Annotated in this window: 56 protein-coding genes and 1 pseudogene (2 of these 57 only partly in view); 32 read left to right on the top strand and 25 right to left on the bottom strand. The window is 40.4% G+C overall.

All coding sequences use genetic code 11. From position 1 onward, the window contains the following. Positions 1 to 311, top strand: partial view of an ABC transporter substrate-binding protein gene (locus tag SYN7502_RS10450; protein WP_015168796.1) — the 3' portion only. It extends 859 nt beyond the left edge of the window; only the last 311 of its 1170 coding nucleotides appear in the window; the start codon falls outside the window, past its left edge; the stop codon is at positions 309 to 311. 31 nt (positions 312 to 342) lie between these two features. Here SYN7502_RS10450 and SYN7502_RS10455 read toward each other — a convergent pair whose 3' ends face one another. From SYN7502_RS10455 to deoC, 6 genes are all read right to left on the bottom strand, one after another. After that, positions 343 to 1899, bottom strand: a complete 1557-nt coding sequence (locus SYN7502_RS10455; protein WP_015168797.1) for a bifunctional ADP-dependent NAD(P)H-hydrate dehydratase/NAD(P)H-hydrate epimerase — start codon at positions 1897 to 1899, stop codon at positions 343 to 345. A 1-nt stretch (position 1900) separates the two neighbouring features. Then, positions 1901 to 2569, bottom strand: coding sequence for a hypothetical protein (locus SYN7502_RS10460; RefSeq protein ID WP_015168798.1), 669 nt, complete (start codon positions 2567 to 2569; stop codon positions 1901 to 1903). A gap of 17 nt (positions 2570 to 2586) precedes the next feature. Then, positions 2587 to 3366, bottom strand: a complete 780-nt coding sequence (locus tag SYN7502_RS10465) for a BsaWI family type II restriction enzyme (RefSeq protein ID WP_015168799.1) — start codon at positions 3364 to 3366, stop codon at positions 2587 to 2589. A gap of 4 nt (positions 3367 to 3370) precedes the next feature. Next, a complete protein-coding gene (dcm, locus tag SYN7502_RS10470; protein ID WP_015168800.1) occupies positions 3371 to 4396 on the bottom strand; it encodes a DNA (cytosine-5-)-methyltransferase in 1026 nt (341 codons plus the stop codon). A 90-nt stretch (positions 4397 to 4486) separates the two neighbouring features. Continuing rightward, positions 4487 to 4897: a hypothetical protein gene (locus SYN7502_RS10475; protein ID WP_041429371.1), complete on the bottom strand. Its 411-nt coding sequence runs from the start codon at positions 4895 to 4897 to the stop codon at positions 4487 to 4489. A 33-nt stretch (positions 4898 to 4930) separates the two neighbouring features. Next, positions 4931 to 5593: a deoxyribose-phosphate aldolase gene (deoC, locus tag SYN7502_RS10480; RefSeq protein WP_015168801.1), complete on the bottom strand. Its 663-nt coding sequence runs from the start codon at positions 5591 to 5593 to the stop codon at positions 4931 to 4933. A gap of 99 nt (positions 5594 to 5692) precedes the next feature. Between deoC and SYN7502_RS10485 the strand changes: the two genes are divergently transcribed. Together SYN7502_RS10485 and SYN7502_RS10490 are read left to right on the top strand one after the other, a co-directional pair. Further along, on the top strand, positions 5693 to 6418 hold the full coding sequence (locus tag SYN7502_RS10485; protein WP_015168802.1) for a TIGR00297 family protein: 726 nt from the start codon (positions 5693 to 5695) through the stop codon (positions 6416 to 6418). A gap of 64 nt (positions 6419 to 6482) precedes the next feature. Continuing rightward, the gene (locus SYN7502_RS10490) at positions 6483 to 7145 is read left to right on the top strand and encodes a hypothetical protein (protein WP_015168803.1); all 663 of its coding nucleotides are present in this window, start codon (positions 6483 to 6485) and stop codon (positions 7143 to 7145) included. Between the two features lie 57 nt (positions 7146 to 7202). Here SYN7502_RS10490 and SYN7502_RS10495 read toward each other — a convergent pair whose 3' ends face one another. Beyond that, on the bottom strand, positions 7203 to 8090 hold the full coding sequence (locus SYN7502_RS10495) for a tetratricopeptide repeat protein (protein ID WP_015168804.1): 888 nt from the start codon (positions 8088 to 8090) through the stop codon (positions 7203 to 7205). A gap of 196 nt (positions 8091 to 8286) precedes the next feature. Between SYN7502_RS10495 and SYN7502_RS10500 the strand changes: the two genes are divergently transcribed. Genes SYN7502_RS10500 through SYN7502_RS10510 form a run of 3 tightly spaced genes read left to right on the top strand, consistent with a single transcriptional unit; the run spans position 8287 to position 10659 of the window. After that, positions 8287 to 9174, top strand: a complete 888-nt coding sequence (locus SYN7502_RS10500; RefSeq protein WP_015168805.1) for an alpha/beta fold hydrolase — start codon at positions 8287 to 8289, stop codon at positions 9172 to 9174. Then, positions 9150 to 10229, top strand: coding sequence for a dTDP-glucose 4,6-dehydratase (gene rfbB / locus SYN7502_RS10505; protein WP_015168806.1), 1080 nt, complete (start codon positions 9150 to 9152; stop codon positions 10227 to 10229). Before SYN7502_RS10500 ends, rfbB begins: the two co-directional genes overlap by 25 nt. Positions 10230 to 10257: 28 nt before the next feature. Continuing rightward, positions 10258 to 10659, top strand: coding sequence for a pre-16S rRNA-processing nuclease YqgF (locus SYN7502_RS10510; RefSeq protein ID WP_015168807.1), 402 nt, complete (start codon positions 10258 to 10260; stop codon positions 10657 to 10659). A gap of 24 nt (positions 10660 to 10683) precedes the next feature. Here SYN7502_RS10510 and SYN7502_RS18345 read toward each other — a convergent pair whose 3' ends face one another. From SYN7502_RS18345 to SYN7502_RS18350, 3 genes are read right to left on the bottom strand one after another with little or no spacing between them, the layout of a single operon-like run. Next, the gene (locus tag SYN7502_RS18345; RefSeq protein WP_015168808.1) at positions 10684 to 11544 is read right to left on the bottom strand and encodes a M23 family metallopeptidase; all 861 of its coding nucleotides are present in this window, start codon (positions 11542 to 11544) and stop codon (positions 10684 to 10686) included. 18 nt (positions 11545 to 11562) lie between these two features. After that, positions 11563 to 12288 (bottom strand): biotin--[acetyl-CoA-carboxylase] ligase, encoded by a 726-nt coding sequence (locus SYN7502_RS10520; RefSeq protein WP_015168809.1) that lies wholly within the window; start codon positions 12286 to 12288, stop codon positions 11563 to 11565. 39 nt (positions 12289 to 12327) lie between these two features. Continuing rightward, entirely contained in the window at positions 12328 to 17586 is a 5259-nt protein-coding gene (locus tag SYN7502_RS18350; protein ID WP_015168810.1) for a PAS domain S-box protein, read from the bottom strand. Between the two features lie 296 nt (positions 17587 to 17882). On the opposite strand from SYN7502_RS18350, the gene SYN7502_RS10530 reads away from it, so the two are divergent. Beyond that, positions 17883 to 18671 (top strand): ion transporter, encoded by a 789-nt coding sequence (locus SYN7502_RS10530; protein WP_015168811.1) that lies wholly within the window; start codon positions 17883 to 17885, stop codon positions 18669 to 18671. Here SYN7502_RS10530 and SYN7502_RS20990 read toward each other — a convergent pair. Then, positions 18664 to 18789: pseudogene (locus SYN7502_RS20990) on the bottom strand (beta-ketoacyl-[acyl-carrier-protein] synthase II); the annotation flags it as partial. The gene SYN7502_RS10530 and the pseudogene SYN7502_RS20990 sit on opposite strands and share 8 nt — an antisense overlap. Positions 18790 to 19002: 213 nt before the next feature. On the opposite strand from SYN7502_RS20990, the gene SYN7502_RS10540 reads away from it, so the two are divergent. Continuing rightward, on the top strand, positions 19003 to 21426 hold the full coding sequence (locus SYN7502_RS10540; protein ID WP_015168812.1) for a phosphoketolase family protein: 2424 nt from the start codon (positions 19003 to 19005) through the stop codon (positions 21424 to 21426). Between the two features lie 298 nt (positions 21427 to 21724). Here the strand turns inward: SYN7502_RS10540 and SYN7502_RS10550 are convergent, their stop codons facing one another. The 4 genes from SYN7502_RS10550 to SYN7502_RS10565 form a co-directional block, all read right to left on the bottom strand. Beyond that, positions 21725 to 22252: a hypothetical protein gene (locus SYN7502_RS10550; protein WP_015168814.1), complete on the bottom strand. Its 528-nt coding sequence runs from the start codon at positions 22250 to 22252 to the stop codon at positions 21725 to 21727. Between the two features lie 88 nt (positions 22253 to 22340). Beyond that, on the bottom strand, positions 22341 to 22808 hold the full coding sequence (locus SYN7502_RS10555) for a MarR family winged helix-turn-helix transcriptional regulator (protein ID WP_015168815.1): 468 nt from the start codon (positions 22806 to 22808) through the stop codon (positions 22341 to 22343). Positions 22809 to 23050: 242 nt separating this feature from the next. Next, positions 23051 to 23725, bottom strand: a complete 675-nt coding sequence (locus SYN7502_RS10560) for a DsbA family oxidoreductase (RefSeq protein WP_015168816.1) — start codon at positions 23723 to 23725, stop codon at positions 23051 to 23053. A 2-nt stretch (positions 23726 to 23727) separates the two neighbouring features. Further along, positions 23728 to 24273 carry a rhodanese-like domain-containing protein gene (locus tag SYN7502_RS10565; protein WP_015168817.1) on the bottom strand — a complete coding sequence of 182 codons (546 nt, stop codon included), beginning with the start codon at positions 24271 to 24273 and terminating at the stop codon, positions 23728 to 23730. 107 nt (positions 24274 to 24380) lie between these two features. Here SYN7502_RS10565 and SYN7502_RS10570 point away from each other — a divergent pair, with 107 nt between their 5' ends. The 7 genes from SYN7502_RS10570 (at position 24381) to SYN7502_RS10600 (ending at position 31774) form a co-directional block, all read left to right on the top strand. Then, on the top strand, positions 24381 to 24722 hold the full coding sequence (locus SYN7502_RS10570) for an ArsR/SmtB family transcription factor (RefSeq protein WP_015168818.1): 342 nt from the start codon (positions 24381 to 24383) through the stop codon (positions 24720 to 24722). Between the two features lie 117 nt (positions 24723 to 24839). Beyond that, positions 24840 to 25241, top strand: a complete 402-nt coding sequence (locus tag SYN7502_RS10575; RefSeq protein ID WP_071880363.1) for a homoserine O-acetyltransferase family protein — start codon at positions 24840 to 24842, stop codon at positions 25239 to 25241. Between the two features lie 131 nt (positions 25242 to 25372). Beyond that, positions 25373 to 26614, top strand: a complete 1242-nt coding sequence (locus SYN7502_RS10580) for a DUF1800 domain-containing protein (RefSeq protein WP_015168819.1) — start codon at positions 25373 to 25375, stop codon at positions 26612 to 26614. 17 nt (positions 26615 to 26631) lie between these two features. After that, positions 26632 to 27783, top strand: coding sequence for a DUF1501 domain-containing protein (locus SYN7502_RS10585; protein ID WP_015168820.1), 1152 nt, complete (start codon positions 26632 to 26634; stop codon positions 27781 to 27783). A gap of 160 nt (positions 27784 to 27943) precedes the next feature. Next, positions 27944 to 29158 carry a bifunctional glutamate N-acetyltransferase/amino-acid acetyltransferase ArgJ gene (gene argJ / locus SYN7502_RS10590; protein ID WP_015168821.1) on the top strand — a complete coding sequence of 405 codons (1215 nt, stop codon included), beginning with the start codon at positions 27944 to 27946 and terminating at the stop codon, positions 29156 to 29158. Positions 29159 to 29186: 28 nt separating this feature from the next. Continuing rightward, positions 29187 to 29795 carry an anthranilate synthase component II gene (locus tag SYN7502_RS10595; protein ID WP_015168822.1) on the top strand — a complete coding sequence of 203 codons (609 nt, stop codon included), beginning with the start codon at positions 29187 to 29189 and terminating at the stop codon, positions 29793 to 29795. Between the two features lie 143 nt (positions 29796 to 29938). Next, complete coding sequence (locus SYN7502_RS10600; RefSeq protein WP_015168823.1) at positions 29939 to 31774, top strand: cation:proton antiporter; 1836 nt, start codon at positions 29939 to 29941, stop codon at positions 31772 to 31774. Here SYN7502_RS10600 and SYN7502_RS10605 read toward each other — a convergent pair. Further along, complete coding sequence (locus tag SYN7502_RS10605; protein ID WP_015168824.1) at positions 31693 to 32454, bottom strand: response regulator transcription factor; 762 nt, start codon at positions 32452 to 32454, stop codon at positions 31693 to 31695. The two genes, SYN7502_RS10600 and SYN7502_RS10605, sit on opposite strands and share 82 nt — an antisense overlap. Positions 32455 to 32777: 323 nt before the next feature. On the opposite strand from SYN7502_RS10605, the gene SYN7502_RS10610 reads away from it, so the two are divergent. The 12 genes from SYN7502_RS10610 (at position 32778) to SYN7502_RS10660 (ending at position 48472) form a co-directional block, all read left to right on the top strand. Next, on the top strand, positions 32778 to 33329 hold the full coding sequence (locus SYN7502_RS10610) for a GerMN domain-containing protein (protein ID WP_015168825.1): 552 nt from the start codon (positions 32778 to 32780) through the stop codon (positions 33327 to 33329). 2 nt (positions 33330 to 33331) lie between these two features. Then, the gene (locus SYN7502_RS10615) at positions 33332 to 34897 is read left to right on the top strand and encodes a glycoside hydrolase family 3 N-terminal domain-containing protein (RefSeq protein ID WP_015168826.1); all 1566 of its coding nucleotides are present in this window, start codon (positions 33332 to 33334) and stop codon (positions 34895 to 34897) included. Between the two features lie 29 nt (positions 34898 to 34926). Continuing rightward, on the top strand, positions 34927 to 35160 hold the full coding sequence (locus SYN7502_RS19760) for a hypothetical protein (RefSeq protein WP_015168827.1): 234 nt from the start codon (positions 34927 to 34929) through the stop codon (positions 35158 to 35160). Positions 35161 to 35493: 333 nt separating this feature from the next. After that, on the top strand, positions 35494 to 38265 hold the full coding sequence (locus SYN7502_RS10620; RefSeq protein WP_015168828.1) for an ATP-binding protein: 2772 nt from the start codon (positions 35494 to 35496) through the stop codon (positions 38263 to 38265). 601 nt (positions 38266 to 38866) lie between these two features. Then, the gene (locus SYN7502_RS20995) at positions 38867 to 39979 is read left to right on the top strand and encodes a response regulator (protein ID WP_015168829.1); all 1113 of its coding nucleotides are present in this window, start codon (positions 38867 to 38869) and stop codon (positions 39977 to 39979) included. A gap of 6 nt (positions 39980 to 39985) precedes the next feature. Next, positions 39986 to 41119 carry a chemotaxis protein CheW gene (locus SYN7502_RS10630; protein ID WP_015168830.1) on the top strand — a complete coding sequence of 378 codons (1134 nt, stop codon included), beginning with the start codon at positions 39986 to 39988 and terminating at the stop codon, positions 41117 to 41119. Positions 41120 to 41233: 114 nt separating this feature from the next. Then, complete coding sequence (locus SYN7502_RS10635) at positions 41234 to 42679, top strand: methyl-accepting chemotaxis protein (RefSeq protein ID WP_015168831.1); 1446 nt, start codon at positions 41234 to 41236, stop codon at positions 42677 to 42679. Between the two features lie 31 nt (positions 42680 to 42710). Then, positions 42711 to 45053, top strand: coding sequence for a hybrid sensor histidine kinase/response regulator (locus tag SYN7502_RS10640; protein WP_015168832.1), 2343 nt, complete (start codon positions 42711 to 42713; stop codon positions 45051 to 45053). Positions 45054 to 45055: 2 nt separating this feature from the next. Further along, entirely contained in the window at positions 45056 to 45466 is a 411-nt protein-coding gene (locus SYN7502_RS10645; RefSeq protein WP_015168833.1) for a response regulator, read from the top strand. Between the two features lie 96 nt (positions 45467 to 45562). Continuing rightward, positions 45563 to 45799, top strand: coding sequence for an AbrB/MazE/SpoVT family DNA-binding domain-containing protein (locus SYN7502_RS10650; protein ID WP_015168834.1), 237 nt, complete (start codon positions 45563 to 45565; stop codon positions 45797 to 45799). Then, the gene (cheB, locus tag SYN7502_RS10655) at positions 45800 to 46906 is read left to right on the top strand and encodes a chemotaxis-specific protein-glutamate methyltransferase CheB (RefSeq protein ID WP_015168835.1); all 1107 of its coding nucleotides are present in this window, start codon (positions 45800 to 45802) and stop codon (positions 46904 to 46906) included. It begins immediately after the preceding gene. Between the two features lie 33 nt (positions 46907 to 46939). Then, positions 46940 to 48472: a CheR family methyltransferase gene (locus SYN7502_RS10660; RefSeq protein ID WP_015168836.1), complete on the top strand. Its 1533-nt coding sequence runs from the start codon at positions 46940 to 46942 to the stop codon at positions 48470 to 48472. Positions 48473 to 48528: 56 nt separating this feature from the next. Here SYN7502_RS10660 and SYN7502_RS10665 read toward each other — a convergent pair whose 3' ends face one another. Further along, positions 48529 to 49203 carry a DUF748 domain-containing protein gene (locus tag SYN7502_RS10665; protein WP_015168837.1) on the bottom strand — a complete coding sequence of 225 codons (675 nt, stop codon included), beginning with the start codon at positions 49201 to 49203 and terminating at the stop codon, positions 48529 to 48531. A 49-nt stretch (positions 49204 to 49252) separates the two neighbouring features. Here SYN7502_RS10665 and SYN7502_RS10670 point away from each other — a divergent pair, with 49 nt between their 5' ends. From SYN7502_RS10670 to SYN7502_RS10680, 3 genes are all read left to right on the top strand, one after another. After that, a complete protein-coding gene (locus SYN7502_RS10670) occupies positions 49253 to 49756 on the top strand; it encodes a gamma carbonic anhydrase family protein (protein WP_015168838.1) in 504 nt (167 codons plus the stop codon). A 234-nt stretch (positions 49757 to 49990) separates the two neighbouring features. Beyond that, positions 49991 to 50644 carry a hypothetical protein gene (locus SYN7502_RS10675; protein WP_015168839.1) on the top strand — a complete coding sequence of 218 codons (654 nt, stop codon included), beginning with the start codon at positions 49991 to 49993 and terminating at the stop codon, positions 50642 to 50644. 67 nt (positions 50645 to 50711) lie between these two features. After that, positions 50712 to 51560 carry a methyltransferase domain-containing protein gene (locus SYN7502_RS10680; protein ID WP_015168840.1) on the top strand — a complete coding sequence of 283 codons (849 nt, stop codon included), beginning with the start codon at positions 50712 to 50714 and terminating at the stop codon, positions 51558 to 51560. On the opposite strand, the gene SYN7502_RS10685 is transcribed toward SYN7502_RS10680, so the two are convergent. The 6 genes from SYN7502_RS10685 to SYN7502_RS21175 all read right to left on the bottom strand — a co-directional run bounded on the left by SYN7502_RS10685 (position 51557) and on the right by SYN7502_RS21175 (position 54904). Next, entirely contained in the window at positions 51557 to 52246 is a 690-nt protein-coding gene (locus SYN7502_RS10685; RefSeq protein WP_015168841.1) for an HAD family hydrolase, read from the bottom strand. The two genes, SYN7502_RS10680 and SYN7502_RS10685, sit on opposite strands and share 4 nt — an antisense overlap. 6 nt (positions 52247 to 52252) lie before the next feature. Next, complete coding sequence (locus SYN7502_RS18915) at positions 52253 to 52750, bottom strand: hypothetical protein (RefSeq protein WP_015168842.1); 498 nt, start codon at positions 52748 to 52750, stop codon at positions 52253 to 52255. Positions 52751 to 52837: 87 nt separating this feature from the next. Then, a complete protein-coding gene (locus SYN7502_RS10695) occupies positions 52838 to 53308 on the bottom strand; it encodes a transposase (protein ID WP_371257762.1) in 471 nt (156 codons plus the stop codon). After that, positions 53262 to 53573, bottom strand: coding sequence for a transposase (locus SYN7502_RS10700; protein WP_015168729.1), 312 nt, complete (start codon positions 53571 to 53573; stop codon positions 53262 to 53264). Before SYN7502_RS10700 ends, SYN7502_RS10695 begins: the two co-directional genes overlap by 47 nt. A 450-nt stretch (positions 53574 to 54023) precedes the next feature. Continuing rightward, positions 54024 to 54739, bottom strand: a protein-coding gene (locus tag SYN7502_RS19360) for an IS1 family transposase (RefSeq protein ID WP_246828998.1) whose coding sequence is annotated in 2 segments (ribosomal slippage) — positions 54024 to 54445 and positions 54445 to 54739 — 717 coding nt in all. Because the reading frame shifts where the segments join, the coding sequence is not laid out codon by codon here. 42 nt (positions 54740 to 54781) lie between these two features. Beyond that, the gene (locus tag SYN7502_RS21175; RefSeq protein ID WP_256377859.1) at positions 54782 to 54904 is read right to left on the bottom strand and encodes a type II toxin-antitoxin system Phd/YefM family antitoxin; all 123 of its coding nucleotides are present in this window, start codon (positions 54902 to 54904) and stop codon (positions 54782 to 54784) included. A gap of 395 nt (positions 54905 to 55299) precedes the next feature. On the opposite strand from SYN7502_RS21175, the gene SYN7502_RS10725 reads away from it, so the two are divergent. Continuing rightward, positions 55300 to 56151 (top strand): aldose epimerase family protein, encoded by an 852-nt coding sequence (locus SYN7502_RS10725; protein WP_015168844.1) that lies wholly within the window; start codon positions 55300 to 55302, stop codon positions 56149 to 56151. Positions 56152 to 56183: 32 nt separating this feature from the next. On the opposite strand, the gene SYN7502_RS10730 is transcribed toward SYN7502_RS10725, so the two are convergent. Beyond that, positions 56184 to 56477: a hypothetical protein gene (locus SYN7502_RS10730; protein ID WP_015168845.1), complete on the bottom strand. Its 294-nt coding sequence runs from the start codon at positions 56475 to 56477 to the stop codon at positions 56184 to 56186. 166 nt (positions 56478 to 56643) lie between these two features. Between SYN7502_RS10730 and SYN7502_RS10735 the strand changes: the two genes are divergently transcribed. After that, complete coding sequence (locus SYN7502_RS10735) at positions 56644 to 57570, top strand: J domain-containing protein (RefSeq protein WP_015168846.1); 927 nt, start codon at positions 56644 to 56646, stop codon at positions 57568 to 57570. 30 nt (positions 57571 to 57600) lie between these two features. Here SYN7502_RS10735 and SYN7502_RS10740 read toward each other — a convergent pair whose 3' ends face one another. Continuing rightward, positions 57601 to 57671, bottom strand: the 3' end of a protein-coding gene (locus SYN7502_RS10740; RefSeq protein WP_015168847.1) for a cob(I)yrinic acid a,c-diamide adenosyltransferase. Its footprint extends 538 nt past the window's final position; only the last 71 of its 609 coding nucleotides appear in the window; its start codon lies off the right edge, out of view; its stop codon occupies positions 57601 to 57603.

Consider the following 57671-nt stretch of genomic DNA (forward strand, 5'->3'; position numbering starts at 1 on the left):
AAGCTTTTCGCAAAGCATACGAGGAACAAAACCAAAAACTACCGCCTCAATTCAGCGCTCAGGCATTTACCGCTGTTCAAGTATTTGTAGAAGCACTTAAAACCGTCGATCGCACGACTAAGCTAAGCACTACTCCCCTAGAGCAAAAACGACAGGAGCTAAATAAGGCAATTTTAGGGGGACAATATCTTACGCCATTGGGTGAAATTTCCTTTACTCCAGACGGTGAAATTAATCAAAAGCAGTTTTATGTATCTCAAATTAAAATGGGAACTGACGGGACTGGCAAGTTTGAGCTAGTTAAGAGCTAGTTAAATAGATATGTCTTTGTCTAAACTTCCTCTAAAGAGTCGCTGCATAGCTTCTAGCTAAATAGGGCAGCAAGTGTTCAGCCAAAGTTTGAGGATGTACGCCCATTTCCGTATGAATTGCTGCTAGCCACCGCCCCGCTTGAGCATGCCATACTGCACCTGCGATCGCACTATCCCAAGGAGACATACCCTGCGCCAATAGACCACCGATGATCCCTGTGAGTACATCTCCACTACCACCCCTTGCCAAAGCAGGAGTACTTTCAGGATTTATCCATGTTTGTAACTGCTGTTGTGGATGCGTAAAACCGATGGCAGTTCTTGCTCCTTTTAATAAAATTACGGACTTAGTAGCGATCGCAGCCTGATTAAGGGCAGTTAGACGATCTGGCTCCTGTTCAGGAAATAAACCGCGAAATTCTCCCCAATGGGGTGTTAAAACTGTGGAAAGGGGCGATCGCTCTTGGAGTTTTTCGATTCCAATTTGTGCTAATAAAGTTAGAGCATCGGCATCTAGAAGTAAATTTGGACTAGTACCTAGCACTTGAGTTACTAAATCATGAGCATCAAGGGAAATACCCACGCCACAGGCAATGGCTGTATATTTAGTGAAATCTAGATCGGGTAAATGGGCGATCGCTCCAGTAGTTGTTTCTGGACAGCTAATAATTAAAGCCTCTGGCACTTGTGCCAAAACTAAATCTCGTAAAGAAGCGGGGACAGCTATGCTCAACATCCCTACCCCAGTGGCTCTAGCTCCTAAGGCTGCTAAAATCACAGCCCCACCATAGCGTTGCGATCCCCCAATTAAGAGTAGATGTCCCACTTGATATTTGTGTGTAGCGATCGGGCGATGTAGGGGTAATTGGGATAAAACAATTTTGGGGTCTATTCGGCGGAGATGCTGCTGATCTTGATGAATAACTTGATTAATAAATGGAGTGGGAATATCAAAATCAATTCTTTCCAAGCTGCCAATGTAAGGTAGTGCTTCTTCGATAAATAGCCCCCGTTTCCATAGCCCCAAACATAAGGTATGAGTAGCTTTAATTGCAGCCCCCATCACTACCCCTGTATCCGTATGCAGCCCTGAGGGGAGGTCAATGGAGAGGATTGGGATATTCCAAGTATTAATTTGTGTGATTTGCTCTGCTAAGGTGCGAGCGAGCGATCGGCTTAAACCAAAGCCAAATAGTCCATCAATTAGTAAATAGCAGGTTTTGAGTTCTTCGAGGGCAACCTCTGGAATGCCTATACTCTGGGCATATTGCCAATGCTGGGCAGTAAGAGGTTTCAGGCTGGGAATAGGTAAATAAACCCGCACATCTCGACCTTGGCACCACAATTCACGGGCTACGACTAAAGCATCACCGCCATTATGTCCACAACCAACTAGCACTCCCACCTTGGGAAACAGAGCCGATGGATAGAGTTGATTAAAGCGTTGGGTAATTAGTCCTGCGACCTTTTCCATTAATGCGGCAACGGGCATTCCAGAATCAAACATTAAGGTTTCGATCGCCTGCATTTGTGCCGTGGTGACAATAATGCCGTTACTGAGTTGATGATTAAATTGATTAAATGTCATGCTATGCCCCTAAAGACCAGCGATCGGGATACTTAAGTGCGGGATAAAAATCATCGGGAATATTACTTAAATCGTAGACTCCTGCCCATGCTGCGAACAAGCGATCGCCCAGATTCATACCTAACTTGATAGCCCTGACATTTTGTGTTGAGTTCGGTATATGTCCTAAATAGGCAGCAGCGATCGCCGCAATCTCCATATTTTGATTAAGTAAATTCCAACTAAAAGGCGTACTCAAAAAACAATAGATACCAAAAGCCAGAGTATCTGTATTAAGGCTTGATCGGGCGATCGTCCTACTTGTGCCCTGCTCAGCAAGGCTGTGAGCCAATTTTAACTGGGAGCAAAGATCGGGATAGGGCTGGAGGTAATCACACAGATTTTTAACTAGGGTACGAGGCTGTAATTGTTCTCGGCAGGCTAGGGCGATCGCTAAGGTGATAATTAGATGTTCTGGATCGATTATATTTTTACTGATTTCAGTTAAATCTTGGTGTTGATACAGTCCTAATAAAATTGCCGAAGTTTTTGAGGAGATGGGCGGGAGGTTCCCTACTATTATTTGATCAACTAAATTGCTTAAATCCTCTAGGGGATCATGGTAGGCAAGAACGGTTAAAACTCCCTGAAATCTGCGCTTAAGAGAATGATGATTAGAAAAATTGAGCATTTAAATCAACATCAAGTTTATCGGAGGCTTTCATTAGCAAAATCGATTAAGTTGGAAAGTGGAGAAATAAAATTAGTAGATTCAGAATCGATCGGCTTACCAATAAATGCCCGATCAAAAAACTTAAACATTCCCCTATGTTGAGGATTATTTATCTCATCGTAAAAATTAACTGTAACAAAGCAGATTAAAGGAATTGTGGGCGGATTATATGAAATGTCATACTTATCACGAACTTCACAATCTGACATGGCAATTTCCATCAGAAGCTTCCACTTATAGGTTTGACCAGCACGTTCCCTTAATGAAGTCTTAAGTGACAAAATAATGCACTTATCTAAATCTGCATTTTCCTTGAGAGAGTAAATTATTAAATCCATATCTGGCTTTTGAGTTTCTTCCCCAACATTAATGGTAGAAATTCTCTCAAAACTTGGGATCGTTGACTTTTTAGCCGTAATATAAATTCCTTCTGCAAGGTTCCCAACTAATTTATTTTGGATAAAAATATAAATAATTACATTAGAGAAAGCATTCCCAACAATACTTTTGCGAGCTTGAGACTTATCTTTAATCTCACCTGTGGCTATCCTTTCATCTAAAAGTTCTTCAACATCAGCTTGAGCATCCCTTAAAATTTCATTCAGATGATTTAATACTTCCACCCATCCCACCTGTGGATTTGCAATTTGGTTAACCCAATCATCAACTTTTTCTTTAATTATTGCCATGTAGTAAATTTTCTGTAACTCCTTTAAAAAGTTAGCCTCATCTTTACTAAGAAATATTTTTGTCATTTAATTAACCCAAAGTACCTGTTCTTTCATGAAAAGCTGTCCGATTCTCAAAGAGTTTTAGTTGTAGCGGAGAGCGTATAGGATAGTTTAAAATCTTTGGCTTTTGGAGGGAGGCAATCATTTCTTGAGCGATCGCTTGGACAACAGGAACAGCTATCGAATTACCAAATTGTTTATATGCTCTGGTGTCACTTGTGACGATTTTAAATGTTTCTGGAAATCCCATAAGTCGAGCGCATTCTCTCGGTGTTAGTCGGCGAGGATTCTTATTTTTTTGCGGAATTAGAATCTCTGAACCATCTTTATAATACCTTGCACTTAAAGTACGAGATATGCTCTCAAGATTAACCAATCCGTATCCAAACCCATTTCCTTTAAGTCGGTGTTTTTCTGCGTAATTTTGTAAATATTGCCAGAGATGATCTGTAAGCGTATATTTATCATTCACATTAGTTTCTAAAATATCTTTGATCTTTGGATAAAGATTTGGCAATACTGGAAACTTAAAGGCAACAGGTTCAAGGAAACCAACAATAAATATTCGTTCTCGATGTTGGGGTAGAATTGCAGCAGCATCTAAAACCTGATAATAAATGTAGTAACCTAGCTCCTCTAGGGTTTCTTTAATTACTTTAAATGTCTTTCCCTGATCGTGACTTACCAAATTTTTAACATTCTCTAACAAGAAAGCTCTAGGTCTTTTATCTTTAATTATTCTTGCAACTTCAAAAAATAGAGTACCTTGAGTAGGATGTTCAAATCCATGATCATTTCCGAGGGAATTGTGTTTACTTACCCCAGCAATACTGAAGGGCTGACAGGGAAATCCACCAACTAAAATATCATGATCTGGAATTTGATCTGAGGTAATCTGGGTTATGTCACCAAATGGCTGTTCTCCAAAATTAGCAAGGTATGTCTGTTGGCAAAATTTGTCCCATTCTGAGGAAAAGTTGCAAACTGCACCTGACTGCTCAAATGCCAAACGCATTCCCCCAATTCCAGCGAATAGATCAATAAAATAAACCATGCTTACCTGAGAAATTACTTAGATATTAACCAAAATTTTAAATGCCAAATCAATACTTTTAAAGCACTTAAATCAAAATCTTAAATTAGACTATAGCTGGTCTTTCAACTTTTTGAGTACCGACTGCGCTGTATTTTTAAGGCGATCGCCTGTATTTTTAGCCTTTTCCTGAATAGTAGATTGGGTATGTTTTAAGCCTTTTTGGAGTTTTGCCTGAGCTTCTTGGCGGGAGCGATCGACAGTTTCGGCAACTTTATCCAGATTTTCATTAACCTGATCAACTGCCCATGAATCTATATGATCAACGGTTTCTGTCGCTTTATCTAGCACTTGGTTGTAGGTTTTTTGTGCCGAGGTTTTCACTACATCTAACTTTTGTTTTAGGGTAGCTTGAATAATCTTAGGAATTTCCTCAACCCTCCCCATAGGTGTAGACTCTTTAGACTTATCTACTGTTTTATCTACAGTTGTATTCGTATTTTGATCGGGTTCATTGGTCATAGGTTAATACCGAGTATTGACAATCTCTGCAAATCAAATATCTTTAAATTCTGCCATAATTTCCACACTCCTTGATGTTCCCAGTCTAGTTGCTCCAGCTTCAATCAGAGCGATCGCCTGTGCCAGAGTCCGAATCCCCCCAGAGGCTTTAATCCCCACTCTGCCCCTACCGACTGACTTCAAGAGTTTGACCTGCTCAATGGTTGCTCCACCTGCCCAGCCTGTACTAGTCTTTAAAAACATTACCCCTGCATCTAGGCATACTTCTGCGGCTAAGACTTGTTCATCGGTGGTGAGTAAATTCATTTCTAAAATTGCCTTGATCGGAACTTTGGTGATTTCACAAATAGGCGCAATTTCTGCCAGTAAAGCATCGGCATTCCCCGCTTTAATTAAACCTAAATTAAGCACCACATCTAATTCTTGCGCTCCATTTTCTACTGCTTCCTGTGCCTCATAGAGCTTGGTAGATGGCGTACTGGCACCACTTGGAAACCCGATTACCGTTGAAACAAGAACTCTGGTTTTATTTAATTGATCAGCCGCGCGTTTGACATAGCAGGGATACACACACACACTGGCAAAACCGTAGCGATCGCTTTCATGACAGGCTTGATCGATTTGCTCTGGAACTGCCGTAGGATTAAGGATGGCGTGATCGATGTATGGGGCGGGATTAATTTCAGATTCAGACATTTTTTGATTTTATTAACCACAAGGATTAACCGCAAGGATAATTTTACCTGAGTCATCACTGTATGCTAATTTTACGCCTAGTGGCTGGATAAAAGTACTATGCTTAACAACTGGTTAATTGGCATTGGTTTAAATACGGGACTGGGGGCGATCGCTTTACTGCTACCGAAAAAAGTTTTAACTACATCTGGAATTATTCACGCTTGGGCTTTAGGAATTTTGGTGTGGGGCTGTTTAGGTTGGCAGGGTTACTTAGTAATTTTGTTTTATTTAGCAGTTGGTTCGGGTGTTACTCGCATTGGCAAAGATATTAAAGAAGCAAAGGGCATTGCCGAAAAAAGAGACGGGGCAAGGGGACCTGAAAATCTATGGGGATCAGCTTTTACCGCAGCGATTTGTGCGATCGGCTATGGGCTTTTACCTAATCCCCTCTGGCAACTGGGCTATGTGGCGAGTTTAAGTACCAAATTAGCAGATACGACCGCCAGTGAAGTTGGCAAAGCTTACGGTAAAACCACCTATTTAATTACAACTTTGCAAGCTGTCCCCAATGGTACCGAGGGCGCAATTAGTTTAGAAGGCACGATCGCTGGCATAGTCGGTTCTGTTTTGCAAGCTTTAGTGGGCTATGGTTTGGGGCTAATTAACAGTCCTTGGGATTTGGGAATTTGTATTGTTGCTGCCTTTATTGCGACAAATATTGAAAGCGCGATCGGGGCATTGTGGCAATCTAAGTATGAATGGTTAACCAATGAGGTTGTCAATGGCATCATGGGAGCGATCGGGGCAAGTGTGGCGGTACTATTAGCGATCGCCCATACATAGAAAGGTGACTTTTTACTCAAGCCCTAATGCAGAACCTATAATTTATCAAATACCAAAAAAGATTATGCCTACCATTAATGCCAGCACTTTAACCCTAGATCGAGTCTATGACTATCTGAAGTTTCAAAAAATATCCTACGGATCGTTTAGTTCCCTTTTAACCCTAGAGCCAATATCGGACTTTGAACGTTCTGAACTTGAGCAGATTCAAATTGATTTTGAGAATTACCTTGCCGATGGAAAGGTGCTAGAGGGCATGGTGAAAGCATTGACCGTCATGTTACTTTTACGGTTAGCGGGGTTTTATCGATCGCCAATTAAAATGCGGATAGAACAAGAGATTGACCGCATTAATGTGGAAGATGAGGATATTAGTATCACGGGGAGATTAGACCTGATTTGCATTAATAAAGAGAAACCTAGTACTAAAGATATTCCCTTTTGGATTTTGGTAATTGAAACTAAAAATTCGGCGATCGAGTCCCTAGAAGGATTACCCCAACTTTTAACATATACCTATCAAAGTTTGGAAGTTCAAGAAGCCGTGTGGGGCTTAACTACCAATGGAACTCGCTACGATTTTGTCTATGTGCAGAAAGCCAGTCAAAAGCCAAATTCTCCCACCTATCAACCTTTGCCCTCATTGCATTTAATTGAACCCGAATCGGCAGAGAAGTTATTACAGGTTCTAAAAGCGATTTGTAAAGCCCAAGTGCAAAGCCTATAGTAATCTCTTTGAATGCACAGCCAATGGTAAGAGGGTCATTTACACTTAGACTTAATCCTAGGGTGATGGAGTTGGGACTGGCTGATCGGGCTTAGCTACTGGTGGTTGATTCGGTACTTGATTAGTTTGACTAGTGCTGGGTTTAACCTGATTATTCGCCGCAAGTTCGTTAACCCGATCCTTAAACTCTGCGGGTGCTAATTTCGCCGCTTCCGTAAATAAGGTTTTTGCTTCTGCTTCTTTACCTTCTAAGCGTTTAATCTGTGCCTTCCCCACAAATGGTCGAAAATCCTTAGGGTTCTCGGTCGCAATTTTGTCATAGGTGGCGATCGCCTCTGGAAAACGTTTTTGTTCAGTATACACATTACCCAAAATCCAGAGAATTGCTGGTTTATCTACGCTATTGGGTTGAACTTTGTTGGCAGTATCGGCTGTTTCTAGGGCTTTATCTAATAATCCGATCGCAGCTTCAGGCTTTTGATCTTCCATTTCCAAGGACACTAGAGTTTGCAAAGATTCTAGTTCACCGGGGTTTGTGGTCAAAATTTTCTGATACTCGGCGATCGCTCCCGTTCGATCCTTGAGTTCTAGCCTCAACCTTGCCAAGATTTTCCGATACTGGGGAACTTGGGGATTCGCATCAGCTAGTACCTGTAAAGGCTCTATGGCACCTTGAAAGTCTCTTAGCTTCAGACGCAGATCGATTAAACCTTTAAGGGCAGTTTCATTTTTGGGCTCACGCTTTAGGACAGCCTCAAATCCCTCAATTTGAATTTTAATTTTCTCAGCCTCGGCGGTCTTACTTTCCTTTGGGACATTTACTTCGGGTTGACTACGGTTGAAAATACTAGTAATTAATGGAGCGATCGACAGTCCCAAAAAACTAAGGGTGACTATTACCAATACCCCGTTAATAATCCATTTTTGCGTTGAACTTTTAGCCACACTATTACCTAGCTGTTTGAATTTTGGTTAATTGATCTTGAAATTCTATTAGAGAAAAAATCAATGATTAAGACGCTAGTTATTATACTCCTTAGAATAACTTTCAGGAGTGTCAATAGATTTAAGGCGCAGATTAACGTCAGTTATGATGTGATTAGATTTAATTATTAATTGCGCTCCTTTTTAAATCCCCTGAATGAAATATCAAACTCAGCAAAGAGATTGGCAATGGCGGGGCTGGAAAACCCGTTATGTATTTACCCAAAATTTTTCTACACCTAAAAAAGCGACTCCACTGTTACTACTTCATGGATTTGGGGCGGCAGTTGGGCATTGGCGGGGTAATTATGCAGGTTTAGCCGAGCATTATCCAGTTTACGCGCTTGATCTATTGGGATTTGGTAATTCTGAGAAACCTCCCACTTACTATGGGGCTGGGGTATGGGCGGAGCAGGTATATGATTTTTGGCGAACTTTTATTCGTCAACCTATGGTGATTGTGGGTAATTCAATTGGGGCATTGGTGGCATTAATGGCAACCAATCGGCATCCAGAAATGTCTAAGGGTGTAATTGCCATTAGCTTACCCGATCTCACCGCCCTTGAAGAAATGGTACCTAAGCCCATCCGTCCCCTAAAGCAATCCCTAGAAGCCATTGTCGGTAGTGTATTGGCACGTCCTTTGTTTTATTTAATTCGTCGTCCCCAATCAATTAAATTCGTCTTAGAGAATTTTGCCTATGGCGATCGCACCCATGTTGATGATCAGCTAGTCCAAATTATTGCTCAACCTGCCCAAGACCCTCTAGCTGTCCAAGCATTCTATTACTTAAATCTATCCATCAATCAGGCAAATGATTTACCTAGTTCTAAGCAGGCGATCGCTGCGCTACAAGTCCCAATCCTAATGCTATGGGGAGCTAAAGATCGAATTATTCCACCAACTTTGGGTAGAAACCTCGTTAAATATTCATCCCGCGCCCAGTTAGTTGAGTTTCCTAGTTTGGGACATTGCCCTCAAGATGAGGCTCCAGAGTTGGTAAATCAGGAAATATTGACATGGATGCAGGAAAAAATCTCTTAATTACAGGAGGAATGGGTTTTATTGGCTCTAACTTTATCCTGCAAGCTCACCGTCAGCACTCGGCAAATATTATTAATGTTGATCTGCTCACCGATGCCTGTAATCCCCATAGTCTTGATCAGTTAAAGAATGATGATCGTTATACTTTTATCCGTGGTGACATTAGGAATAGACAGCTAATCCAAGAAATTTTGTCAACCTATCAACCCGATGCCGTCATCAACTTTGCCGCCGAAAGTCATGTAGATCGTTCGATCTTGCATCCCAGTGGTTTCATTCACACCAATATAGTTGGAACTTTTGAGTTACTTGAAGCTTGTAAGGAATATGGGCAAGGGCGATCGCAATTTCGATTTCTGCAAATTTCCACCGATGAAGTCTATGGTTCTCTGGGCATTGAAGATTTACCAACTACCGAAATTAGTCCCTACCGACCCAATAGCCCCTACTCTGCGGCTAAAGCTAGTGCCGATCATCTGGTGCGCTCGTATTACCAAACCTATGGCTTACCAACTTTAATTACTACAGCCTCTAACACCTATGGAGCAAGGCAGTTCCCTGAAAAGCTAATCCCACTTATGATTACCAATGCGATCGCCCGTAAGCCTCTCCCGATCTACGGTGATGGTTTAAATATTCGAGATTGGCTCTACGTTGAGGATCACTGTGCAGCGATCTGGTTAGTTTTAAAGCAGGGACGTGTGGGTGAAACCTATAATATTGGCGGCAATAATCAGCTAACGAATCTGGAAGTGGTGACCCAAATCTGCACTCTTTTGGATCAAGTCACAGATAAAACTAAAGATGAAATCGATCCTGAATTTAGCCATAAGAATTTAATCACCTTCGTCAAAGATCGTCTTGGACACGATCGCCGCTATGCTCTCAATTGCAGTAAAATTAACCAAGAACTAGGATGGGAACCCAAGGAACCCTTTGAGACAGGCTTATTCAAAACAATCCAGTGGTACAGAAACAATCCTCAATGGATTCAACAAGTGCAAACCGTAGCCTACCAAACTTGGATAAATCAAAACTACGGTAATCTTACTTAAATCTACATAAATAATCTACATAAATTAAGTGTTGCTAGGATTTGACCCCGGACGGGATAAGTGTGGAGTGGCAGTCATAGGCTTAGATCGGAAAGTTCTATACCAAGCTGTGATCCCCAGTTGTGAGGCGATCGCTACGGTTGCAAGTTTGATGGCAAAATATACGATTTCTCTAATTATCATGGGGGATCAAACCACTGCCCAAGTCTGGAAGTCTGAGTTCAAAAACGCATTCCCAGACGTAAATATTGTCACTGTGAATGAACGCTTTAGCAGTCAAGAGGCAAAAGTCCGCTATTGGCAGCTTTATCCTCCCCAAGGTTTAATGGCTTTAGTTCCCCTTGGTTTGCGATCGCCCCCCCGTCCGGTAGATGATATTGTCGCCATGATTCTGATTGAACGTTATCTCAGTCGGTTGGTTAGTAGTTAATTTAAGAAAATTAATTTAAACAAACTATCGCCCCGCCATGCTTTGTAAGTAGCGACTTAAACTATCCATCGCAATTAAAATCGAACTCGTAGGATCAACTAATGCCAGTTCTCCGCCGTTTCTTTGCCATAGTTCAAAATGTAAGTGCGCTCCCGTTGACATTCCTGTACTACCGACCAGCCCAATAATTGTACCCTGCTTGACCACCTGTCCCGGTTGCACCAAAATTTGGGATAGATGACCATAGCGAGTTTCCGCACTATACCCGTGAGTAATCACCACAGCTTTACCCAGTCCACCCAACCAATCGGCAACTGCCACTGTGCCACTATAGGCAGCTAAAACGGGGGTACCTTCGGCAGCAGCAAGGTCAATACCCTGATGAAAAGTACTTTTACCCGTAATTGGATGTACACGCCAACCAAAACCTGAACTAATAAAGGCAGGATAGGGAATAGGGAAAAGCATCCGCCGATCGCCATTATTACTAAGCACTTTGGCAATGGGAGTTATATTCGGTTTGGGGCAGAGATTAGCCTGGAGATTAATGGTTTGACCAGCGATCGCCCGACAGCCAGAGGTACGACTTTCCAGAATTACATCGATTTTTTCGAGTTTATCAGGTCTTTTTTCAGATTTTTCAACTTTTTCGGGTCTATAACTGGGAATTAAATTAGTCTCAGTTTCATCTTGGAGATTAATTACTGGCGGCGGACTAGGTGGAAGGGTTGGTAAGGTTAAATTATTAAGGGGAGCGATCGCCGATTTTCTGTAGGTTTGAGCCTGAGCAGATAGAGTTACAGACACTAGCCCAACTGTGATCAGGATTTGAATTACTTGAGATGTTGGCAATTTTTTGAGTAGTGTTTTGAATATTAAATTCATTAAAACCTTTAACTTAAATTAACTGCAATCTGAAATGCCATAACCCAAGGAAATAGAACCGGGCATAAGCGTAGATGTTCCTAAGTTATTATGCCATTGCACGACCAAATCTCCTGCACTTGTCACGGCGATAATTGTACCAGAGCGATCGCCAACTTGGACTGAGTAACTAGAAAGTAGCTGTAAATATTTAGGTAAAATTGCGTCAATGCCTTGATCCTGCCAATAATGCCAGCCCTGATTGATCCCTGAAAGTACTAAAGATTCCAAAGTTTCTAAGTTTTCCACATTACTTGCCAAATCTGCCAAGGCAATCCCCACAGTTGGCACCTCATTTAACCAATTGATCCCCACTCCCAAAACTGCATGGGTAATAATTCCACCCGTAACCCTAGTTTCAGTTAAAATCCCTCCCAACTTACGATTGGCAACTACTAAGTCATTCAACCACTTAATTTTTAGGTCGGGAACCACTGTTCTTAGGGCATTAGCAATTCCCCACGCACTCCATATCGTCATTTGGGCGACTGCTTGAGCAGGTTGCTGCGGCTGAAAAATCACCGATAAATATAAACCCCCAAGGTCAGACTGCCAAAGATGATCCCGTTGTCCTCGCCCAGAGGTTTGAGTTTTTGCCACAATTACTACACCTTCAGAACCAATACCTTGATCGATTAATCGCCATGCTTCGCTATTGGTAGAATCCAGAGATTCATAGTAGATAACTTGAAAATTACTGGGCATTAACTTCATCTTGCAAATTCAATGAAAATTAAACGGAAATTAAGGAAACAGTTTAGCGATCGCCTTAATTAAATCATCCTGTCGCACAGGTTTAGCCACAAATTCATCCATTCCTGCCGCAAAACACTCCTCCATACAATCTGTTGATACATTGGCAGTCATCGCTACAATCAAGGGCTGATCTTCAAGGCAAAATTCCGAACGAATCTGACGAGTGGCAGTCAGTCCATCCATTTCCGGCATCTGCATATCCATAAATATGAGGTCAAAGGGATAGATTCTCATTTTCTCCAGTGCCTCTAGTCCATTGTTAGCAATTTCCACGTCATAGCCCAGTCTTTTTAGCATAGTGCTGGCAACCTTTTGATTAATTTGGTTATCCTCAGCGATCAGAATGCGTAAGCTAGACGGCAAGTTAGTCAATAACTGTGGGGATACTTGTTTAACTTCAGTTTCTAGACTCAATCGCAAATTCACCATAAATGAAAATGTAGAACCTAAGCCAAGGGTTGACTTGACCCACATATTACCGCCCATAATCTCACAGAGGCGTTTGCTGATTACTAAGCCCAAACCTGTACCTCCATAGCGACGGGTAATGGAACTATCTCCTTGCTGAAATGGTTGAAATAGTCGTTGGAGGCGATCGCTGGCAATACCAATCCCAGTATCAATCACATCAAACTGAACTTTGCAATCAATCCCTTCTTTATGCAGCAGTTTCACCTGAACTTGCACTGTACCCGTTTCTGTGAATTTAAGGGAGTTCCCCACCAAATTGATCAGAATTTGTCGCAAGCGATTCACATCTCCAATCAAAGTTTCAGGAATCCGCCGATCAACTTGAATCGAGAGAATTAAGTTATTTTCTAGGGCTTTCGCTGATAGCAGACTGGTAATACTGTCTAAGCAAGCACGTAATCCAAAGGGTTCTAATGCTAGTTCTAAACCATTTGCCTCAATTTTTGAGAAATCTAAAATATCATTAATCACACTGAGCAGGGCATAGCCGCCCGAACGAATGGTCTCCACAAAATCCAGTTGTTCTTCGTCCAGTTGTGTAGTTGTAAGCAGATCAGTCATCCCAATTACGGCATTCATCGGAGTGCGGATTTCATGACTCATCATTGCTAAAAATTCGCTCTTGGCACGGGTAGAAGCTTCGGCAGCCTCTTTTGCAATTTTTAACTCCGCCGCCTGTTGTCTAATTTGATCAAATAACTCTGCTTGGCGCACGGAAATACCTAATTGATTAGCAATTTGAATGGCGATCGCGACTTCATCTTCTTGCCAATTACGAAACCCAGAGTTTTGGTAGGATGCAAGTAACCCCCACAGTTTATCACCTTCATAGATCGGGATCGTAATGTAAGCCTTAATGCCAAGGTCTTCTAGTAAATCGATATAGCATGGACTAAATCCCATCTCATAGATGTTTTTCACACAGAGATAGTTGGTTTGAGTGCGGTATATTCCACCTTGGTGATTACGCAAATAGGTATCAGTTAAATCTGAACCACTGATAGTTGTTAATTCCCTCACATAGCAACGCTCATCAGCAATAGACTGATCATATTCAAGAATCATCTCCTCATCCACTGTCACAGCCATTAGAGGATTCCAGCCTTTTCCCACAGCCTCAGCCACAAAATTTCCACTCCAATCGGGATTAAACCTATAGATAATTACCCGATCGCATTGAAGAGCCTCTCGAAGTTCTCTAACTGTTGTACCGAGAATAGTCTGTAGATCAAGATCACGGCGAATACGATTGGAGATTTCAAACAGCATTTGCTCCTGTTTCAGCTTTTGCTGGAGGGATTTCTCCATAACTTTAAGTTCACTAATATCTTCGGAAATAGTCAATAAATATTGAACAGTTCCATTTCGATCTAAAATTGGCACTTTGCGAGTGTGGAGAAGTCTAGATCCTCGATTCGCTGTATTAATTATTAACTCGGGAATATCGACAATCTTGACTAAGTCTATTGCTTCTCGATCTCTGCTCGTGAGATATTCGGCATTTTGGTCAGTATGTAGATCGTAGTTAGTTTTGCCTAAAACTTCTGATCGGGATTTACCTAATAATTCTTCCCCAGCTTCGTTAATAAGACTAAATCGCAAGTCTTTAGCGTCTTTAACAAGAATTATACTGGGAATATTTTCAATGATTGAATTTAGGAATGTCTGAGTTTCTTGAATTTGTTGCTCCTGTTGTTTGCGATCGCTAATATCTTGGGCAAAAGTAAGCACAGAGATTAAATTACCATCATCATCAAAAATTGCTGAGGCATACCACTCTGCATAAATTACTCTCCCATCCTTGGTGTAGTTGCGATTTTCTACCTCAATTCTTTTATTACCCGATGAATTATATAAAGAGCGAAATTCCGCAGCGACCCTGTCTGTATCTTCTGCATGGACAAATTGCCAGCTAGGATAATCCATTGCCATCACCTCATCTTCTGTCCAACCAAAGATTAATTCCGCTTGCTTTGACCACCGCACGACATGGTGATCAGAATCCCATTGAATAATTGCCAAAGGAGAGTTATTAAAGTGATTATCAACTTGGTTTAGGGAAGTTTGGAGTTTCTGTTCTGCCAGCTTGCGATCAGTAACATCTAGGGTAAAACCATTCCAGTTAATATTTCCATTAATACGATGTTCAGGGTAGGAAATTGAGCGGAGCCACCTTTCACCTTTGGAGGTATAAATGCGATATTCGGCGATAAAGTAATCATTAGTGGTTTCAGCAATTTTTTGCTTTAACATCATTAAATCTTCAGGAAATACCTTATTCCAAAATAGACTAGAGTCTGTCATGAGTAGTTTTGACTCTACTTCTAAAATATCCCATGACTTGGGATTAATGTAGGTAAAGGCATCAGTACCATCGGCATAGGTATCATAGGAATAGATGACGCAAGGAATTTTTTCTGCCAAATTACGAAACTTCTCTTCACTTGATTTTAGAGCAATTTCTGATAACTTGCGATCGCTAATATCAAAAATAAATCCTTCCCATGTTATGTCAATATCTTCATCAGAACTATTATTGGATTTTGGATAGGAAACTGCCTCTAACCACCTAATTCCTTGAGAAGTACAAATCCGAAATTCTCCCGAAAATTCACTACAACTGCTGACAGAGTTAGCAATTCTCTCTCTCATAATCGCCATATCCTCAGGAAAAACCATAGACCAAAGATAATTTGAATCTGCCATTAATAACTCTGGGTCTAGCTCCAGAATGTCCCAACAGCGGGGACTGACATACTTAAAACTATCACTACCATCGGGATAGACCATATATGAATAGATCATACAGGGAATATCTTCTGCCAGTTTACGAAACTTCTCTTCACTTGCTCGCAGAGATAGTTCTGATAACTTCTGATCGGTAATATCCATTAAAGTTCCGGATATACTGATGACTTTATCATTTTCTTTAATTACTTCACCACTGGTTCTTACCCATAGATAGCGACCTTTGGCAGTAATAAATGGCGACTCAAAATCATAGGATTCTCCGTAATCAACCGCCCTTTGAAATAATTGTTTGATAATTTGAGAATTACCTTCGGTGTAGAAGTTCACTAGGTAGTCGAGGTCTTCGACCAGATTGATTTCAAAATCTAAGGGTAGGTCATGGATGCGATATATCTCCTCTGTCCAAAATATCTGATTAGAGTCTAATTGGTATGACCAGCCTCCCACCTTTGCCATCTTTTGCGTAGCATTGAGCAGATTTTCACTTTTGATTAATGCTTCTTCAGTTCGCTTGCGATCGCTAATATCTTGAGCCATCGAAAGTATAGAAACTAACTTGCCATTATCATCAAAAATCGCTGAATTATGCCATTCACAGATAATTATTCTGCCATCTTTGGTGTAGTTGCGATTCAGATGTTGAATTTGCAAATTTTCACCTCTACTATAAGGCTCATGAACCCTAGCGATAACTTGATCAAAGTCATCCTCATGGATAAATTGCCAATTTAAGAAATTTTGACCAATTACCTCAGCTTTAGTCCAACCAAATATAATTTCTGCCTGCTTTGACCATTGGGTAACACAAAAATTTTGATCCCATTGAATCACTGCCAAAGGTGAATTATCTAGGTGGGCATTAACAAGTTGCAAGGAGGCTTTTAATTGCTGTTCTGTAGCTTTGCGATCGCTAATATCTTGGGCAAAGGAAAGTACGGAAATCAAATTGCCATCATTATCAAAAATTGCGGAGTTATGCCATTCACAGGTAATTATTCTGCCATCTTTGGTGTAGTTACGATTCTCAACTTGAATCTGGCTATATTTACCACCATTGTATAGTTCCCTTACCTTCACCGCCACTCGATCAAAATCATCCTCATGGACAAATTGCCAACTCTGATAATCTATATTTAGAATATCAGCCTCAGTCCAGCCAAATATCTTTTCTGCCTGTTCTGACCAATGGGTAATGTGATGATTTTTATCCCACTGGATTACAGCTAAGGGAGAATTATGAAAATGAGAATGGATTAATTGCAGAGATTCACTTAATTGAACTTCGACAGCTTTGCGATCGCTTATATCTTCAGCCATGACAAAATGAGATAACTTACCCTGCCACGATATTTTATGGGAACTAACTTCTACATCAAAAATAGTGCCATCTTTTTTTTGGTGTCGCCAGTGAGCATCCTCCTCAAGCATTCCCGTTTTACTTAAAAAGCTTGTAACCGCTTGGTTTAGGATGGGAATATCCTCCTTGGGACGAATATCCGCAAGGGTCATGGATAAAAACTCTAACCGAGAATATCCATATAGAGCGATCGCCGCTTCATTTACCTCTAAAAATTGCCATGTATCTGGGTCATAAATCCACATGGGCTTGGGATTATTCTCAAATAGTAGTCTATAAGCTTTTTCAGTTTCTAGGCGATCGGTAATATCTTTAATCGACATCACCCCTAAAGTTTCCTGCCCATGCTCAAACACCTGCGCTGATATCAGAATCCGCCGAATCCTGCCACTTCTTGACCTTAAGTTAGTTTCAAAACCTTTAACTGACTGATGGGAAATTAATGGCTGCACAAACCGATTATGATCGTCGGGCTTATCCCAGAGATTTAACTCTAGTCCCGTGGCACCAATTATTTCAGAATGTTGATATTCGCAAATCTCACAGAAGGCATCATTAACATTGGTAATGCGGCAATCAGGTATAGTTACCACAACCATCGGGTCTAGGCTGACTTGGAATACTAGGTCAGTAATATTAATGGGGGCTTCTGTACCAGATACTGCCATAGAATTAGGAATTTATGGATGCTTCAATAATAATCGACAATTAATGGTTGTATTTGTTTGCATATTAATTTTTGTGTTTTTTCAGATCATTGCTTCTAGAGCATTGGCAAACCTATAAACCTATACTTTGTATTTATATAGCGATCATCATACTCTTGCGTCAATCAAAAATTCGCTTTATTAATTTAAAAGAATTTTTTACCCTTTTTCTCTATACAGCCTATTTCACGACTAAGGGATACTTTGGGGTGTATGTTACATTTTATCTATAAAGCAGTGATTCAGATAGTTAAGAGATGCATAATTCAGCGATCGCCTTTATTACTAAACTTAAAATTAAGGTTGCATTTTATCTAGATGATCTTGAAACCCCAATTGGCAAAGCCATTAGTATTGCGATCGCTCTTTTAGTTTTAATTTCCGCAGGTATATTTGTCGCAGAAACCTATCCAATTTCTAATAGGACTCAACAAATTTTAGATATTATCGATACTTCTATTCTATATATTTTTGGATTAGAGTATTTATTAAGATTTTGGTGTGCTGAGCATAAATCTAAGTACTTTTTTAGTTTATATTCTTTAATTGATTTAATTGCGATACTTCCATTCTTTTTAGCTGCCGCTGATACCAGATATATCAGATTATTAAGATGGTTTAGATTTTTAAGAATTTTTCGATTTTTATCTAAAAAATCACACCAAAATCAAGAATTTAATATTTTTGCAAGAGTCATATTTACACTACTTTCCATAGTATTTATTTTTTCTGGATTAGTTTATCAATTTGAACATGTAGTTAACAAAAAGGATTTTGGAACTTTCTTAGATGCTTTTTACTTCTCAATTTTTACTATGACTACAGTTGGGTATGGAGATGTTACCCCGATTACCTCTGCAGGAAAGTTGATGACGATTTTAATGATTTTAACTGGTATTGCTTTGATTCCTATACAGTTAGGGGAGTTATTTAAGAAATTAGTCAAAAATGCTAATCAAGTTGATATAACTTGCAGTCAATGTGGTTTTTCTCAGCATGATTCTGATGCTTTATGTTGTAAAATTTGTGGCACAAAGTTATTGTAGGAGCATGCTCACCGAAGGTAGTCTTGATTGCTATGGTTTCACTGGTATCATTAATGGGAGTACTAGTGCCGTGGGCATTGATGTAGTCGACTGCATCTGGGGTAATATCTGCATCTTTTGTTTAGCTTGGGGTATTGGTTGCCTAGTAACAACCAAGCCTCTAAATAACTTGCTGGGGATTTAGGACAATAATTAATATTTATACTCATTTAATACTCACTTAACTTTACGCAGGGAAAACAAAGTTAAAATCGCAGTTAAATCCTGGTTGAACATCTTACTCAAAATTAGTAATTCAGCACTTAGTAATTTAGCAATAGAGAAAAAGACGATGATAGCAGCCAACCCCAATACTTCTATTAGTGCCTTCGGAGCAGCTAGAGCTACAGTAGAAGGTGAACCCTTAAGTGCTGAAGAATTGCTCAAAATACATGCTTACTGGCGTGCTTGTAACTATTTGGCGGCGGGCATGATCTATCTGCGTGATAACCCTCTACTCAAAGAGCCCCTTAAACCAGAACATATCAAAAAGCGGCTCTTGGGACATTGGGGATCAAGTCCGGGATTAGCATTTATTTACATCCATCTAAATCGATTAATCAAAAAATATAATTTGAATATGATTTTCATGGCTGGACCTGGACATGGAGCACCCGGAGTACTTGCACCGACTTACTTAGAAGGTACCTATGCCGAAGTCTATCCCGATAAAAGTGAAGATGAAGAGGGATTGAAAGCCTTTTTTAAACAGTTCTCTTTTCCCGGTGGCATTGGTAGTCATTGTACGCCCGAAACGCCCGGTTCTATTCATGAAGGTGGAGAATTAGGCTACAGTCTTTCCCATGCTTACGGTGCTGCTTTTGATAATCCTAATTTAGTGGTGGCAGTTGTAGTTGGAGATGGGGAAGCGGAAACTGGACCACTGGCTACTTCTTGGCATGGAAACAAGTTTATTAATCCTATTCGTGATGGGGCGGTATTGCCGATTTTGCATCTGAATGGTTATAAGATCAACAATCCGACATTACTAGCACGCATCAGTCATGAAGAATTAGCGGCACTATTTACTGGTTATGGCTATACTCCTTACTTTATTGAAGGCTCCGAGCATGATTCTATGCACCAATCTATGGCAGCTACGGTTGAGCATTGCCTGAATGAAATCAAAAATATCCAAGCGCAAGCCCGCACCACTGGTATTGCCGAGCGTCCGCGTTGGCCCCTAATTATTTTGCGATCGCCCAAAGGTTGGACTGGACCAAAGTCAGTAGATGGACATAAAGTCGAAGGATTCTGGCGGGCACACCAAGTTCCCATTGCCAAAATTGATAATCCTGCCCATTTGCAAATACTAGAGGAATGGCTGCTTAGTTATAAACCTGAAGAATTATTTGATCACAACGGCACATTACTGCCTGAGTTAAAGGAACTAGCTCCCCAAGGTAATCGCCGCATGAGTGCTAATCCCCATGCCAATGGAGGGCTACTAAAGAAAGCCCTAAAAATGCCAGATTTCCGAGACTATGCGATCGCCTTTGAGCAACCCGCCCAGATTGAGGCAGAGAATACTTGGTATTTAGGTGAGTTTTTGCGAGACATTATGAAGTTAAACCCCCACAACTTCCGAGTGTTTGGACCCGATGAAACTAGTTCTAATAAGCTGAATGCCATCTATGAAGTTAGTAAAAAATTCTGGATTGAAACTTACCTACCCGAAGATACCGATGGGGGAGAACTAGCAACCGATGGACGGGTGATCGAGATGTTAAGCGAACACACGTTAGAAGGAATGCTAGAGGGGTATTTACTTACTGGTCGTCATGGCTTTCTGTCCTCCTATGAAGCTTTTATTCATGTGATTGATTCGATGTTTAATCAACATGCCAAGTGGCTCGACATCTGCAATCATATTCCTTGGCGGTCAGACATTGCTTCTTTAAATTTATTAATTACCTCTACTGTATGGCGACAAGATCACAATGGGTTTACCCATCAAGACCCCGGATTTCTTGATTTAGTAGTTAATAAGAGTGCCTCCGTTACGCGCATTTATCTCCCGCCAGATGTTAACTGTCTTTTGTCTGTGGCGAATCATTGCTTGCATAGTCAAAATTATGTGAATGTGATTGTTGCCGATAAGCAATTACACCTGCAATATTTGAGCATAGATGCAGCGATCGCCCATTGCACTAAGGGCATTGGTATTTGGGATTGGGCAAGTAACGATCAAGGACAGGAGCCTGATTTAGTGATAGCAAGTGCTGGGGATATTCCCACCCAAGAGGCATTAGCAGCAATAGTTCTACTTAGAGAAGCATTCCCCGACCTCAAAATTCGCTTTATTAATGTGGTTGATCTATTCAAACTGCAACCAAATACCGAACATCCCCACGGCTTAAGTGATGCTGATTTTGATAGTCTTTTTACCCTTGATAAGCCGATTATCTTTAACTTTCATGGCTATCCTTGGTTAATTCACCGCCTTGCTTACCGTCGTACTAACCACAGGAATCTCCATGTTAGGGGTTATAAGGAGAAGGGAAATATTAATACCCCAATGGAACTTGCTATTAATAATGAAATTGACCGTTTTAGTTTAGCGATCGATGCCATTAATCGTATTCCTGCCCTTAAAGTTGCAGGTGCCCATGCTAAGGATAAATTTCGTAATCTCCAAATCGATGCCCGCCAGTATGCCTATACCTATGGTGTTGATAAGCCAGAATTTACTAAATGGGTTTGGACTATTACTTAAAATAATTTTACAGCAGTTTTTAGTCAAACCCACTACAAGGAAAGGGTCGCAGGGCTTAGCCCCGTATTGGTTTTGGCATTTTATCTATAGTACAACTGATCAGAATTTTGCTGTAATTCTAAGCAGAAATTTTTACAGTAGCGATCGCTCTTTTTATTTAGTTATAGACGAAGGCACTGCTGATTTCGATCATTGGATGCGACAAAAAGAAAGATAGCTCTTAGCTTAGTTGGCACTAGCGATCGCATAACAATCCATCTTCAAAAGCTGTTTGCGGAAAGCGATTGCCACTAATTGGCTAATCAGATACAGCTTGTTTTTGCTCTTGCGTTGGTCTTCTACCCCAAGGCTTTAAAACAGAGATACCGATAATTAAAATGAGAAAAACAACTTGAATTATAGTTCCAATCAAAACACCTTGAGAATCAAAAGAATAGATAGAGTTGTGGAAAGACTGCAATCCCTCTTCCAAAGAAATATTTTCAGCAACATTTCCCCAAGGGAAAAGCCAAAAAGTCCCAAAGATAACTAATCCAGTTGTCAAAATCCATTTAGTAATCACCCAATAAAATTTAGTAAATCCATAATTAGTCATCCAGCATAGAAATGTGGCTGTAAGAACTGAACCGATCGCTGATGGAATAACAATATAGTCATCGAGAAGATTAATTGCTGAATTGAGAGCGTAAAGAGCCTGTGCGTTAGTTGAGTTTGTATTTCTCAAGGACAAAAGAAACATACTCAGGACAGTTCCTGTCCATAGGGAAGCAAAACTAACATGCGCCGACAATAACCAGTTTTTTGCTTTGACACTTAACTTGGGCATTTTGACTCCTGTCGAGCATATACCTAATATATTAATAGTCAATATATTAAGTATTTATCAATATGTCAATAATTGAGTTTTCAAATTTTTAGGATAGGTTCTCAACAATTCGATCTAATGTCTTTAGAACGATATCCTGCTCATCTTTGGAAATGTCTTTAGTCGCTTTCGCAATTATTGAAGCTCCAATAGGTGGTAAGACTTTCATAAGCTGCTTGCCTTCTTCGGTAAGCCAGATTTGCACGACTCGGCGATCGCTTAGATTGCGTTCTCTTACAACTAGTTGACGCTCTTCCATTCGATCAACTACTCCAGTTAAAGTTGCACCCAGTTGTTTTAGTTTATCTGCGATGCCAGTCGTTGAAAGCCCGTCTTCTTCCCAAAGACAACATAAAACCAAATAGTGAAATGGAGTTAATCCATAAGGCTCTAGTTGTTCTAAGAAATCTCGATACATTAATTGAGACGCAAGTTTAAGCTTATGTCCCAGATTATAAGGAGCAAGAGCATACTGCCATTGTTGAAGAAAATCAGCGTCTGAGGATGAGCTAGGCATTGGGATCTAAGCAAAGATACTTAATGTGTTAACTATTTTAACCACTACCTATACCAAAACTATTTTGATCTGTTATTAGACCTGTTAGGGAATAAGCTCAAAAAGTTTGGTAATCTAAGCTGAAAAAGGGGCTTAACGCTGCTCAGTGGTTGTTGCAGGCAATTACTGTTTGATTTTTTAGTAGCGATCGCTACTGCCGTGAGTCTTGATTTCTAGGCGATCGCTTAATTTCCTAATTATGGCTAACACCAAGATTGTTCATCGGGTGGATTATTCAACAACTCCCGAATATTTGCCTCAATCACTCGATAACCGACATTGCCGTTTAATCTCTGTCGCCCTTCATTAAAAATCAGAGTAGGACTGACCGTAACCGTATGTTCTTTGATTAAATCAAAATCCTTGGATAGCAAAGCATAAGCCTCACCACTATCGATCTGCGCTTGAATGAGATTAGTATTTAGCCCCAATTTCTCGGCGATTTCAAACTGCACCTTGCGATCGCTAATATCGGCGAGTTTCGTAAAAAATGCCTCTCGAAACGCCCAAGCGGTTCTTTCTAAAACTGGATCGGATTCTGGAACTAAACCTTTTATCTCTAGCAACTGAATAGCATTCAGAAATAAATGGGCTGATGTGGAAGAAGCGGGAACTCGTGACCAAACATCAGGATGTACAGAAATATGCTCAAATTTACTAGCGATCTCCTTGACATGATTTTGATATCCCGTTAATCCACCGCGATCGCGCCATCCATTCTCTAACTTCTCACGTGTATTCCCAAAAACAGGAAGGAAGTGATAATCAATAGTGATATTTTCAGAAAAAGCAATTTTTAGTTCTTCTAAACGAACTTGAGCAATGTAAGCCCAAATACAAAGAACATCTGAGAAATAGAAAATACGAATTGGTTTCATAATTATAAAGTCCTTTGATTGTAAGGAAGTTTCATCAAAAGCATTCCCATAGCGCAGGTATTGGTGACACCAGCGAATACCAAACCACAGCTAACAAATCCACTCAATAGCAAGAACCAAGGGGATACTAAAACGCCTAATCCTGTCCCGATTGCCACAAGAGAACCAGCCACAATTTGCACTTGACGAAATAGACTAATGGGAGCATGGCGATTGACCTGTGTTTTGAATCCTGCAGCTTTCCAGCTTGATAGACCACCTTTAAGCTGCATCACATGCTCATATCCATTTCCTAGTAATTTCTGAGAGGCTCGACTTGAACGCATTCCCGATTGACAGCAGATTACTAGGGGCTTATCTCCCGTGTTCTCAATCAGATTTTGGTCAAAGGTTGATAAGGGTATGGAAATAGAACCTACGATATGTTCAGTTGCATATTCTCTCGATTCTCGGACATCTACCAAGATAACTTCTTGTAAATCGAGCATTTGTTTGAGGGATATGGCATCAATCTCGGTTAATTGCGAGATATTGTATTGGTCAATCATAGATTTTATAGTTGGCAATTGACTGCCTGTGTTTAATCATTTCGTTATATCACTATATGGTAATATAATCAAATAATTAACAAAATCTTTTATATTGGTTCTCAATCATGGAAGTTTCTCCTAATGCTTTGGCACAAGTTGCTGATTATTTCAAGGTATTGTCTGAGGTTAGCCGACTTCAAGTGTTGTGCTGCTTAAAATCTGGTTCTAAAAATGTAAGTGATATTATGGCAGCAACAGGACTGGGGCAAGCGAATGTGTCTAAGCATCTAAAAATATTGACGCAAGCAGGAATCTTATCTCGTAATCCTTCAGGGGTAAGTGTGTATTATGAAATCGCCGATCCCATCATATTTAAATTATGTGAATTAGCCTGCGATCGCTTAGCCATTAGTTTGGAATCGCGATCGCAACAGATAAATCAGTTGGAAACTTGGCGAAAATCTTAAGCTTGGAGTATTGCCCTAGCGGAAACTCAGCGTCAAGCTATTTAGGCTGATCCTGCTTGGCATAATGGGAATTATGATCAAGATTTACAACCTAATCAGGGACTGGCGATCGCCCGCGTGATTGCTACTTGTTCCTACTATAGTCATCTCGATTTTGAGTCAAGGTTTGGGCGCAGGATGGAAAAGTTTGGTGATTTTGCGATCGCTAATTATCTCTACCAAGAAGGCGAAAAATTTGTCACTCGGTTTGATGCCAATACCTATATTTCCTTAACTAAAGCAATGAATAGTCACGATCTAGGACGCGATCGCGGTGATAATCACTCGGTTTTAGCTAGTATTCAGCAACCAACTTTGGTTATTTCCACTCCCACTGACCTGCTATATGGGCTTACAGAACAAGAAGAATTAGCTCGGTTTATCCCCAATGCTAAATTTGCCAAACTCAACTCTATTCATGGACATGATGCGTTTTTAATTGCTCTAAAGGAAATTAACAATTTAATCCTAAAAGGTTAATCTTAAATTTCCTAATTCAGTCTTTTGAATTAAATTGAAGGTTTATAAAAGTTAATACTTGCCCATGAACTTTTCTGATTTTGGATCGGTCTAATCTACCTAATCTAAGGTAGATAATTTTGGTAAGGCTTATGGATGCATTAGCTAAAAAAGCTCACTTTCTGCGCAGAGCTAGTTTTGGAGCGACCATAGAGGAATTAAATAGTTCCATATCCATTTCAGAATTATTAAATAAATGGCTGAACTCTAGAGAAAATGCTCCCGTTCCTAATTTAGGCGTAGTTGAAAAGAATGGAAAGCTTAGGCGCGATCAAACCTTAAAATTTTCCGATTGGCTAATTAATCAAACTATCTATGCCAAAAATCCTTTACAGGAGAAAGTGGTTAATTTCTGGAGAGATCATTTTGTGGTATCCGCTAAAAAAGTGGGCTTACCTCATTCTCTTGCCGATTATGATTCCCGACTGCGCACCTATGCTTTAGGGGATTTTCGAGAACTATTATGGTCGGTTACTACCAGTCCAGCTATGCTTTCTTACTTGGATAACGGGCAAAATCGATCAGGCAAAATTAACGAGAATTTTAGCCGTGAAGTTATGGAATTATTTACCCTAGGGCGGGGACAGTACAGCGAAAAAGATATTCAGGAAGGTGCTAGAGCTTTAACTGGATGGGCGATTAAACCTAATCTCTTGTCTGTTCCAGAAGCTTTATTTCTACCGCGCCGTCACGATCAGGGGATTAAGACTTATTTAGGCAAAACGGGAAACCTTAACACAGAAGACGTGGTGGATATCTTAGCAAATCATCCCAGTACAGCTCGAACTATTGCCCGTAAACTTTGGAGTGTTTTTGCCTATCCCAATCCAGAACCTAATGTAGTCGATCGCCTTGCTAAGGTATATAAACAGAGTGATCGCAATATTAAATCCCTAGTTTCTGCCATCTTTTCAAGTCCCGAACTGTACAGCACGAAAGCTTATAGAAGTCTATTAAAAACTCCCATATATTTTATGATTGGCAGCATCCGTCAATTGGAAATCCAAGCTGATAGCCTTAAAGTCTTAGGAAGTTTAAAGGCTATGGGGGAAGTTTTCTATAATGCACCTACGGTTAAAGGCTTTGCCCAAGGTAAGGCTTGGTTAACGGCTCCATCACTTTTAACCCGCCTAAATTTGGCACAACAAATGACCCAAAACTATGGAGATAATGGTGGGTTTAACTACGATCCGAAAGAACTTACCACTAAGGATTTAGTTGCTTTACTCTTGGATGGTAACACCGAATCCAGCATCGTTGACGCGCTCAAAGGCTTATCACCAAGGGATGCCACCGCTCTTATTCTGTCTTCACCCACTTATCAATTAGCCTAATCAATTAGCCTACATCTATGAATAGACGTGACTTCCTAGCTTTAATGACGTTAACGGCTGCCCTCGCCGCCGCAAGTTCTGGAAATTCAGCAACTGGGGCTAATAACAATCAAAAAACCTTACTACTAATTGAACTAGCAGGGGGGAATGATGGCTTGAATACTTTCATCCCCTATAGCGATTCTAACTACTATAGATTGCGTCCAAATTTAGGCATCAAGGATGGTATCCCTATTACTTCTAGCGTGGCATTACATCCTTCTCTTAAAGATTTAAAACCAATTTTAGAACAAGGGAGATTAGCGGTGGTTCAAAACGTCAGTTATCCAGAGCCGAATTTATCTCACTTCCGCTCTAAGGATATATGGCAAAGCGGGCATCCCCGGGGTTCTACTGATAGCGGTTGGATTGCTAGGTATTTAGAATCTATTCATGCCAAAACTGCTGATGCCATATTTTTAGGAGAAGAATATCCTTTAGCATTAATTGGGAATGGGGACGATCACTTTCTGCAATTATCTCCGAATCTTATTGTAAAGAATAAAAGTAAGCTAGGACACGCAATTCAAGCACTTTATCTTGTACCGCAATCTAATGCGATCGCCGAGAAAATTCGCCGTACAGTTTTAGAAAGCGAAGAGGCAATCAAAAAGTTAAGCCAAGACTTAAATAAACGAATTGCCAATGGCGGATATGCTCCAACTTCTATTGGCAGGCAATTTGCACTCATGGGCAGGTTACTAGAATCCAGCCCCAAAGTTTTGTATATGACTATCGGTGGTTGGGATACTCATGCTCATCAGCTCCAAACTCATAAGCGTCTTTTAGAAGAATTAAGCCTAGGCATAGCTGCCTTGGAAAGGGATATCCAATCTAAAGGGATGGGTAAAAATGTCTTGATTATGGTGCAAAGCGAATTCGGTCGCAGACCTGCGGAAAACGGGACGGGTGGGACTGATCATGGTACTACAGTACCCTTAATTCTGGTAGGGGATGTGCGATCGGGCTTCTATGGGGGGAATCCAGCCCTCGATAGCTTGGTAAACTCTAACCTACCTGTAAAAGTCGATTTTCGCTCTGTCTATGGAGAAATTCTCAGTAAATGGATTAAGGTGAATCCCACAAAAATTTTAGGTGAAAAGTTTCCAGAAGTTGGTTTCTTAGCCTAATCTCTTAAAAGTTATTCTTGGACAATTTCTACAACTTTAATTAGCTTTAATTTCGATCAGGTCATAATCATCGCTGACTTTACAGATTTGGGAAAGTATTGTCCTTAATCACCTTATAATCATAAGTCACAACTAATTTGAATAAACTAAGTCTAAATAGATGGCAGATTGGCAAGAGGTATCTGGCGGAGTTACGGCGGCAAAAGGTTATCGAGCTTCTGGGATCAAAGCGGGGCTAAAGCCTTCGGGTGCTCCAGATTTAGCATTAATAGTTAGTGATGTGGGTGCGATCGCCGCAGGGGTATTTACAACTTCTTGTGTACGGGCTGCTTGTGTTGATTTTAACCGTCAGGTTTTAGAGTCGGGATCGCTGGTTAAAGCCATTCTTTGTAATGCGGGTCAGGCAAATGCCAGCACGGGTGAAGAAGGTTGGCGCAATGCTGTGGAAACTGCCCAACTAGTACAAACTGCCCTAGAGACTGAAGAGTCTGTATTAGTAGCATCCACTGGGGTAATCGGACGGCAACTGCGTATGGATTTAATTCGTCCCGCCATTCCCCAAGTGGTAGCAGCTTTATCTGTGGATGGTGGAGATGCGGCAGCCAAGGCAATTATTACCACCGACTTAGTCACCAAAGCGATCGCCCTAGAAGCAGATTTTGATGGTATTCCTATTCGAGTTGGTGGTATCTCCAAGGGTTCAGGCATGATTCATCCGAATATGGCAACGATGCTGGCTTTTGTCACCTGTGATGCAGCTGTGGCTCCAACTCTGTGGCAAGAAATGGTCAGTCGAGCTTGCGATCGCAGTTTTAATCAAATTACCGTTGATGGCGATACCAGCACTAACGATATGCTTTTGGCACTGAGCAATGGGCAATCTGGTACTCCCGGTATTCTGGAGGCAGAATCTCCTACGGCACAAAAACTAGAGGCAATGTTAACCGAGGTTTGTATTTATCTAGCAAAGGCGATCGCCCGTGATGGCGAAGGAGCCACCTGTTTAATTGAAATTACCGTCAGTGGTGCCAGTGATCAAGCTGCTGCTCGTCAAGTTGCCAAAACTATTGCTGGTTCTTCTTTAGTTAAATCCGCCGTATTTGGACGTGATCCTAACTGGGGGAGAATTGCGGCTGCGGCAGGGCGATCGGGAATAGTCTTTGATCAAACCCAACTGGATATTCAGCTTGGTGATTTTGTAATGATGTCCCAAGGCACACCTCAAACCTTTGATCGAAATGCTGCCAGTAATTATCTGAAAAGTCCTACTGTGCAAATTAAAGTCAAAATTGGTAATGGGGCAGGAGAGGGTACAGCGTGGGGCTGCGATCTTAGCTATGATTATGTAAAGATTAACGCCGAATATACTACCTGATTAATACCCATACCCAATTAAAAACAGCATGATTCTGGTTATAGACAACTACGATAGCTTTACCTATAACTTAGTGCAGTACCTAGGGGAGTTGTTACCCAATTATCCTCACTTAGGAGAAGTATTAGTTAAACGTAATGATGAAATTACGATCACCGAAATCAAAAACCTAAATCCCGTGGGTATCGTTATTTCCCCAGGACCTGGTCGTCCTGAAGAGTCGGGGGTATCGCTAGATGTCATACAAGAATTAGGGGCATCCACACCAATTTTAGGTGTATGTTTGGGTCATCAAAGTATGGGTTTAATCTATGGTGGGAAAGTAGTTCGCGCCCCCTATCTTATGCATGGCAAAACTTCCCAGATTTATCATACCAATACAGGTGTATTTGCAGGCTTAGATAATCCATTTACTGCCACTCGCTATCATAGTCTCGTAATTGATCCAGAGCATTGTCCAGAGATTTTGGAAATCACAGCATGGACAGAGGACAAGATCATTATGGCGGTGAGGCATCGAGATTATCCCTATGTGCAGGGCGTGCAGTTCCATCCTGAAAGCATCCTCACAACTTCGGGTAAAAAGCTCCTAGGCAATTTCTTAAACAGCCTGAAGCCCTTAGTTAAAATTAGTTAAATTAGAATATTTATCCTTAAAAGCCTCAAAACTTAGGAAAACTAGTTGATTTAGGTCTTAATCGAGCGATCGCCATTGCTCTAAATTAAGCTATTAAAATAGAACCATAAAAATCAAAATATAAAATTAATATAAAAATTACTGTGCAAGAAGATTTTCGCTTAATTGTTGATTTAGTTCTAGTCCTTTCTGTAGCTTGTGGGGGGGGCTTATTAGCAGCTAGGTTAAACCTTCCCGTAATTTTAGGCTATCTGTGCGGTGGGATTGTAGTTGGTCCGATGGGCTTAGGTTTGATTAAGGAATTAATTCAAGTAGAAACCTTGGCGCAGTTTGGTGTGGCATTTTTATTATTTGCCCTTGGGGTGGAGTTTTCCCTAGGACAATTAAAAAAAGTACAGGCAATTGGTTTGGGCGGTGGCACTTTACAAATTTTTAGCACGATCACACTCACAGCTATTGTCTCTACAGCGATCGGTTGGGTAACTACGCCAGTACAGGGCATATTTTTAGGGGCAATTTTATCCCTATCGTCAACGGCGGTGGTATTGCGGGGCTTGATGGAATCTAACGAGTCGGAATCCGTACATGGGCAGATCATGTTAAGCATTTTAATCGTGCAGGACTTAGCTTTAGGTTTGATGTTGGCAGTTTTACCCGCTTTAGATCAACCCTCGGATGCGATCGCTCTAGCTGTGGTGAAAGCTTTGTTGTTAATGGCTTTATTTGCAGGGGGAGCAATTACGGCAGGTATCTGGATTATTCCCCCCTTACTAAAAGCCGTGGCTAAAACCGAAAGCCGTGAATTATTTTTGTTAACTGTGATTGTGCTGTGTTTTGCGATCGCCCTCCTGACAGAATATCTGGGCTTATCCATTGAAATGGGAGCATTTGTTGCTGGTTTAATGATCTCTGAAGTGGAGTATGCCGATCAAACCCTGTCCTATGTGGAACCATTACGGGATGTATTTGCTACTTTATTTTTTGCAGCGATCGGAATGCTGATTGATCCATTATTTTTATGGCAGCATTTAGAGTTGATTTTGGGCTTAGTAGCGATCGTGATGATTGGCAAGTTTGCGATCGTGGTACCGTTGGTTTTGGTGTTCAAATATCCCCTGCGCATAGCAATTACCGTAGGGTTGGGTTTAGTTCAGATCGGAGAATTTTCCTTTGTTTTAGCTAGTGAAGGGCAAATCCTGGGCATTGTATCTCGGCAGGTATATCTCTTGATTTTAGGGACTACGGCTGTGACTTTAATCGTTACGCCATTTTTGATGAAGGCAACCCCGAAAATTTTGGAGCTACTAGAAAAAGCACCATTGTTTAAAACTTGGCTGAACCGCATGGATATTCCCCAAGAAATTTCTGCTAATGCCAATCTTAAAAATCATGTGGTTGTCTGTGGCTATGGACGGGTGGGACAGAATATCGTGCATTTACTTTTAGCTAAGGGCTACCCCGTACTCGTAATTGAATTATCCGAGGCAAAGGTGCAGTTAATGCGCGATCGCCACATTCCGTATATCTATGGCAACTGTGCCAGTGAATTAGTACTAGAAAAAGCTGAGGTACAACATGCTAAGTCAATGGTGGTAGTGACCCGTGATTCTATGAGTACAAGACTATGTGTTAAACATGCGATCACCCTTGCTCCGAAGCTAGACATCGTTGCCCGTGCCTTTAGTGACAGCGATATAGATTCTCTATACCAGTTAGGTGCTAAAGAAGTAGTCCATCCTGAATTTGAAGCCAGCCTTGAACTGTCAACCCATTTGCTGCAAAGCCTTGGGGAAACCAAACAAGCCATAGACCTAGAAATTATGAATGTTCGCAATCGTCGCTATGCCGATCTCCGTCCTGATTTAGTGTGTCCTCTACCAATTCTCAATGCTAGTGACTACCTTGAACCTTCAATGGGCAAAGGCTTAGAACTAGCAGATACATTATCTTCAGAGATACCAGGTAGTTCTAAACAATAACCTGCCCCATAGACGGTTTTAATATATTTAGGATGGCGGGGATCGGGTTCTAGTTTGGTGCGGAGATGACGAATATGAACTCGAATGGTCTCGATGTCATCATCAGGCTCGTATCCCCAAACTTCCCTAAGAATTTCGCTGGGAGAAACCGTCTGCCCATGCCGTTGTAATAAACAATGCAAAAGCTCAAATTCCAGATGGGTTAGTTTTACGGTTTGATTAAACCACACTGCTTCAAATCTTTCTGGCACGAGTGTAAGCGCACCATAATTAAGAATTTCACTGTGCTTAGCCGCTTGGGGAATGCGATCGGTACGGCGTAATAATGCCCTGACTCTGGCTAGCATTTCTTCTAGCTCAAAGGGCTTGGTGAGATAGTCATCAGCACCCGCATTAAAGCCTTCTACCTTATCTTGGGTTTGCCCCATGGCAGTTAGCATTAACACAGGAATATCCGCAGTGCGATCGTCACGCCGTAGCCGTTGACAGACAGTAAACCCATCTACCTGTGGCAACATTAGATCAAGAATAATCATATCTGGGACTAGCTGAATAGCCAAAGCCTGACCTTTCACGCCATCGCCCGCATGGTTAACTTGATATCCTGCCATTTCCAGATTGACAGTGACTATTTCCGATATGAGAGGATCATCGTCGATGATGAGAATCCGAGGCATCATTGACCGTAAATTTCAGGGTAAGTTTGACTTAATCTATTCACAGTTAATTCCTGCTATAGCTTTGTAGATAGTGTATATCAGTTGAAACATATTTGATCTGTTTCAGCCTTAGTATGATGACTAATTTTTAATATTTATGTTGATTTTTTTACAAAAGTCAAATTTTAGTAATCAAAAGTAAAGTAATGACATGCGATCGCAAATTTCCCCTTTTTAATTATTTGCTTAATGGTTTGTCATTGAGTTGCTGGTCATTGTGCTAGAGGACTTAAACATCGGTATGATGGTAGATAAGGAGTTCGTCACATAATTTGGGGCTAAATATGGGAATTCACACTAAAGTCAACATTCCTAAATTCTGGATCGGTTCGGCGATCGTTGTGGCTATGATAGTCGGGGCAGGAACTGCGTATATCCTTAAATCCCCTGATGTTACTATTACTAACCCAACCAGTACCGTTGGTGAAATTACGATTACAGGCTATTTAATTGAACCCCGTGGTAATAAATTTGTGGCAGTACCAGTGCCAGTCAAGGCTAAAAATAATCAAGATGCGATCGCCACAGCCCTTAATCAGATCATTACGACTAAATCAGATAATCTTTACAGTGCCATTCCTACGGACACAAAAGTGCTTGACCTTAGGGTAACTGGTAATGACATTTACTTAAACTTGTCTAAACAGTTTACCAGTGGCGGTGGCAGTGACAGTATGAGAGGCAGACTAATTCAATTGCTATATACGGCGACTAGTCTGAATCCCAATGCCAATTTATTTCTATCCGTAGAAGGTAAACCCCTAGATTACCTCGGTGGTGAAGGACTCGAAGTTTCCCAACCTTTACGCCGCCAAAATTTTTCCTTAGAGTTTTAATAATGCCTAGCCTTCCCGAACTTGATGCTTTATTGTCTCTACCGTTGCGATCGCAAATTGCCCAAATGATCGTAGTCCGAGCCTCTGGGTATCTTTATGATCATCAAATTCAATATCCCCAATGGGAAATTCCAGCGCAGGCATTACATAAATTAATTAGTGATGGAGTGGGGGGGGTAATTTTAGTTGGCGGTAGCGCGCCTGAAATTTATCTGAGAACCCAAGCTCTGCAAGCTCAAGCATCTATTCCCTTACTCATTGCCGCCGATGTGGAAGAAGGCGTGGGACAAAGATTTAACGGAGCAACATATTTCCCGCCCCCCATGTCATTGGGAGCAATTGCTCAGGAATTTGGTAAAGAAATTGGTAATAAATATGCTGAAGCGATGGGGGCAATTACAGCCCAGGAATCACTGGCGATCGGCTTAAATTGGGTTTTAGCTCCCATTGTCGATATTAATAATAACCCTGCTAATCCTGTCATTAATGTACGAGCCTTTGGGCAGGAACCAGAACAGGTCATAAATTTAACCACAGCATTTATCAACGGTGTCAGTCACTATCCCGTTTTAACCACTGCTAAGCATTTTCCCGGACATGGTGATACAGCAGTGGATTCCCATTTGCAAACCCCGGTTTTGGCACATAGCCGCGATCGCTTTGATCAGATCGAACTTCAACCATTTCAGGCTGCGATTAAAGCAGGAGTGGATACGGTCATGTCAGCCCATGTATTTGCGCCTAGCCTAGATGCCAATACCATTAGTACCCTTTCCCATCCCACCCTAACGGGATTACTCAGGCAGGAGTTGGGATTTACAGGTTTAATTGTCACCGATGCTTTAATTATGGCAGGAGTCAGCGATCGCCACAGTCCCGAAGAAGTAGCAGTGCAGGCAATCTTGGCAGGTGCGGATATTTTATTAATGCCTGTTGATGCGGAGCGAACTATTAATGCCATCATGCAAGCGGTAGAGTCGGGAAAAATTACGAGAGCACGAATTAAGGAATCCTTAGGCAGAGTCTGGAAAGCTAAAGCCAAAATCTTTAACTCTGATTTTCGTCCTAGTCTTGAAGATATTGGCAGTGCCGCCAGCTTGAAAATTGCCGCAGAAATCACTACTAAATCTATTAAAGTACATCTTCCTAACTCTCGTCCCCTCCAAATTAGGACTAATTTAATTCTGGTTGATGATGTTTTGTCCTGCGGAGAGTTTTTAGATAGCCAAACTATTAAGAAAATTCCTGATCATATTATTGCTGACGCTCACTCCATTGCTACTATTTGCCAAGGTCTAGATCAGACTACGCCCACCCTAGTCCAAATTTTTAGTCGAGGCAATCCATTTCGAGGTAATGCAGGTATATATGCGCAAATTGAAAGTTTAATTAAGCAATTAATCAGCCACAATCAATTAAAAGCGATAGCCCTCTATGGCAGTCCTTATAATCTTGATCGCCTAATTCCCTTGCTTACTCCCAATATTGCTTGGGCATTTTCCTATAGCCAACAAGCGATCGCCCAACAGGAAATAATGCAAAGACTCGGTATCAATTCTCTAAATTAATCCTTAATTAGCACAATGGGGTTATAGCTATGAAAAAACATACTGGGAACCCTTTAATCATCATAGGAGTTGGGGGGATTTGTATTTGTTTAACATTAATTGGGATTTGGATATTTTTAGCACTTTTTCTATCTCTGTGGTTACCAACTACTCCACCGTGGTGGACGCAGGTGAGGTGGGAGCGACTAAATCCAGTTTTTCTAGTCCTTTTTATTTCAACACTTTTCGTAATGTTAGGGGCTAAATTAAATACTTTAAAGTAGTCGTTTCTAATCAGAGATAAATTCAGAGATAAATCACTATGATCTCAATGATTTACACATAGATTTTTATACATAGAATGGACTAAAAACAGCTATGATTAACCTAAGTTCAATAGTTTCCTAGGCTTCCCCTAAACTTACCTATACTTAGTGTACTTAGGATTAGTATTATTGGGTAGAAAACCAAAACCTTACTAACATGAGTAACAGTATTTGTGTAAAGGCATTCAAAGTTTCTACTTGTATAAGCTTGATTTAAAACTAATTACTAATGAGCTTAATTTAATACTTCAAATTTTTGCTATGAGACCTTCTCGATTGAGTTGAACTATTATGAAGTCGGCACAACAAATAACCTCTGAATTAACTAACTTAGCCAATGATGAATGTAGTAATATTCACCTTATAGGGCAGATTCAACCCCATAGCTTACTTTTAGCTCTGCAAGTTCCAGACTTCACGATCGCTCATCTCAGTGAAAATACGCAAACGCAATTAGGTATTGAACCACAACTACTACTAGGTCAAAAACTAGCTCAAATATTTACATTAGAATCCATCGAAGCGATCGCTAGTGCCATATCCGAAAGCCTAGTAATTGCCAATCCACTTTCTGTAAACCTCATAGCCCACGAATCCTGCAACCTTATAAGTTCTGAGCCAAATTCGAGACCCACAAAGTTTCTTGCCACCATCCATCGCTCCAACCAAGAACTAATTATTTTAGAACTAGAGCCAATTCCTCATCGGCAAGATTTTAGTTTAAATAGTTTCTGTGATCAGTTAAAAAATAACGTACTCAGCATCAAACAGGGTTCAACCTTAGCGGAACTATATACAAATATTGTCCAAGAAGTGCGTAACGTAACTGGATTTGATCGCGTAATGTTGTACAAATTTCAGCATGATTTTAGTGGGGTTGTAGTAGCTGAAGAGGCACCTGATCAACTCGAAAGTTACCTAGGGTTGCATTATCCTGCGGCGGATATTCCCCCCATGGCAAGAAATTTATTTACAGTTAACTGGCTTAGGGTAATTCCCGATATTAACTATGAGCCCAGTCCAATTTTAGCGATCGCTCCCAATGCTGTCCCCCTAGATTTAAGCAAAGTCCTCTGCCGTGGTGTTCATCCTTACCATATAGAATACCTAAGGAACATGGGAGTTACAGCCAGCATGACTATTTCCTTAGTTAGTGAAAATAGACTATGGGGATTAATCGCTTGTCATCACTACAGCCCCAAGTTAGTTGAGTATGAAGTTCGCAAAACCTGTGAATTTTTGGGACAACTAATCTCCGTAGAATTGATTTTAAAACAGGAACGGGAATTACAAGAACATTGCCGTCGAGTTCGCTTCATTGAGGAGGAAATCAGGCAAGACTTATCTAAACATCCCCACAGAATCAATCAAATTTTTCGGCAAAATCAAGATAATCTCCTTGACTTGGTAAAAGCAGATGGCGTAGCGGTCTCCTTAGGCAAACAAATTATTTTATTTGGTAAAACTCCCACAGAAACTCAAGTTAAAACCCTGATTGGGTGGTTATTACAGCAGCCAGATCGAGATGTTTTTTATACAGATAGTCTCCCCGAAATCTACCCCGAAGCTGATGATTTCCCCGCCCACATTAGCGGTATCCTTGCCACATCAATTGTACTTAAGCTCAGTACCTATCACATCATTTGGTTTCGAGAGGCACAAAACTACACCATAAATTGGGGCGGTAATCCCCATGAAACAGTCTCAGTTAACGCCGCAGGAATTGTCCGTCTATCGCCCAGAGGTTCTTTTGCGCTGTGGCAAGAACTAGTCCAAAATCGATCGCTACCATGGGAAGACCTAGATATTGATGCAGGACAAGAGTTAAGACATAGTTTATTAATTACTGCCCTAGAGTCATCGCAACTTGCTTGGCAAGAGGCAGCGCAACAGGCACAGGAAGCAAGTAAAGCTAAATCTGAGTTTTTGGCAAATATGAGCCATGAAATTCGGACACCATTAAATGCGATTTTAGGATTTACGCAGCTATTAGACATAGAAGAATTAAATCCTGAGATGCATGACTATCTCAAAAGTATTAGTCAAAGTGGAGAAAGCTTACTAACAATTATTAATGACATCCTAGATTTATCAAAATTAGAAGCTGGAGAGCTAAAGTTACAATCCACGGAATTTGAAGTTCGAGAATTAATCTGGAAACTAATTAATTTATTTCAGCCCCAAGCCATAGCTAAAGGTATAGTCCTAACGGAAACCGTTGCCGAAAATGTGCCTTTATTTCTGATTGGACCAGCTACTCGCCTTCAACAGGTTCTGACTAATCTGATTGGTAATGCTGTTAAATTTACGGTATCGGGCAGTATAGCGGTCAACATTGAAGTAGTAGAAGAATTAATCTCAGAATCTTTAATTACCCTGCGATTTGAGGTGCAAGATACGGGTATTGGGATTTCACCTGAGTTTCGCGTAAAGATTTTTGAGCCATTTTCTCAAGCAGATACATCCTCAACTCGTCAATATGAGGGAACTGGGTTAGGGCTAACAATTTGTCGTAAAATTGTGCATCTCATGGGTGGAGAAATTGGATTTGATAGTACGCTTGGGCAAGGCTCCAATTTTTGGTTTACAAGTACGTTTAGTTTTTCCCCTAATATTCAGGTTAATCAGATCAAGAAATCTAAGTCTATGAGCATAAATCCAAATCAAGCCTCTAGCAACTCTATCAAGGTTTTAGTAGTAGAGGATAATAATTTAAACCAAAAACTAATGATCAAAATGTTGCAGAATTTTGGTTATCAAGTTGATGCGGTCACTAATGGGCAACTAGCTTTGGAACGGGTTAATCAGGAAAATTACACTGTGATCTTGATGGATTGTCAAATGCCTGTACTGGATGGATATGAAGCTACCCGCCAGATTAGACTTTTGGAAGATGGAGAACCTCACAGAAGTATCATTATTGGTGCTACTTCCTATGCCATGGTGGGCGATCGCGAGAAGTGTTTGGAAGCGGGCATGGATGACTATATCAGTAAGCCGATTAAGATGAATGACCTGAGCAGCATTTTACAAAAATGGATCAGAAAAACCTCAGAATCATGAATTATCAGTCTTTAGTGATTTCTGAGTTAAGCGTTACTTTACAGAAGTTACAGAAAACTATGGTTCCCCTATCCCCAATACGGAAATCTTTTACTGGGAAAGGAGTAATTCACAAAATCCCCTCAAGACATAAGAAGTTCAGTGTCTAAAGGTAAGCGAAGGTTAGTTTTAATCATTTATTTTTAGCATAGATAAAAGTCAATTGTTATTTTAATAATTATTGATTTTTATCTATCTAAACTCTAATATACAATTAATTTGACAAGCATTGTTAATGCTTTCAACAGTTTCTTATTGGTGGTTACTGCTTCAAAAATTAATTTATGTTAACTAATGTACAGCATAGAAAAGCTTGTGTAATCTTTTGTATTATACAAACTTTAGCATTGATGAAGTCATGTTGTTACCATGATATTCAATAAACTTTATCGATAATAAGAAGATAAAAATGCCCTCAACACTATACACAGAGGGTATTTGAGTTTTGGTTTGGCTAATCGCTGAAAACCTTGTGTATCAACAAGTTTGCTATTTCCAATTAAGTCCAATATATCTGGTTGCAATTTGCGGGCTATCCTTCGTTGAGGTTAATTAAAACAACATGCAAAAGCAATATCAAGCTGGAGAACTTAATAACTTATTAAAATATCTATCTGACTCTGAATTATCAGGAATTCTTCGTATCAATGCTCAAATTAAGTCGGGAGAAAAACCTCGATCGCGGGTGTTAATTTGGCGAGATGGCAAGATCATCTATGGTGGGGCAAAGATTCCTGATGCTCAAGCTTTTGCTAAGACCTTAGTCCAAAAATATAAACCCAATTTAGCGGATACAGCACTGCGATTTGCTAGCCGAAATATTACCGATCACCATTCTGTACAGGAACTTTTAAGCCAATTAATTAAGATAAATGCATTCAAATGGCAACAGGTCAAAGACTATGCCTGTAAACGGATCATTTGGACTTTGGAGCAGGTCATTCCATATTCTGGTCAGTCAAGCTTTGAACCAGAACTTGGCAATTTCGATCTTTGTTATGAAGGAGGTTCTGATTTTGACTTGCCCCAGTTATTAGGTATGGTCGATGAGCGCATACCTCTATGGAATACTCTAATTGCTACTATTCCTTCTATGGAAATAGTACCTTTTGTTTGTTCTTCAAACTTGGAAAATATTGCTGATGTTTCTGTGAAGAAACACCTTGAAAAGTGGGTTGATGGCAAGCGCTCCCTAATTGATATTGCCACACCAATAGACCGTGATCCATTCCAGTTAGCGCAGCTCTACTGTGGTTGGTGGCAAAAAGATTGGATTACCTTTGTTGATCCTACACTAGTGGAGAATAAGCAGTTACCAGTGATTTTATCAGTCGATGATAGCCCGATTATTCAAACCATGATTAAGCGCGCATTAAGTTCAGAGTACGAGGTTTTGCTGGCAAATAACGCTGTAGATGCTTTAAACCTGCTTACAAGAGAGGGCGATCGCATTTCTGTACTAATTCTGGATTTGACCATGCCAGATATTGATGGCTTACAACTTTGCCGCACAGTTCGCAGCATTCCAAAATTTAAAAATTTACCTGTAATTATGCTAACCGCACGGGATGGATTCATTGACAAAGTTAAAGGTCAAATGGCAGGAAGCGATCGCTATTTAACTAAACCATTTGCAGCAGAACAATTACTGAAAATTATCAAGGAGTATGTTTAAAGCCTCATGGATTCTAAACCTTATCTGATTTTTAACTTGGATAAATTGCAGTATGGCATTGATGCCACATTGGTAAAAGAAATTTTCCTGATGCCAGAGCTTACCCCTATGCCAGAAGCACCCACGGATATTATTGGTATGCTCAACCTGAGAGGAGAGATTTTGCCTGTAATGCATTTAGGGCTGCGCTTGGGGCGATCGCAGGTCTGTTGTCAACTAAGCGATCAGATTATCGTTTTAGATTGGCAAGGCTTGTCGATTGGGATGGTGGTAGATTGCGTGCAGGATTTGCAAACAATTGAGGATGGGGATATTCAAATTCAGTCAGACTACGGGCGCAATATCAACTCAGCTTTTATTGCTGGCATTGCCAAGCAGGAATCGGAACTTTTGGTATTACTTAATCTAGAAACTTTGATTCGTCAACCCGATCAAGTTGCAGCAATGATCTGGGAGGCTGAGGGTTTAGATCAGTCAGGGCAGAGTGATGATGACCTCTTATTTTTGGAAGAGATTATAGATCAAGCAGCACCTGATGAACTATTCTTAGCATCTGCTACACCCAATCTAGAAATTACCAGAGAAAATATTTCCATTAGATTTGGGAGTTTCTTCGATCGCTATTGTCCTGAAATGTCATTGGCAGATCAGAAAATTTTGCGACAACGGGCTGAAAACTTACAGGTGCCGTTGGTCAATACAATGGATTCCACAGGGCTATATCCTCTGGCAATTATCGATCTGGGGGGAGAAGCCTTTGCGATCGATTTAAAATTGGTTCAAGAATTTACCAGTATCCGCAACCTTACCCATATTCCCTGCTGTCCCCAGCATATTGTGGGCAATATGAACCTGCGAGGAGAAATTATCACCCTAGTGGACATTTGCAGTGTCTTGAATCTGCCTAGCACTCCCGTCAAGATCGGCACTAAAACGGTGGTAGTGAAGGTAGAGGATATTGTAGCTGGGTTACCAGTTAATGAGGTTTCTGATGTCTTTTATACCCCACCTTCCGAAATTAAGCCTGTACCCATTGCCAGTATGGGCTATTTGCAAGGAACGATCGCATTATTCGATCAAACTCTAGGTATTTTAGATTTGCCCAAAATGATGGGAGGGCTGGTTGTGAACGACGAATAATCTTGGTTCAGATCGAATTGCGTTTCTAAATAATAAGAGGGTTAAATCTTCATCTGATTTTCCCAATGCCATCAAGTCAAAACCCAAAAATTTGTATTAATCAAGGAGAAACTCATGTTAAATAATCTAAATCTGAAGCAACGTCTATTATTCGGATACTCAGTGCCGATTGTGCTATTCGTGATTTTGGGTGTTACCTACTTTATTAGTGTTAGCAAACGCCAAGCTTTGGAGGTTGAGAGTACAAAAAGTCTGGATATAGAACGAAGTGTTAATCAATTCACAATTGGAGCTTCTGGCATGATCCGCACTGTTCGAGGTCAGCTTCTTTATCCAGAAGACGATTTTCAGCCGCCTTTTCAATATGCTTACGGATTACTTAAGCAGGAACGTACTAAGTTAAAGGAGAACCTCAAAGATCCACAATTTCTTGTTTCTGAACAAGTAAGTTTTATGATTTCTGAGGCTGATAGGCTAGAAAAAATTGCCATTGAGGCGTTTCAGTTAATAAAAGACAGAAAACTAGTTGAGGCAAAGTCTTTAGTCAGAACATTTCGTATAGATAACTTCATCAAAGCACGAGAAGCGATTATTGCTAAGGATGATGAAGTTTTGAAGAAGTTAAAAGACGAGCAGGAAGCTGTAGATCGATTCATTCTCATTCTTAGTCTCCTTGGAACTTTGCTTGCCACCATTTTTGCTATGGCGATCGCTCTATTATTTATTGGTAAATCTGTCGAAGGAGTAAGCCAAGCTGCTAGAACCGTGGCGGCTTCGGCTGCAGAAATTGCGGCGACGGTAGAACAGCAAGAGCGGTCTATTGCTCAACAGGCGGCTTCAGTTAACCAAACTACAACTACGGTTGAAGAGCTAGGAGTTTCGTCTCGACAATCTGCCCAACAAGCTGATGCCTCAGCCGCAGGAGCCAAGGCAGCTTTAGCCATAACCGAAGATGGACTCAGAGCCGTGGAAAAAACCACCGAAGGCTTGAATAATTTAAAAGAAAAAGTGCGGGCGATCGCTGAACAAATCATGCGGTTAAGTGAGCAAACTGGTCAAATTTCGGGGGTGACGGCTGTGGTGGCAGATATTGCTAACCAGACTAATATGTTGGCACTAAATGCGGCGGTAGAAGCAGCTAGAGCGGGAGAACAGGGTAAAGGCTTTGCCGTAGTTGCTAGTGAAATTCGTAAACTTGCTGATGAAAGCAAAAAATCTGCGGAACGCATCTATCAATTGGTATCCGATGTCCAAGCAGCTATGAATAGTACAGTGATGGTGACAGATGAAGGTACTAAAACTGCGGATGCTAGTATTCTTCTCGCCCAAGGTACCACCGATGCCTTTAATTCAGTTACAGAAGCAATTAACAGTGTTTTTCTGAATAACCAGCAAATTGCCCTTGGTTCTAAACAACAGGCTGTGGGAGTACAACAAGTAATTTCCGCCATGAATGCCATTAACTTGGGATCTAAAGAAGCTGCATCAGGGATGTCGCAAGTCAAAGTCAGTGCCAGTAGTCTAAATACTGTTGCCAAAGAACTACAAGCATTAACTTAATCTTGCCAGCCTTACTAAAGGTCTAACCACCATGATGATTGAAGACGAAGAACTACGAAACCTCTATAAAGTCGCTAGCAGTGAACATATCCATAAAATCGAAGCAGGGATCTTGCGTCTGGAAAAAAATCCAAAAGATACTGCTCAGCTAGAAGAACTATTGCGTGAAGCCCATTCCCTCAAAGGTGATTCCCGTATGTTGGGAGTTAGTGATGTGGAAACCCTAATTCACCAAATCGAAGATATATTCGTGAATGTAAAAAAAGGTGAGACTATTCTTACCTCTGATTTATGCGATCGCCTCTATCAAGGGCTAGATGCTGTAACTAAAATTGCCCACGAAGCGATTACGGGTGAACCTGCCAACGTTGAGGTGTTTTATACCCTAGCGCAATTGATGGGTGCGGATATAGCTTGTGATGTAGAGAGTAATCCAATGCCCACGGAAATGCCTTTACCAGAAACACAAGGTAATGATCTTGATGCTATGTTCGCCGATCTGGAAAATCCCCCCCTAGCTCCAGAAGCTGTGACTATTGCAGAATCTGAAGTTGAAGCTCTTATGAACAGACAATGGGGAAGGCGAGCAACAGATCCTCAGCCAGATAATGTACCAATTGAAGGTGATTACCAAATTGATACCCTCCGAGTTGATTCCTCACGTTTAGATCGACTTCTAACCCAAGCTAGCGAGTTGATGGTAACTAAAGGTCGGTTTAGCGATCGCACCCGTGATCTGCAAGCAGTACAAAGCCTATGGGAAGAATGGAAGCGGGAAGCTTTTAGCAGTCGGATTACCTTTGATGAACTAGAACGGCGTTTACAAACCCCTGATCTGCTCCCAATCCAGAAGTTTTATCACCAAGTTGATAAGCGCTTAGAGCAATTGGGTATAGCGATCGCCCAACTCAAAAATGCCACCTATGACGATACCGCCCGTTTAGAAATCATTAGCAACGATCTGGAATCAGGGATTCGCACCCTGCGCTTATTACCGATGTCCACGATTTTTAATCTATTACCAAGATCAGTACGGGATCTCTCTAAACAACTGGGTAAAGAAGTAGAGCTAATAGTTGAAGGTGGCGATATCCTAGCTGACAAGCAAATCTTAGAAGCGATCAAAGCTCCTCTGGGTCATCTCATCCGCAATGCGATCGATCATGGTATTGAATCCCCCCGAGAGCGTCAGATTCAAGGTAAACCTGCTATTGCTACCATTCGCCTACGAGCCTATCAAAGTGCTAGCTCTGTTTGTATTGAAGTTCAAGATGATGGTCAGGGAATTGATACTGAAGCAATCAAGCGTACTGCTCTAGAACGGAGACTACACACAGAAGCTGAACTAGCCACTATGTCCACAGCCCAAATTCAATCCCTAATCTTTACCCCCGGCTTTTCCACGCGTAGTAGCGTTAGTGAAATCTCTGGTCGAGGCGTGGGCTTAGATGTGGTGCGGGCGAATGTGGAAAGACTGAAGGGCAGTTTGCAGTTGGAATCAACACCAGGGCAAGGTTGTCTGTTTCGGTTCATCTTAAAACCCAGTCTGGCTACTACCTATGTCGTGATTGTGGAAGTTGATCGAACTACCTATGCTCTACCCCTGGATTCTGTGCAGACAATGCTCCTGATTTCGCCTGAAAATATCTTTGCGATCGAAGGCAAGCAAACCATGATGTTTAAAGGTGAGCCAATTTCGCTGGTGTGGCTGGCTGACCTCTTGGAGTTATCAGTGCCAGTTACCACTAAATCTTTCAAAAATTTGCCCTGTATCATCATGCAAATTGGGACTGAGCGGTTGGGCGTACTGGTAGATGCGCTCCTAGAGCAGCAGGATATTGTCATGAAACCGCAAAGCAAGTTACTGCAACGTGTCCGTAATATTGCTGGAGCTACAATCCGAGGTAATGGTGAAGTTTGTATGATACTCCATCCCCCCGATTTATTTAAGTCAGCGAAACAAGGCAACATCTCCGTTAGTGTCCAAGAATTATCGCAGCAAGTGCAGATTAAGCCTAAAATCCTACTTTGTGATGATTCCATTCCGATTCGGACTCAACTCAAACGGATTTTGGAAGGATATGGCTACGATGTCACCCCTGCTGTCGATGGTCAAGATGGTTTTACCAAATTGCGATCAGGTAAATTTGATGCCGTAGTTTCTGATGTCCAAATGCCGAATCTAGATGGTTTAGGACTCACCACTCGCATTCGTCAATTCCGAGAATACGACGAGTTACCAATTGTCCTAATCACAACCCTAGCCTCGGATGAAGACAAGCGCCTAGGTGCGCAAGCTGGTGCCAATGCCTACCTCACTAAAGGCAATTTCGATCAACGTGTTTTACTAGATACTTTAAGGAGATTAATTTAATCATGGCTACCCCAATCAAAGTTTTTTTAGTTGAAGATTCTGAAGTGGCATTACAAATTCTGAAACGGCTGCTGAACTCTGCCCCAGAAATTGAAGTTGTTGGTACTGCCCATGATGGCTCTCAAGCTCTTGCCCAAATTCCTGCTGCTAACCCCGATGTAGTTTTAACTGATCTACAAATGCCAGTAATGGATGGATTTGATTTTACCCAAAAGTTGATGGCACAGTTTCCTCGCCCAGTTTTAGTAGTGAGTAATGCAGTACAACCCAGCGATTTTGAAAATATCTATAAACTCATGCAACTGGGGGCTTTAGACTTTTTCCCAAAACCCACCACTGGTTCACCTACAGATTACGAAAGTATGAAGGGAGCTTTGGTTACTAAAATTAAAGTCTTAGCATCAAAACGGTAGACTAACCTTTAATTTCCCCTTACCAAGAGTGAAGATCGTAAATCTTTTCCCCTCTCTTTAGCAGGGGGAGGGCTAGGGTGGGTTAATTTCCAGATCATGGTACATGGTACTTTCTTTATCAGAAATCTCCTAAGTATTGAGGTAATAGCTGTGGCAAATATTTTAGTTGGCGATGAACTCGGAATTATCACTCCCAAGGATCAGCTCGTCATCAAGCCTATTCGTAAAATTCATGGGAAATACGATCTTCAAGATTTGATTGCTCTCATACCCTCGTGCTATCAAGTTCAAGAAGAGAATTGGGGAGTTCCTTTGGGTCGAGAGGTTTGGTAGATGATTCCAGTTAATGTGCTCCTTGTTGAAGACTCACCCATTGCCCTTGAAATTCTCCAGAGGATACTTAGTACTTCTCCCGATATTCAGGTGGTTGGGGTGGCTCACAATGGCAAACAAGCCCTTGATTTAATTCCCACTGTGAAGCCTGATGTGATTTGTGTGGATATGTTTATGGAGAGAATGGATGGACTGGAGTTGATCCGTCAGGTGATGGCTAAATTTCCTTGTCCGATTCTAGTTGTTAGTAATGCGGTGCAGAGTTCAGATACAGATAACATTTTTCGGTTATTACAGGCTGGAGCCGTTGATGTTTTTCCCAAGCCAGCTACGGGTTTACCATCGGACTATGAAAAAGTTAAAGCTGCACTGATTAATAAAATTAAAGTTTTATCTGGGGTGAGAGTATTTACCAGACCACTTAAAGATTTAGAACCGCCTAAACCTGCGATCGCTTCGGTAATTCAGTCTCAAATTCAATCACCCTTGCCCGTAATACCTTTAGTTGATCCAATCGCAGCTTTGAAGTCTCAATTTAAAGTGTTAGCGATCGGGGCATCGACGGGTGGTCCTAGTGCGTTTGAAAAGATTCTTTATCGCTTTCCCGCTAATTTCCCCATGCCCATAATTTGCGCTCAACATATTAGTGAAGGCTTTTTAGCAGGACTAGTAACTTGGCTAGATACTAATTGTGCTCTCAAAGTTAAAATCGCTCAAGTTGGAGAATTGCCACAACCGGGGATTATTTACTTTGCCCCCGAAACCCATCACCTAGAACTGGATAATAAAGGTAAATTTATCTATGCCGTGAGTAGCCAAACTAGAGCCTATCGTCCATCCATTACGATGTTGTTTCAATCGATCGCTAGATTCTATGGCAAAACCTGTATGGCAGCACTGCTAACAGGTATGGGTAATGACGGGGCAGAAGGACTAAAAACTATTTTTGATCATGGTGGGTTAACGATCGCCCAAGATGAAAGTAGTAGTGTGATTTTTGGTATGCCCAAGGAAGCGATCGCTCTCGGTGCAGCTCGATATATTTTACCTTTACAAGATATTGCGCCATTTTTAATAACTCAAGCTGTTAGTAGTCGTTCCAATTAACCTCAAATTCAAGTTCCCAAAGGCTTAACTAAAATGAATCCATCTCTTATCCATGATTTTGTTCAGCTTATTGCCAGTCGTACGGGAATTCAAGTACAGGATAAAGATCGTACGGAATTAGTCAAAAAAATTAACCTACGGATTACAGCCCAAAAGTTAACTACCCCAGAAGCATATTATCAGCTTTTAGCAACACCATCGGACGAACAGGAATGGCAAGCTTTAGTCTTACTTTTAACCACTGGAGAAACTTATTTTTTTCGCGATCGCGGTCAAATCAACTTAATTCAGCAAACTATCCTACCTGAAATTATTGCCCGTAAACAGTTAGCTATCGCCACAAAACCGACTTTAAGAATCTGGAGTGCAGGCTGCTCCACGGGAGAGGAACCCTATTCTATTGCCACAATTGTGAAGGAATTAATTCCTAATTATGCCACTTGGAATCTTCTAATTTTAGGTACAGACATTAATACAGAATCGATCGCTAAAGCCAAAACCGCCAGTTTTAGTGAATGGTCATTTCGGATGGTTAATCCAGACCTGAAGCGCAAATATTTTAGGAAGCAAGATAAGAGTTGGCAATTAAATGAAGAAGTGCGAAAGATGGTGACCTTGCAAATGGGTAATTTATTGACTGATGACTATCCCAGTTTAAATTCTAATATCTACAATATGGATATGATTATCTGTCGGAATGTGTTTATTTATTTTAATTCCGATAATGTCGAAACCATCCTGGGTAAGCTTTATCAGACCTTAAGTCCGGGCGGATATTTAATAGTTGGACATACAGAATTACATGATTTAAATCTCAGGGGATTTGTCCCTCAGGTATACGATGAATCAGTAGTTTATCAACGCTCAGAAGATGTGCAGCAAGCCCCATCACGTTTTATTAAATCTCAGCAAACCATTGCTCCTAAATCTCAACCTATAAGTATTCATCAACCGAAGTTACCTGTAAAAATTAAGCAATCCTCCATTGGAATCAAATCAGAAGCGAAGCCTATAGTTAAATTAGATAACACATTAGAGAAATTAGGTATTAAGTCAAGCGATCGCCAAATCCCAAGTTCTGATCTAGATGCTAATCTTCAAAAGGCTCAAAGTCTGTTTGCACAAGGAGAATATACTCGAACTCTGCAAAAAGCAACCCAACTTTTACAGCACCATCCCGATAATTTTGCCATTACCTATCTCATTGCTCAAACCCATGCCAACTTAGGGAAATATCAAGAAGCGATTTCTTATTGCCAACAAGCGATCGCCCTCGACTCCATGTCCATTGATATTTATTACTTACTTTCCCACATTGCAGAAGCACAAAATAACCTCAGCCAAGCCAAAGAATATCTAAAACGCATTATGTATATTGATGAAACTGCGATCGCTGCTTATTTAGACCTAGGTAATATCTACAAAATTGAAGGTGATGATCGTCGAGCCAAAAAGATGTTTAACCATGCCACTAAACTCTTACAGGAGCTAACTACGGATACTATTCAATATCGAGGAGAAGTAGCAGTTTCAGAATTATTAGAGCAAGTTAATCAGAACTTGTAGAAAGCTATACTCGGTTTTCTGATCTCTTTGTCCTATGGTTATTGAGAATTCGTGAACTAAGGAAGCTTTAACATATCGATTATTTGCGGTGGAATTTGAGGTTTATGCTGCTCCACAACATTCTTAAGTGCGGAACCAACTAATTTTGTGAATACCTCAGACATTAGTAATCCTTGGTAGTTTTCAGAATTAAGATTTTTTAAATCAACCTTGGGTAACTTAGCTGAAAATGCTGGTAAATTAATCCCCAACTGCACCACCCTAAAACTTACCGAAACATTATTAATGGTTGCCGATCGCAAATTAAATTTCTTTTCCTGCCCCGACTGACTACTCTGCTTATGCCCTTCAGCACTTGTGAATATTTCTGTAATATTATTGCGGGGTAACTGCTGTTCAATATCAATGGAAATTTCTTCTAGTTGTAATTTATCTATTTCGACTCGATCTGAGAGCAGGCTGGTAGGCTGTAGTTGAATTTCAAAGTTCTGGACTTGTAAAAATTTAGGACTAGAAAAGCCCTGCGGATTATCAATCGCAAATCCATTTAATTGCAAATAACCATCAAAGGGTTTAAAAACCACCTCTGTAAGGGTCATAGGAACCGCCAATGACTTAGAGAGATTTTGCTGAATCCCAATTTTTAAGATCGTATTGAGGTTAAGAAATAGAACCACAACTAAAGTTACAACTGACAAAAGGATTAGTAGTATAGTTCTAGAAATTTTCATGTAACTACCAAAGAAAAATAAGCTGATGAAGAGATTATAGGAGCTAGTTATGTTTGCCAAAGTAGATATTTCTCAATCTGCGTTTATTGCTACCGATGCAGTTTTAGTGGGGGATATAAAGCTAGAAATAGGATCGAGTGTTTGGTATAAGGCTGTGATTAGAGCTGATTTAAATTCTATTCAGATTGGCGCATACAGCAATATTCAAGATGGAGCGATTTTACATGGGGATGTGGGTAAACCATTGGTAATAGAAGAGTACGTTACAGTTGGACATAATGCCGTAATTCATGGCTTGACCATTGGGCGAGGTAGCTTAATTGGCATTGGGGCAATAATCTTAGAAGGAGTTTCCGTTGGGGCAGGTAGTATTGTCGGTGCAGGGGCAGTGGTGACTAAAGATGTGGCGGATGGAATTATTGTGGCAGGTATTCCCGCTAAACCCATGCGATCGCTAAGTAGCGAAGAACAAGCAGACTTAATTATCCATGCTCAGAAATACTACAAATTGGCTCTATATCATGCAGGTAAAGCCACAGATAAAGGCTTTTAGCTCTTAACTCCTTGCTTATGCTCGTTGATAGTTTAATGCTTCTTTGATTGCTCCGATTGTCGGTATAACACTGATGCAGTGATGTAAGTTATTGTTAGTAATTGATTTTGATGTTATTTACAATTTAGTTGAAATTAATAGAAAGATTTTCTTAAGAATCCATGACTCTAGTATCAAAATTTACAGATCACAAACTATAATTACAACCGAAATCTCAACCCAATCTATATCTATATGAGTTCTCCCCAATTAGAAACACTGCTCAATCGAGACTACGAAATTAAAATCGGTGAATATATTAGTCAAGGCTTTGAAGTTCTTAAACAGTATTTTGGTAGCTTTATTGGATTTTTCTTTCTAACTGCTTTGATCACATTGGCATTAAATCTTGTCCCGATTTTAGGTGGTATTGCTTCTTCAATTATTGGAGCTCCCCTTGGTGCTGGATTTACCTTTGTTGGACTGGCGATCATCCGTAAGCAACCCTACGTTTTTAATGATTTCTTTAAGGGTTTGAGTAATAAATATTTCCTGCAAATTTTTCTCCTTTCTCTAGTTGGTGGAGCAATTACGGCTTTGGGCTTTTTGCTTTTGATTATTCCAGGTATTTATATTGCCGTTTCCTATGCTTTTGCTTTACAAATTGCGATTGATTGGGAATTAGATTTTTGGGAGGCTTTAGAAACCAGTCGTAAATTTGTTTCTAAGAATTGGTTTTCTGTATTTGGGTTTCTATTAGTTTTAGGCTTAATAAATTTAGCTGGCGCACTGGTACTCGGCATAGGACTTTTTTTTACAGCCCCTTTAACCATTTGCTCATTGCTGGTTGCTTATAATGACATCCTTGGAAATAAGCCCGAACCTGAGTTATCCGATTCTTGGGGATAGCGATCGCACTTAAAATATATCTTGTTAGTATGGGGTAGCAAATGCCCCTTTTTTATTCTCTTAAACCATGCTCAACCAACGTATTAAAACATTTTATGATTCTTCCTCTGCACTCTGGGAACAGGTATGGGGAGAACATATGCACCACGGCTTTTATGAACAAGGGGAAGCTAGTTATAAAGATCGCAGACAGGCTCAGATCGATTTAATTGAAGAGTTGCTTAACTGGTCAAGAGTTGAAAATTTAGAAGTTAATACGCAAATTTTAGATATAGGCTGTGGAATTGGCGGTAGTTCTCTATATCTGGCAGAAAAATTCCCATCATCTCAAGTTACAGGCATTACCCTCAGTCCCGTACAAGCTAACCGTGCTAAAGCCAGAGCCAAAGAGTTTGGATTAGAGTCAAGAACAGATTTTCAAGTTGCCGATGCCTTATCTATGCCCTTTGCCAGTAATTCCTTTGATTTAATTTGGTCACTAGAAAGCGGCGAACACATGCCCGACAAGTCTAAATTTTTAGCAGAATGTTTACGAGTTCTAAAGCCCAATGGTAAGTTGATTTTTGCGACATGGTGCCATCGTGAGACCCAAGCCAAACCTCTTACGATCAATGAAAAGCAACATCTGCAAAGAATCTATGATGTTTACTGCCTACCTTATGTAATTTCCGTATCTGAGTATGAAGCGATCGCCCTAGAGTTAGGTTTTAAAAATATCTGCACTGTTGACTGGTCAGAACAAGTATCCCCATTTTGGGATCGAGTAATTGAATCAGCTTTAAGTTTGAGAAATATTTTAGGTGTGATCCAAGCAGGTTTACCCACAATCATTGCCACAACATCTCTGCGGCTAATGGCTAGGGGTTATAGCCGAGGATTAGTTAAGTTTGGGGTTCTCACTGCTCAGAAGATTTAAGCTGAAGTATTAATAATAATTTCTACAGCTTCTTGTAAATCTTTGGCGATCGCTTGGGGTTGATATATTTCTAACTGGGTTTGATTCCTAATCCCAGACAAAACGCCGATGCTGGGGATATTATGAGTACTAGCGGCAACCAGATCAGCCTCAGTATCACCAACCATCCACTGCTTTTCAATTTTGGGTAATGTGGCGATCGCTCCTGCCATGAGTTTAGGCTTATCTTTTATATCTTGGGTTTTGATATAGTCGTTTTTTAGGCAAAATATGAGATCGCTCTTAAAAAATCTATGTAAATCGTATCGATCTAAGACTGGAAATAACTCCCATTCACGGCGCATGGTCATAACTGCAAGTTCAAGTCCAGCATTTTGGGCAGTTTCTAAAGCGGCGATCGCCCAAGGGTGAATCTGATCAAAGGTGAAGAAGTACTTGGAATTAATATTCTCCCTGCGTAATCTGGCAAAATTTTGGGGTTGGTTGATCAGGTTTAAGCCCGATTTAATGGCAATTTCTACTTCTGAGGTTTGCGATCGCTTAAATTCCCAAAATTCAGACTTAGTTAGAGGGCTTACTAATTGATTTGGTCCTTTTACTTTCTCTAAACAAAATAAATAAACCTGAAAATAGCGTTGTGACACATCCATAATTGGACCATCAAAATCGGTAAACAATCTTTTCATAGAGCTTTAAGGGGATTCGTAATTGTTAATAATATTAGCGGCTGAAATTGTAAACCCAAGGGCTAAAAGAGGCAGTATTAATCCCCCAAAGTGGATAAAAACCCATCCGAAAGCCACGCCTACTCCTTCGCTTCCATCAAGACGACTCTCAACAGCAATCTGCCACCAAATAATTAAACCTATAAAATTAAGAAAAAGAAAAGCTACTACACATCTTGAAACGAAAATTAAATCCGTAAAGCCTTTCAATCCAATAACTATAAAACTAATAATCCAGCTAATAAATGCAACCCAGAAAACATCATTTACTTGGTCAAAAAACATACTAAATAAATAACATAAATGAAAGAATGAAATAATAATTATCCATAAAATAGATATTAGAACTCTAAATTTATGATGTCGAATATGGAGATGGGCAAATATTTCACCAAAATACAGCCCAACTATGAAAATAGCTCCGAATATTAAAGGAATCTGTATCGAGCCTGTTTCATATCTCATGAGTAGCAATTCTTTTTAGCATCAAGCGAATAAAGCAAAGATTGAGTTTAGCTGTAGGATTAACGAGAGTTCTCTCAAAGTTCTTAACTAAGATTTTGCATCTTTCAACCCAAGTACCCACCTTGTCGGCACAACTACAAACCCAGACAGACCTTTTTCTGCCTGCTTTTGCTTTGATACCTTAGGAGAAATTTCAAACCTAATCTTAGTCATAATCTCAGGATAAACCTTCTGTAAATCAGTCGTCAATTTTTCGATATGATAACCACTATCCAGCAATATCGTAGTTAGCGTAATGTCATCTGGCTTCGATTTGAAGTAATCAATGTTAATCGTTAACATTTCAATCAGTCCTTGGTCATCTGATACATTTGCTCTTGTTAAATAGGTAAAGAAAGGAAATCCCAGAGTGTCAACGGCTAAATGTCTTTTGATCCCGTTAGTTGCTTTGTAGGAGCAGAAGCCCTTGGATTCTATACTTGCATTACAAGTATTTTTCACTGCTTGTGAGTCAATGATGATTAAAGTTGTCCATTTTGATTTTTTTTGACTGTTCACGGGCTGTTGCATGTAAAGCTTCCATAATCGCAGTAAATGTACCTGTATCTTTCCACTCCTTGTAGTATCGATACACTGTAGAGAATGGTGGTAAGTCTCGGGGCATATCTCGCCAATTACAACCGTTTTTAAGTTGGTAGAGTATGCCGTCTAAAATTTGTCTTTTTGTCCAAGTTGGTGGTCTAGTTTGCTTTTTCTTTGGGAGCAATGGTTCTATAATTTCCCATTCTTTATCTGTTAGGCTACTTGAGTATGGATTTAGCATTTTCTAAGCATCATACATCTTGCTCATAATAGATATGAAACAGGCTCTATATAGCGATCGCCTAAACATTAGAGATTTTTGCTCGGCTTCCGTTGCTACATAACTAATCCTACGCAAGGATAATCATGCTCGACGTTGCAGAGTTTAGTATGAATCAAAGATTTCTTAAAGGCTAGGAATAATATCCAGCCTAAACTCTAATTTCTTTTATACATAGATATGCAACGCCAGGCATTGTATAAAAATCTCCATACCTCTTTTCGATCTGGCTGGCTCACTAAAATATTAACAAACCCTTTCCAATCATCATCTGACATTTTTTCAACATTAAAACCCTGTTTGGCATTTGTCAAAATCTTGACCCAATCCATCCTTCCTTCTGCCTTAGCCCTTTCTGCAATTCTCTTTTTTACTTCTTCATTTGCAGAATAGTACGCTTTTAGGTAGTGATCAAGAGGGCATGATGCAGAACTTAGAGTGAATTTCAGAATTGTAGTGATGGATAAATATCCAAATAGCACCGATATGATTTTCTAATTTCTTAGAAAAAGAAAGAGTTTTTCTAACAAGGCGAGAAATTCTTTGCCTTAAAGTACAATTGAACCTTTCAATATGATTAGTCTGTCCAGACTCTTTGCCCACAGCCTTATGGCGTTTTTTAGGTAAAATACAGCTATAAGCTTGCCAGAAGTCAGTATAACAAACAGCACATTGTCGATAAACGGTTGGTAAAGATTGCCATAACCCCAAGGCTGCTTCTTGGTTTCGACTACCAACAAACACTCCAACAATTTCTCTAGTATTTCGGTCAATTGCTAACCAAATCCATACCTTAAATGACCATAGTTCATCGCACTCAATGGTCAGGCGTGCTTTTTTTTAGGGATTACCTTAACTTGCGACTCTACAGTTACAGACTTACCATTTATATAACTCTGTAACCACTGTAATGACACCTTGGCAACATGCTTAATCCCTCGCATGGATATACGTTCTAGCAGCAGATTATCGACTAATTTAATTGTGGATTCAGCTATTGGCTGGTTTTTGGGATTAATCACAAATTGACGATTACACTTTTTACATTTGTAGTTTTGTTTTTTGTGACGGGTTATGCCATTCTTAACTATCTGGTCACTTTCACAGTAAGGACATTTTACTTCTATTTTGTTTTACCCCTTTTTTTATCTATCATGCCCTCTTGATCACTACCCTACCTCAATTACTACTGCTACTAAGCGATCGGAGTTATATATTAACTGTGGTTCTTTGCGCGTAGAGCGAATAAGTTCAGAGAATTTATGCTCAGCTTCAGTAATTTTCCAGTTCATAACTAATAAATTATATGGACAATCATGATTCCTCGCTTGATCGAACAGAGTTTTAGCGAAGAGAGAAATGCCGCAATTCAATCATTCCGAACTTGGATGAGGGAGAGATAATTATCTTGTTAAGAATGAATAATTAAGCTTGATTTTATTTTTTGAGTTTAATTCTGCGTTGGGTGTTGGTTTTGGCGGTAAGAGATTATCAAAAACTCATCCTAATAACGAGACTAAAAAAAGCTAAGGACTTGTAACTACTAGATTTCTGCTAAGGTTTGGCACAATTAAGCTAAGCCTTATTTCTTGCTATTCGGGTGGTCAAGGTTTGGTATTCTTATGCTGGACAGAGGCTAAAGAATTAATTAAATTTAGCTTGTTAAAAATAACTTTAAATATAACTTATGGCTTCCTATACAGTTGAGCAACGTCAGTATAAAACCTATATCCTTGGCGATCGCAATTCTAAAATTGAAATAGTTCCAGAACGAGGTGGCATAGTTACCAGTTGGGTAGTGGGGGATCAGGAAATTTTTTACATGGATACAGAGCGATTCACCCATCCAGACCTTAGTGTTAGAGGCGGCATCCCCATCCTATTTCCGATCTGTGGCAATATGCCCGATAACACCTACACCCTAAATGGACAGGTTTATCACCTTACCCAGCATGGATTTGCCCGTAATTTACCTTGGCAAGTGGATACAGAAGATCAAGATGGCATTAGTTTAATCTTAACTAGCACCCCTGAGACCCTAGCCGTATATCCCTTTGAGTTTAAGGTGAGGTTTACATACATTCTTACTGGCAGTACTTTGACAATTAAACAAAGCTATACCAATTTGTCTAATCAGTCCATGCCATTTTCCGCAGGTACCCACCCTTACTTTGCAACACCAGACAAATCAGAACTAAAATTTGAGTTCCCCAGTGCTGAATTCGTCGATCAAAAATCCTTTGTCAGTCATGCTTTTTTAGGTGGCTTTGATTTTAGTCTGGATGAAATTGATGTGATGTTTTTTAATGCTGCTGCTCATAATCGAGCCATTATTACCGATGCTAGTCGCAACTTAAAGCTAACCATAGATTTTGATGAACACCACAAAACCTTAGTATTTTGGACAGTTAAAGGTAAAGATTTTGTCTGTGTAGAACCTTGGACAGCCGCCAGAAATTCCTTAAATACGGGAGAAAATTTGCTTTTTGTGGAGCCGAACTCTACGATTAATCTCCAAATCTCGATGACTGTAAATTAATTAAGGTTTTTGGTAATAAACTGGCACTATTGCTAATACTCAATCACAAAGCTTTGATAATTATGATTTTGTATAGGTGTATTATTTAGGCTAATTGGTTCTGATTCTGAAAGAGAGTTGTACTGGGTAGCCTCTGCCTCTAACTTATTTAGGTTAACTTCTAGCTGATGCAAGCGTTGCTGAATTTCCGAAGTGCGATCGCTAAGCCGTTTTAATTCTTCCTGTAATCTTTCCCTTTCGTTAGCCAATTGGTGCATTTGAATATAGACAGCAGAAGGGGTCTTGCGCCGTGGCATTGACCTTAGTTTTGGCGGAATGCGGCTCATAGTAATAACTAGGAATTGGGTGCAATCAGTATAACAAAGCCCAGTCTGAGATTAAAATCTAAAAAAAGGGTTAAACTAATATTATATAAATGATGTAAATGCCTGTTAACTTGGGTAGGCTAAAATAATAACTCTCGATTTATTTGAAAACTTAAGGTCTCCGCGTATGCAGTCACAGGAGAAAAAAACTAGCTTTGAGATTAGTCAAGGCATCTGTCAATATAATTCCCACGATTATTACGCTATTCTTGGGACTCCAATTACTGCGGATATTACTCGAATTCGTAGGGCATATCTAAACATTGCTAGAATTCTTCATCCTGACACCTACGGCGATAAACATCCCCCATCAGCTAAAAATCAAGCCACACAGTATCTTGCTAAGCTAGTTAATCCCGCCTATACCTTTTTAATGGCAGAAAAAGAGAGAGATGAGTACTCGACCATACTTAGGCTCCTGGCTAAACGCATTATTAAACAAGGGCAGAAAATTACACCTTCTTCAGATGCTGCTAAAAACCTGTTATATTCTCCGAGCTTAAGTAATTATGAACGGGCAGTGGAAGTGATCGCTGCTCAACAATATCAAGACTTAGATAAAGCTTTAGAGAGAACTGGTCTAATCAGTGAATTAAATCTAGTTTATATTCTGCATCAAGAGGGTTATCAGCCTCATCCAGAGCCTAAACAAGTTATATCTGCACCTGTAGATCATAATTTAGGAGCAAAATATCCTACCAATCCTAGATCAGCTAATAATTACCCCACCAAAATTAAAATTGCCGAAGAGTATATTGCCAAAAAACAGTGGATGTTAGCGATCAAAGAGTTAAGGGAATATCTACAAATTGATAATCACCATAGTTACTGTCATGCTTTATTGGGTCTGGCATATATGAATCAAAAGCTGGACGGCATGGCAAAAATGAGCTTTCAGCAGGCACTAAAATTAAATCCGCAAGAGCCAATAGCTTTAGCAAATATTAATAAAATTCCTGATCCTAATTCCCAAACTAAACCCAGTAATAAATCAGAACAAAAAACTGCTACCCCTAAAAAAGGCGGATTCTTTGGCTGGCTAGGTGGTGGATAAATGGTTGTAATAAAGGGGAATATACCTTGATTAAAACTCGATTCCTAGTTGGGCGGGGATTTTTTGGGATACTGGATGTTTAATTAGCGTTAACTCTGAAA

It is taken from the genome of Synechococcus sp. PCC 7502 (genome assembly GCF_000317085.1).
Lineage (GTDB): Bacteria > Cyanobacteriota > Cyanobacteriia > Pseudanabaenales > Pseudanabaenaceae > PCC-7502.

Excerpts from the sequence above, each read along its gene's own strand:
- SYN7502_RS10455 (WP_015168797.1), bottom strand. The coding sequence starts at position 1,899 with ATGACATTTAATCAATTTAATCATCAACTCAGTAACGGCATTATTGTC.
- SYN7502_RS10460 (WP_015168798.1), bottom strand. The coding sequence starts at position 2,569 with ATGCTCAATTTTTCTAATCATCATTCTCTTAAGCGCAGATTTCAGGGA.
- SYN7502_RS10465 (WP_015168799.1), bottom strand. The coding sequence starts at position 3,366 with ATGACAAAAATATTTCTTAGTAAAGATGAGGCTAACTTTTTAAAGGAG.
- dcm (WP_015168800.1), bottom strand. The coding sequence starts at position 4,396 with ATGGTTTATTTTATTGATCTATTCGCTGGAATTGGGGGAATGCGTTTG.
- SYN7502_RS10475 (WP_041429371.1), bottom strand. The coding sequence starts at position 4,897 with ATGACCAATGAACCCGATCAAAATACGAATACAACTGTAGATAAAACA.
- deoC (WP_015168801.1), bottom strand. The coding sequence starts at position 5,593 with ATGTCTGAATCTGAAATTAATCCCGCCCCATACATCGATCACGCCATC.
- SYN7502_RS10485 (WP_015168802.1), top strand. The coding sequence starts at position 5,693 with ATGCTTAACAACTGGTTAATTGGCATTGGTTTAAATACGGGACTGGGG.
- SYN7502_RS10490 (WP_015168803.1), top strand. The coding sequence starts at position 6,483 with ATGCCTACCATTAATGCCAGCACTTTAACCCTAGATCGAGTCTATGAC.
- SYN7502_RS10500 (WP_015168805.1), top strand. The coding sequence starts at position 8,287 with ATGAAATATCAAACTCAGCAAAGAGATTGGCAATGGCGGGGCTGGAAA.
- rfbB (WP_015168806.1), top strand. The coding sequence starts at position 9,150 with ATGGATGCAGGAAAAAATCTCTTAATTACAGGAGGAATGGGTTTTATT.
- SYN7502_RS18345 (WP_015168808.1), bottom strand. The coding sequence starts at position 11,544 with ATGAATTTAATATTCAAAACACTACTCAAAAAATTGCCAACATCTCAA.
- SYN7502_RS10520 (WP_015168809.1), bottom strand. The coding sequence starts at position 12,288 with ATGCCCAGTAATTTTCAAGTTATCTACTATGAATCTCTGGATTCTACC.
- SYN7502_RS18350 (WP_015168810.1), bottom strand. The coding sequence starts at position 17,586 with ATGGCAGTATCTGGTACAGAAGCCCCCATTAATATTACTGACCTAGTA.
- SYN7502_RS10530 (WP_015168811.1), top strand. The coding sequence starts at position 17,883 with ATGCATAATTCAGCGATCGCCTTTATTACTAAACTTAAAATTAAGGTT.
- SYN7502_RS10540 (WP_015168812.1), top strand. The coding sequence starts at position 19,003 with ATGATAGCAGCCAACCCCAATACTTCTATTAGTGCCTTCGGAGCAGCT.
- SYN7502_RS10550 (WP_015168814.1), bottom strand. The coding sequence starts at position 22,252 with ATGCCCAAGTTAAGTGTCAAAGCAAAAAACTGGTTATTGTCGGCGCAT.
- SYN7502_RS10555 (WP_015168815.1), bottom strand. The coding sequence starts at position 22,808 with ATGCCTAGCTCATCCTCAGACGCTGATTTTCTTCAACAATGGCAGTAT.
- SYN7502_RS10560 (WP_015168816.1), bottom strand. The coding sequence starts at position 23,725 with ATGAAACCAATTCGTATTTTCTATTTCTCAGATGTTCTTTGTATTTGG.
- SYN7502_RS10565 (WP_015168817.1), bottom strand. The coding sequence starts at position 24,273 with ATGATTGACCAATACAATATCTCGCAATTAACCGAGATTGATGCCATA.
- SYN7502_RS10570 (WP_015168818.1), top strand. The coding sequence starts at position 24,381 with ATGGAAGTTTCTCCTAATGCTTTGGCACAAGTTGCTGATTATTTCAAG.
- SYN7502_RS10580 (WP_015168819.1), top strand. The coding sequence starts at position 25,373 with ATGGATGCATTAGCTAAAAAAGCTCACTTTCTGCGCAGAGCTAGTTTT.
- SYN7502_RS10585 (WP_015168820.1), top strand. The coding sequence starts at position 26,632 with ATGAATAGACGTGACTTCCTAGCTTTAATGACGTTAACGGCTGCCCTC.
- argJ (WP_015168821.1), top strand. The coding sequence starts at position 27,944 with ATGGCAGATTGGCAAGAGGTATCTGGCGGAGTTACGGCGGCAAAAGGT.
- SYN7502_RS10595 (WP_015168822.1), top strand. The coding sequence starts at position 29,187 with ATGATTCTGGTTATAGACAACTACGATAGCTTTACCTATAACTTAGTG.
- SYN7502_RS10605 (WP_015168824.1), bottom strand. The coding sequence starts at position 32,454 with ATGATGCCTCGGATTCTCATCATCGACGATGATCCTCTCATATCGGAA.
- SYN7502_RS10610 (WP_015168825.1), top strand. The coding sequence starts at position 32,778 with ATGGGAATTCACACTAAAGTCAACATTCCTAAATTCTGGATCGGTTCG.
- SYN7502_RS10615 (WP_015168826.1), top strand. The coding sequence starts at position 33,332 with ATGCCTAGCCTTCCCGAACTTGATGCTTTATTGTCTCTACCGTTGCGA.
- SYN7502_RS19760 (WP_015168827.1), top strand. The coding sequence starts at position 34,927 with ATGAAAAAACATACTGGGAACCCTTTAATCATCATAGGAGTTGGGGGG.
- SYN7502_RS10620 (WP_015168828.1), top strand. The coding sequence starts at position 35,494 with ATGAAGTCGGCACAACAAATAACCTCTGAATTAACTAACTTAGCCAAT.
- SYN7502_RS20995 (WP_015168829.1), top strand. The coding sequence starts at position 38,867 with ATGCAAAAGCAATATCAAGCTGGAGAACTTAATAACTTATTAAAATAT.
- SYN7502_RS10630 (WP_015168830.1), top strand. The coding sequence starts at position 39,986 with ATGGATTCTAAACCTTATCTGATTTTTAACTTGGATAAATTGCAGTAT.
- SYN7502_RS10635 (WP_015168831.1), top strand. The coding sequence starts at position 41,234 with ATGTTAAATAATCTAAATCTGAAGCAACGTCTATTATTCGGATACTCA.
- SYN7502_RS10640 (WP_015168832.1), top strand. The coding sequence starts at position 42,711 with ATGATGATTGAAGACGAAGAACTACGAAACCTCTATAAAGTCGCTAGC.
- SYN7502_RS10645 (WP_015168833.1), top strand. The coding sequence starts at position 45,056 with ATGGCTACCCCAATCAAAGTTTTTTTAGTTGAAGATTCTGAAGTGGCA.
- SYN7502_RS10650 (WP_015168834.1), top strand. The coding sequence starts at position 45,563 with ATGGTACATGGTACTTTCTTTATCAGAAATCTCCTAAGTATTGAGGTA.
- cheB (WP_015168835.1), top strand. The coding sequence starts at position 45,800 with ATGATTCCAGTTAATGTGCTCCTTGTTGAAGACTCACCCATTGCCCTT.
- SYN7502_RS10660 (WP_015168836.1), top strand. The coding sequence starts at position 46,940 with ATGAATCCATCTCTTATCCATGATTTTGTTCAGCTTATTGCCAGTCGT.
- SYN7502_RS10665 (WP_015168837.1), bottom strand. The coding sequence starts at position 49,203 with ATGAAAATTTCTAGAACTATACTACTAATCCTTTTGTCAGTTGTAACT.
- SYN7502_RS10670 (WP_015168838.1), top strand. The coding sequence starts at position 49,253 with ATGTTTGCCAAAGTAGATATTTCTCAATCTGCGTTTATTGCTACCGAT.
- SYN7502_RS10675 (WP_015168839.1), top strand. The coding sequence starts at position 49,991 with ATGAGTTCTCCCCAATTAGAAACACTGCTCAATCGAGACTACGAAATT.
- SYN7502_RS10680 (WP_015168840.1), top strand. The coding sequence starts at position 50,712 with ATGCTCAACCAACGTATTAAAACATTTTATGATTCTTCCTCTGCACTC.
- SYN7502_RS10685 (WP_015168841.1), bottom strand. The coding sequence starts at position 52,246 with ATGAAAAGATTGTTTACCGATTTTGATGGTCCAATTATGGATGTGTCA.
- SYN7502_RS18915 (WP_015168842.1), bottom strand. The coding sequence starts at position 52,750 with ATGAGATATGAAACAGGCTCGATACAGATTCCTTTAATATTCGGAGCT.
- SYN7502_RS10700 (WP_015168729.1), bottom strand. The coding sequence starts at position 53,573 with ATGCTAAATCCATACTCAAGTAGCCTAACAGATAAAGAATGGGAAATT.
- SYN7502_RS21175 (WP_256377859.1), bottom strand. The coding sequence starts at position 54,904 with ATGAACTGGAAAATTACTGAAGCTGAGCATAAATTCTCTGAACTTATT.
- SYN7502_RS10725 (WP_015168844.1), top strand. The coding sequence starts at position 55,300 with ATGGCTTCCTATACAGTTGAGCAACGTCAGTATAAAACCTATATCCTT.
- SYN7502_RS10730 (WP_015168845.1), bottom strand. The coding sequence starts at position 56,477 with ATGAGCCGCATTCCGCCAAAACTAAGGTCAATGCCACGGCGCAAGACC.
- SYN7502_RS10735 (WP_015168846.1), top strand. The coding sequence starts at position 56,644 with ATGCAGTCACAGGAGAAAAAAACTAGCTTTGAGATTAGTCAAGGCATC.